Origin of the sequence: Terriglobus roseus (assembly GCF_900102185.1) — a bacterium.
GTDB classification, from domain to species: Bacteria; Acidobacteriota; Terriglobia; order Terriglobales; family Acidobacteriaceae; genus Terriglobus; species Terriglobus roseus_A.
Genome location: NZ_LT629690.1, coordinates 516,507 through 574,177 on the forward strand (window position 1 = coordinate 516,507; position 57,671 = coordinate 574,177).

The window sequence follows — 57,671 nt, forward strand, 5'->3', positions numbered from 1 at the left end:
AAAGTTCGGAGGCGGAGATCTGAAGGTGAGAGTGCAGGCCCCGCTTGCAACACGCAAGGATGAGTTGGGGGATTTGGCTCGTACGTTCAATGGGATGGCTGGACGCATTGAGTCTCTGGTTGTCGGATACAAAGATTTTTTGGCGCACGCATCGCATGAACTCGGTTCTCCTCTTACGCGCCTGAATATCGCGCTGGCATTGGCACAAAGGAAGGCTGGTCAAGATCTTGAACAGGAACTTGATCGCATTCGCCAGGAGTCGTATCGCCTCAATAGCCTGGTACACGAGATGTTGTTACTCGCGAGAATTGAGAGCGGGAATGAAGTAAATAAAGAAGCGACACTCTTCGATGTGCGAACAATTATTGAAGAAGCGCATCGTGACGCAATGTTCGAGGCCGAGCAACACCAAAAAACTGTTGAGAGTACAGTGGTCGAAAGCTTTGTGGTTCGTGGTTATCCTGTTCTTCTGCAACGAGCCGTAGACAACGTCCTTCGAAATGCAGTTCGATTTGCGCGGCAACGTATCGCAATCGAAGTCTCACTCTCACGAGTTGAAACGCTGCGCAAAGGGCTCATCGTTATTCGAGATGATGGACCTGGTATTAAAGCCAAACAAGAGGAAGCTATCTTCGAACCATTCGTAACATTGTCAGGATCCGAACTGACTGGCATAAGCGGAGGGTCGGGACTGGGACTCGCCATCGCACGACAGGCCGTCCTTGCGAATGGCGGTTTCATCTCCGCTCAGTCGGCACGCGACGGTGGCCTGGTGATTACGATTGAGTTGCCCGCGGAATCATAGATCCCTCATCTGTTTAAGTTCCTGATGCAGGACTGAAATGTACGCCATCGATATTTTGCCTTCTGAGTTGTGGCGATCCACGTATTTCTTATCGGTGTTGTTTGTGTCTGAGCGCCTGTTCGTTTCAGGAGAGTTATGAGGTTTGTGTCGGGAGTTTTCCTGGTGGCTTGTCTGGCCATGTGCGGACAGAATGTGATGGCTGGAGCCGATCGCGTTAATGGGAAATCGCTCTTACCGCAGAGAGTGCTTGCGGAGGCTCAGGCGCGCGTGGATGCCAAGTGGTATCCAACGCTGGTGATTGCGTATGTGGATGGCGATCGCAGTGAGGTGGAGACGTTTGGGAGGCTTTCCAATGGAGCGAAACCAAATGGAGACACGGTTTATGAAATTGGCTCGATCACTAAGACATTCACGGCTGCGTTGTTGGCCGATGAGATTCGGTCAGGACGTGTGAAGACTGATACTCCGGTTACGGCTTTGCTCCCGGATTACAACGTTCCTGCTCGTAATGGTGTCTCGATCACGTTGGCGGATCTTGCGACGCAGTCTTCTGGATTGCCTTATATGCCGGAGAATATGAGGTCTGCGGATGCGGCAAATCCTTATGCTGACTATGATGCGGCGAAGTTGAAGGCCTTTCTTGCTGGCTATGTGTTGAAACGCAATCCCGGCGAAGCTTATGAGTATTCGAACCTTGGGTTTGGGTTGTTGGGTTTCGCGTTAACGCAACCTCAGCACTATGGTGAGGCTTTGCGAGCGAAGATTTTTCAGCCGCTTGGAATGACGATGACCGCGGTTGGACTGACCGATAGGATGAAGGCGCATCTGGCGACGGGGCATAACAATCACAACAGGGAAGCAGAGAATTGGCGGTTTGATGATGCTCTTGCGGGATGCGGGAGCATTGATAGTACGGGCAACGATATGCTGCGCTATCTGAAGGCAAACATGGCGATTGGTGGGACTTCGATGTCGTCTTCTTTTCAGTTAGCGCAGCAGCCTCTTCGCGATGTGAATAAGACAGAGCGCATTGGTATGGCTTGGATGACGCGTGCGTCGCTGCCTGAGGATGTTATCTGGCACAACGGAACGACCTTTGGTTATGCGAGCTTTATCGGGTTTACGGCTGATAGGAAACGCGGCGTCGTCATTCTGACGAATATCGGTGGGAGTGTTGACGATCTTGGTTTTGCAGCCTTATCGGATGCGCCGCTGCGTACTTACAAAACGGTGGCGGTGGATCGATCGATTCTTAGTAGCGATGAGGGAGTGTTTAAGACTGCAGATGGTGGGTTGATCAAAATCTATCGTCAGGATGGGCAGCTCTATGCCCAGGCTAAGGGAGAAGATGGGATTCCGCTGTTCGCGCTGTCATCAGAAGAATTCTTCACGCGGATTGATGGATTTCATTTGATCTTTCCTCGCAATGGCGATGGGCACAATGACAGCATTGTTCTTCGGCAGCAGGGTGGGGTTGACCGTGTTGCTCCCAGGCTTGAGGGTGCGGAGGCTGCTGCTGCGCTTTCCAAGTTTTAGGAGAAGGCGCTTCCGCTGAGGGGTTAGTTAACTTTCTTATGCTTTATTCGCGAGCGCGAGTGAAACTGCGAGTTGGTCGCCTTGCGGAGTGACTGATACTGCACGGAAGTCTTGCACTAATAGATCGTGTTGCAGTTGCTCTGCTGGCATGGTGGTTAGTAGTCCTACTACCTGCATGCCTGCGCTGAGTGCTGCGTCGATGCCGGGGCGTGTGTCCTCGAAGACGAGGCAGTCTTTGGGTTGAACGCCCAGTATTTCTGCGGCTTTTAAGAAGCCTTCTGGATTTGGTTTGCCCTTGCTGATCTCATCCACTGGAACGAGGACTTCTGGCATCGGTAGTCCGGCAGCGTTTACGCGGATGGTGGCTAACGTTCTCCAAGCTGATGTGACGATCGCCCATGGATGGCCTTGTATTGCTTTTACAAATTCGAGGGCTCCGGGAATGGCGACGATGCCTTCCAGAGTGGTTTCTTCATGCACTGCGAGTTCTGCGACGTCTGCGGCGTGATCGTGTCCGGGGCGGAAGTGCTCCATCGTTGCCGATCCGGGACGTCCGTGCGAGAACTTGAGGATGGACTCGAGGTGAAGTCCATGACGTGAAGCCCATTTGGCCCAGCCTTGTTCGACAACTGCAGTTGAGTCGACAAGTGTGCCATCCATGTCAAACAAGATGGCTTTGCACCAAATGGTTACGGACTGATCCATGCTTCTGTTGCTCCTCACAAAGGCTTCAAGCGGAAGGCTCTCTACCAGCGTGAGCGATGCGAGGCGGTTCTGTCCAATCGTTAGCGATCAATGAGAGAGCGACTCTTCGAGTTCGCTCTCTTCGGGTGCGTCTGTGGGGCTTGAAAATTCCATGCGGTAGCCGTCAGGATCGATGACTGGGACTACCCATAAGCGGTTTCCTACGAAGGGACGATTGCGGGTTTGTAGGCCGCGTGATTTGAATTCGCGATAGAGCGCTAGCGCGTCTTCGCATTGAAAGCAGATGTTGATTCCTGATCCCAGCGGCTCTTTCGGTTTGCGTTCCGGGATGTACTCCTGCAACATGATCGCGGCCTCGCCAAGCTCAAGCCAACACCAGCGAATCTTGCCGTTGGGCTTGTCTCCATCTTGATGGCTATCTGGAATCCACCAGCGCTTCATGATGAAACCGAGGCCGTCTACATAGAAGCGCAGCGACGTTTCCATGTTGATCACGCTGAAGAACGGGACTGCTTGTCTTACGTTCGCGCTTGCCATGGATTCGTCTGGCATCTTTCTACCTCATTGGCACGCCTGGAGAGTTGTAGCTGGTACGGCGTTTACCAGCATCAATCCAAATGAGCGGAGACAATCACTGAGATGCCAAGCTTACAACTTCGTCTATGCATAGACGATAGGCGACGGCATCGCCGCGATGGAACATGTTCTTCCACCGTTATTCGGATATACCGATATGTTGAAGCCAAACCCTCGGAACGTAACAGTTGTTCCCGAAGTTGGTGATTCGCAAGTTGCGAGAATTGGGACCACCTGAATGCTGCTCTCCGGAAGGGCTGCGATGCGTCCCGAGACATTTCCCTGGATACTTGCACCGTTCGTGGCCGATAGTTCGATTCCCCACGACTGTGGATCGTTATCAGTATTCCTGAGTTGAACCGTGGCCCAAATTACGTAAGACCCCGCAGGAAGCTTGATCTGGGCAAAATCGGCTCCATCATTTCCAAAGTTCACAATGGCTGTTGCGTATGAAACGAATGTCTCCGAGGAAGTGCTTGGACCCGCTGGGCCTCGAGGTCCCACTTCCCCTTGCGGACCAGCAGGTCCCGTGTCTCCTTTGGAAGCGATTAGTGCCCAATTTGGGCTAGGAGGCGGATCGTTCTGATTCCAGTGAATGGCCGCATAGCTGGAACCGTTGTATGGCACTGCATCACAAGGTCGGTAGATGCTGCCCGCATTCCATCCCTCGCGGAAGCGAATGCAGCAGTCGCAACGATGGCATTCGCACGTGCAATTTTCTTTGCAGTGTTCCATAACCAATCACCTCGTATTTTCTTGAGATACGAAACGAAATCTACACCACTAAAGCCAATATCGGATTTGTTTAAATCAAAAAACACTTTCCATGGTGAACCCAAGCCCGTCCACATAGAAGCGCAGCGACGCTTCCATGTTGGTCACGCTGAAGAACGGAACTGCTTGTCTTACGTTCACGCTTGTCATGGATTCGTCCTGCATCTTCCACCTCCCTGACATTATGAATAACCGAGGCATCGCTTCATGCGGGCAGCAGTCATGGGATGAGCGTAGTAAGCAGGCATTCCCGTCTCTAAGCGGGAGGTATGGCCGGTTTCAGTCCATGACGGTGCATGATTTCAACCATCTTTGCGCGGTCAGGCGGCCCTCCGGCTGCGGCCTTGAGTACAGCTGCTATCTCGCGGAAGTACTCCGGCCCAATGGCCGCAGGTGTGATGATGCAAAGCACCTTTGCGTCGTCCGTGGTGTTGTTGCGGAAGCTATGCACGGCTCCGCGAGGAACACAGGCCGCTTGCCCCGGACCTATCTCAAATATTTTCCCTTCGACCGTCACGGTCAGCACACCGGACAGGCCGTAGGCCGTCTCCTCGTAGCCGTTGTGGCTATGGGGTGGCGCAGGGAGTCCCTCGGTGGGCGGGACGGTCATCTCAAAAGTGGCAACGCTGCCCGATGAGTTTTCTCCCGTGAGAAGAAAGCGAATACCAAGCGGGCCGACGAAGATGGTTTCCTCTGCAGGGTTAACTTCGAGGCCGACAGCGTGAAGTTGAGTCATGCATCCTCTATTCTGTAAACTGTGTTTACAGAGGGAAGTAAACATCGTTTACAGGTGAGTGTCAATGGCCGTTTCACTGAAAAAATCCCCCCTCAAACCCGGTGAAGTCCTGATTGGCGCGTTGCTGCGCGTTCCCACTGAGGCAATCTTTAGGCGCATCGTGCGGGAACTGAACGAGGCGGGCTTTGAAGGGCTTGCCCTTCCTCACATCGCGGTGATGCGGTATCCCGGGCCGGATGGCGAGCGCCCGGGCGTTCTGGCTGAACGCGCTGGCATCAGTAAGCAGGCTATGAACCGGTTGCTGGGCAGCCTGGAAGAGCTTGGGTATCTGAAGCGGATGGACGCATCAAACAGTGGCTCCGCGCGAATTGTGCGCTTTACCCGGCGCGGCCATGCGGCATGGGCCAGGATCGTTGAGAGCATGCGCGAGATCGAGTGCGAATGGAGCGCGGAGCTTGGGGAAAAGGACTTTGCTCAATTGAAGAAACTGCTGGTCCGTGTCAGGGAAAGCCCGCTGGTCCGATAAGGAAACCCCACGTCTCAGAATCGAGACGTGGGGTTTCCGTTGCATCGTGGTTGTTGGCTACTGCTGTTTCTGATGGTGTTAGAAGCTGTAGCGGAGGCCGCCTTCTATGCGTCGGCCGTTGTCGCCCTGGGTGGCTTTGCCGAAGGTGGGTGAGCCTACTACGCTGCCTACGTTGGTTACGTTGAGGTGGTTGAGTACGTTGGAGCTGCGGATGTTTGCTGTTAGCGATTGCGGGTGTTCTGCCTTCGCGTTGTGCGTCAGCTTGAAGGTGCGTTGCAGGTTGGTGTCCAGATAGAGGGTCCAGGGCTGGTTGCCTGCGTCGCGACCGATGGTGGCGCCTGTGCCTGAGGTAGAGAGCAGGCCGTACTGCGTCTGATAGGCGCAGTTGGATGCGATGGTGGCGGTGCAGTTGGGCGTGCCGGTGGGGGCGATGAAGGGACGGTCGTTGAAGTTGCCGTCGCCGTTGTTATCAAAGCCGGTGGTGAGGTTGAACGGCGTGTCGCCCTGTGCGTTGAGGTTGGCGCTGAGCTGCATGGCGTAGGGCAGTTTCGCGGTGGCGTTGCCGAAGACTTCCCAGAGAGCGTTGCCGGAGCGGCGTGCGAATTCGCCGACGTTTGAGCCGGTGCGCTGCGGTGTGTAGAAGGGACTGTCGTTGGTGTTGTCAATGACGTTCACACGCACAGCGCCGGAAGAGAACTGAATGTACTTCAGGCTTTGATTGGACAGGCCCATGAAGATAACGTTGCCGTAACCGCGACCGTTCGATTGCCACTGAAGGATGTTGACGTTCTGCTGCAGAGGACGTGGGCCGAGCGGCTGGCCGTTGAGCGGCGAGTTGATGTTCTGCGAACGCGTGTAATGCCACAGTTGCGCGATGTAGTAGTCCGCAGAGATGCTCCAGTTTTTGCCCATGGTGTGGCTGAAGCCCAGGTTCTGAATGCTGAAGAACAGGTTGGGCAGGTGCGGTTCCACGTTGCGGATGGACTGGAGTGGTGTGGCTCCTGTGAATGGGTTGCAGGTGTTGGGATTGAAAACGCCGCTGCATGTGGGCGAATAGATGAGGCTGGTGGTGCGCTGTACACCATCGTTGTCCAGCAACTGTGCCCAGCTATGTGCGGAGAAGCGTCCGGAGAACATGCCTGCGTGAGCATGCAGTGTCCACTTAGAGTCTTTGTCTGGTGCCCATGAGAGGCCGAAGCGCGGATTGAAGTTGTTATGCACCATGGGCTTGCTCTGCGTGTAATAACGCAGGCCCCATGCGAAGTGGAGGCGTGGCGCAACCTTCCAATCGTCCTGGAAGAAGAGGGCGATGCGGTACTGCGACAGGTTGATGGTGGGATTGCCAGCGATGTTGGAGAACTGTGTGGGCGAGCCACCGGCCCAGCCGTTGAGTCCGCGCACGTATTGTTGGACGCCGGTGATCGTTTCCGTTTGGCCGGTGGGATTGTGGTTCGCGTCGAGGACCGGCGCAGTGCCACCACCGAAGAGCCATGTGCCGTTGAAGTTGGTGGTGTAAAGGAAGCGTTCGCGCAGCAGCTCAGACTGGATGCCGAATTTGAGGAGATGCTTGTCGAGATTGATGATGGCGTCGTCATCGAATTCGACGTCGACTTCGTGGTCGCGGAATGCGCCGTTGGTGCTGCCACCGCCGGTGAATGCGCCAGCGACCTGAATCTGCGGAGCGAGAGAGTTGGGGATCTGGTCGCGACCGTCGAACTCGAAGCCGAGGCGCGCTTCATGCATGATCTTGGGCGAGACGACGGTCACGTTGGTGATGTGGAGTTCGTGATCGTACTGCTTGTTGGCGTAGGCGTTTTCAGGAAGCGTGGTGCCGCCTGCGCCCATGTTCTGCTGGTCGTTATGCCATGCGTTGAAGCTGACGATGAAAGTGTTCTTGTCGTTGAGTTGCCAGTCGACTTTCGCCATGCCGATCCAACGGCTTTGCGTGGTGGGCACGTTGGCGAGGACGGGCGTCTGGTTGCCAGAGGCGTCGACGTTGATGGCGTTGATGGCGGCGAAGTTGTTGACGGTGCGGTGTTCAAGATTGAGAACGAAGTCCGAACCTTTTTTGCGGATGGGGCCGGTGAGTTCAAAACCGTAGCGCTGTTTGCCGAGAGCGGCCCGGCTAACGGAGAAGGGATCGCGCGCGTTCATCCACGCGCTGGAATTGGTGGCGAAGAGAGCGCCGTGATACGAGGGCTGGCCGGGCTTGGTGTAGATCTGGACCTGTCCGCCGCCGAAGGGTGGGTTGCGATATTCGGCGGAAAAGAGGTCGGGGTTGACCTTGATGTACGCGATGGAGGATTTCGGTGGGATCGTCGAATTGTTGTCGCCACTGACGAAGCCATCAACAGAGATGGTGGTGTTGCCGGGTGCGCCGCCTGCGGCTGCAGCCATCTGCTGGAGTTGGCGCAGGAGATCGTCGGGATCGTCTGCCAGCGATTGGAGGCGCTTGCCGGAGATGGTCGTGGAGGGGCCGGTGGCTGTGGCGGAATTGACTGCGGCGGGATTTTCGTCGTCGGTGTCTGCTACGTCGACCGTGGTTTGAACTTCTTCGGGCTGCAGGGTGATGGAGAGTTCGCTGGCGCGGGGGAGCGAGACGGGCATCATCAAGGGTGCGAAGCCGCTGAACTTGACCTGCAGGGTGTGGCGACCTTCAGGCGCACAGGCGATATGAAAGCGGCCTGCGGCGTCGCCGGTGACGGGGGCGGTGTCGTCGATCTGCACCGATGCGCCGGGGATGATTGCGGCAGTGGAGTCATGCACCACACCGTTGAGCGGAGTGCATTTGGACTGCGCGCCAGCCGCAGAGAGTGCAAGCGCAGGTGTTACCGCCGTAAGCAGGGCGAACAGATTCAGTTTCACAGTAGTTCTCTCAAAAAATCGTTGGTCTTACAGGGACAGCGACCGGCTCACGGCGTCCGGCTTCAAAAAGAGATGAAGCGTTATACGGAAGCTGAGCGGTATTGGTTCCTGTAGATGAGTACGAAATTTGAGTGGCGGGAAAAGTCGAAATCTTTGCTGCAGATTAAGAATGTTGCGGGACGGCGGATGTCGCGGACGTATCGCGAGGAGCGAAGCGCGCTCCACACCATTGCAGGAGTGAGGATGCGACCAGCGCAATGACGGAGACACCGAGGCCGATGTGCAGGTTTGTGTGGTCGCTGACGAAGCCGATGATACGTGGCGATGGGACGTCGCCAAAGAGGTGGATGAGGAAGAGTTGGCCTGCGAGCGCGGTGGAACGGACGCGTGCGCTGACTGAGTTGACGATGGCTGCGTTGACCGGGCCGCTGCCGAGGAAGAGTGCCAGCTCTGCGATGGCTAATGATGGCAGCATGAATTGCTTCGGTCCGAAGAAGCAGAACAATGCAAACGGGATGCATAACGCTGGACCGATGGCACAGACCCAATAGAGAGCGCGGTGATCGGTCTTGAGCCATCGTTGCGCCCACCATCCACCGATAGCTGTGCCGAGGATTCCTGTGACTGCGGTGATGGCACCTACCGAGAAGCCTGCGGACGTGGCGGACATGCCTGCTTCGCGTTGCAGGAAGCTGGGGATCCATGCGCTGATGCCGCCGATGGTGAAGGTGGTCATCGCGTAGCCCATGGTTGCGGTGAGGTAGGCGGGGTTCTTGAGCAGATCGAAGACTGCGGCGGACTTTTTCTTTTCGCCGCGGGTATCGGATTCGCCGCGTTCAGGTTCACGCAGGAAGAAGAGGATGACAAACGCGATGAGTACGCCGGGGACGGCGGAGATATAAAACGCTGAGCGCCAGCCGTGATTTTGGCCGACCCATCCACCGAAGCTGTAGCCGAGCGCCGCGCCGACGGGGATGGCGACGTTGAAGATGGTGAGGGCGCGGTTACGTTGCGAGGGTGGGTAGTAGTCGCTGAGGAGCGCGGGGCCGTAGATGCCGAAGCTGGCTTCGCCGATGCCAAGTGCGGCGTGACGGAAGAGCAGTCCGTCGAAGTTATGCACCATGGCAGTGAAGAGATTGACGCTGCTCCAGAGCAGAGCGCCAATGACGATGAGGGGCTTGCGGGGGAAGTGGTCGCCGAGCCAGCCGGTGAGCGGCGCCGCAATGATGTAGGTGAGGAAGAAGTATGTGGTGAGCGCGCCTATGCGCTCGTCGGAGACGTGGAACTCTGACTTGATCATCTCCTGCACGCCGGGCAGGATGTAGCGATCAATGTAGTTGACCAGGTTGAGCGAGGTGAGCAGCACCAACGCGACGGTGGCGGCTTTAGCGTTGGCTTTGGTCTCTTCGGTCATCGCGAGGAGGATAGCAGGTCTTAGTCGAGCTGAGCTTTCACGGCTTTCATGGTGTCAATTGCGAGCTTGCTGTCGCCTACTCCGATGGCGATCCAGTCATGACAGAGCGACTCGTAAGCTGCCGCAGGCTCTGCACAATGGACAAAGAAAAAGGCTGCCTCGGCAAGGCCGTCCCGATCATGCCAGGTGGTCATGATGACGCTGCGGTCGTCATCCTCATAAAACCTGCCGTCAATAATGATGCGATCAATAAGGTCATGCAGACCCTCTGCGTTGCCGTTGGCCCACACACAGCAGTAGCAGAGGCCTTGTTTGAGCAGGCTCGTTGCGACCTGAATCCAGGTTTGCCGTTCGTTTGGCCAATCGGGAGCGACAAAGAAAGCGACGAAACGGCCACCTTGCTCTATGCATTCGAGGGGAGAAAGTAGATCCCATACTGTTGAAGCGTGCAGCACGCGATAACGCCTGCCGTACTGCTTCCGCTCCAACAAGGTACGAATCATTACGCAGTCTTCAGGCGCTTGCCGAGGACTTCCGCAATCCCGATCGACGCGATGCCGATGATGAGGTGTGTGATCTGGATGTAGGGCAGGTCCGGGCGGCCGATGTGGGTGAGCTGCATGATGCCGATGACGGGCAGCAGGATGGCCATGACGATGGTGCCAAGGGCGAGGCCGATTGCGCGTCCGAGACCCATGAGGCCGAGCACGATCATCAGCAGTGCGATGGCAAAGCCGATATACATGTGTACGCTGATGGGCCATGCCACCGTGTGGAAGTAAAACAATGCGCCCGTGATGAGGTTCACAAGCCACAGCAGGCGGATGGTCATGAGTGTGCCTTTAAGCATGTGAGTATCGTACCGCGCCGAGGCATGGCTTCGCGGCTAAATGTCGTTGTTAGTCGAGGATATCGGTCTGGGTGTCTAAGACAATTGCTCCCAGACCTACCGCCAGACGGTTAACAGCTTCCTCTACTTCGTGGAGCTGTCCCTGGAGGTAATCGCGGCTGCTGTGGATGGCGGCGATGCCGATGGTGGCGCGGTTCCACATGGGTGTTTCGTCGAGCTCGGCGACGGAGATGTTGAAGCCGTGACGGAGCTTGTCCTTTATGGAACGCACGACCTGGCGTCGGTCCTTGAGGGATTGCGCGTGCTCGATGGCGATTTCGACGGTGAGCGTGGCGATGGGCATGGCTTTCTGGAAGATTTTAGGCTTCCTGTATGAGCGACGCACCCCGGCGTTCATGGTGCGTTCATGGCGATGGGCTAGTGTTGGGGCAGGCGCTCCGTGTGAGACGATGTTGGCAGGCGGCGCGGATATGGTTTCTGCTGCTGGATTTCCGTTTTTCTCAGGGGTGGTTTTGCTTCGTCGGGTCGCAGGGATGTGCGCTCTGCTGTTGTGGATTGGCTGTGGCGCGGTTGCCGCGGCACAGCAGATGACGCTGACCGGAGCTGGCTCGACCTTTGCCTATCCTCTTTATTCCAAGTGGGCTGCCGAGTATCTGAAGACGCATCCGCGGATCCAGGTGAACTACCAGAGCATCGGGTCGGGCGGCGGTATTCGACAGGTGAGCATTGGCACCGTGGATTTTGGCGGCACCGATGGGCCTATGACGGATTCGCAGCTGGCCGAGGCGCGGACTAAGCTGAACGGCGCGAACATCCTGCACTTTCCTACGGCGCTGGGGGCGGCGGTTCCGGTCTATAACTTGCCCGGCGTTTCGGCGGAGCTGAACTTTACGTCGGCGGCGCTGGCCGGGATTTTTCTGGGCACGATTCAGAAGTGGAACGATCCGGAGATTGCGCGGGCGAATCCGGGTGTGAAGTTGCCGAATGAATTCATCCTGGTGATTCATCGCGCGGATGGCAGCGGCACCTCGTTCCTTTGGGTGGATTACCTGGCGAAGGTGAATCCGGCGTTTGCGGCGAAGGTGCGGGTATCGACGTCGCCGCATTGGCCGGTGGGGTTGGGCGGCAAGGGCAATGAGGGTGTTGCTGGGTTGGTGCGGCAGATGCCGAACTCGATTGGTTATGTGGAGCTGGTGTACGCGCTGAACAGCCACATGCTGTACGGGAAGATTCAGAATCGTGAGGGCCAGTTCGTTAAGGCGGATCTGCGTTCTGTGTCGGCTGCGGCTACGGCGATGTCGAAGTTAATGCCAGCCGATTTCCGCGCGGACATTACGAATCCGCCAGGGGTGGGCAGCTATCCTGTGTGCAGCTTTACATGGATGCTGGTGCCGACGAGGATGGCGGATCGCGCGAAGGGCGCGGCGCTGAAAGAGTTTTTGACGTGGGGCCTGACGGACGGGCAGAAGTATGGTGCCGCACTTTCGTATGCGCCATTGTCGAACGATATTGTGGATCGCGAGTTGCAGGCGCTGAAGCTGCTGCAGTACTGAAGAGATGGGAATGACAACCACAGAGACATCGTCGGAGATGGTTGCGCAGAAGCCTGCAGGGGCGACGAAGTTGTCGTTCATGGAGCGGTTGCGCAAGGGCGATGAGGCTGCGTATCTGATTACGATTTGTGCCGCGCTGACGGTGGTGTTGATTACCGGGTTGCTGGCGCAGCATCTGTGGGTAAATTCGGCGCTGTCGCGGCACCAGTCAGGCTGGCGTTTTCTTTGGAGCAGCGAGTGGGATCCGGGCAGCGAGATATTCGGCGCGTTGCCGTTTATCTACGGGACTCTTGTTACGAGTGTTCTTTCGCTGGCGATTGCGATTCCCATTGGATTAGGCGCTGCGATTTTTCTGGCGGAGATGGCGCCGCGCAAGTTGAGCGACATCCTCACATTTCTTGTGGAACTGTTGGCGGCTGTGCCGAGTGTGATCTTCGGCTTGCTGGGCATCTTTGTGCTGGTGCCGATCCTGAGCAACTATGTGGTGCCGCCGCTGCGTGCATTGTTTGGTTGGTTACCTATCTTTCAGGGCGCGTTCTATGGCGTGAGTTATTTCTCCGCCTCGGTGGTGCTGGCCATCATGATTGTGCCGTTCATCGTGTCGATCTCGCGCGAGGTGTTGTTGAGCGTGCCTGCATCGCAGCGTGAAGCGATGATGGCGCTAGGCGCGACGAAGTGGGATGTGACTTGGCGCGCGGTGGTGCCGTATGCCAGCCGAGGCATTATGGGCAGCGTGTTTCTGGCGCTGGCGCGTGCGCTGGGCGAGACGATGGCCGTGACCATGGTGATTGGCAATGTGCCGGATGTACATCTTTCGCTGCTGGCGCCGGGATACACGATTGCATCCGTCATTGCGAATGAGTTCACCGAGGCGACGGGCGATCTTTATATTCATGCGTTGATTGAGCTTGGTCTGGTTCTTTTTGTGACGACCATGCTGATTAATGCAGCCGCACGGCTACTGATGCTGCGTTTTAAGGTGCAGGAGGTGAATGCGTGATGAGACTCATGCTTTCTGCTGTTGCACCGTTGTTGCTGGTTACGCTGCTGGGTTGTGACAATACGTTTGATGCGGCTGCGGCGAATCCATCTGCCGAGACTGTTCGGCAGTATGTGGAAAGTGGTTGGATGCCGCATGGAGTGCCGCAAAATTTGCGCGCTGTGAAGGTGAGCGGCGATACGGATACCGAGCGTTACGTGGGGACGTTCACGAGCGACGCGACGGATGCTTTCCTAGCGAAGTGCAAGCTGGACAAGGATGGGTTCGTTGTTGAAACCGGCTTGCCCAAGTGGTTTCCGGAAGAGGTGCGCTCGACCAGCTCCTCCGACACGCTTCGCGGTGAAGGTTATGAAACCTATAGCTGTGAAGACGACTTTGCTGTGATTCGCAAGGGAACGGATAACACTGTTTGGTTTTGGTCGGACAGGGAGGATGACGACTGATGGCGTCGCCTGTATATCCTCCGAAACGCCGCCGCGTGGTGAATGCGGTGATGCTCACGTTGACCGGGCTTTGCACGCTGCTGGTGGTGAGTGTGCTGTTCTTCATCCTGGGTTATCTTGCGTGGCATGGTGCGCGTTCGCTGAACTGGGACTTCTTCACCAAGTTGCCTGCGCCTGTGGGACAAGAAGGCGGCGGCATGGCGAATGCCCTGGTGGGTTCGCTAAAGATGCTGCTGATTGCTAGTGCGATTGGTATTCCGATTGGCATGCTGGCGGGGATTTATCTTGCGGAGTTTGGACGCGGCTGGCTGTCAGGGCTGGTGCGTTACATGACGGATTTGCTGAATGGTGTGCCGTCGATTGTGATGGGCATCTTTGTGTACACGCTGGTGGTGCTGCCGATGCGGCATTTCTCCACGCTAGCGGGCGGCATTGCGCTGGGCATCATGATGATTCCGATTGCGCTGCGGTCGACGGAAGAGTTTCTGCGCGGTGTGCCGAACAGTATGCGTGAGAGCGGACTGGCGCTGGGTGCGAGCAAGGCGCAGACGGTGTTCACGGTGATCGTGCCTGCGGCGATTACGGGTATTGTTACCGGCATCATGCTGAACCTGGCGCGTGTGGCGGGTGAGACGGCTCCACTGTTGTTTACGGCGTTTGGAAACCAGTTCTGGAGCAAGGGCGTGAACGAGCCCACGGCTTCTTTGCCAGTGATGATTTTTAACTACGCGATTTCGCCGTATGAGGATTGGCACCGGCAGGCTTGGGCTGCGGGATTTGTGTTGCTGATGGCGGTGCTGGCGATCAACATTGTGGCGCGTGTGATTTTACAGCGCGGACGACGGGTGGGCCGATGAGTTCGCTGGCGAGTGTGTTTGCGCCGCAGGGTGCAGTGGCGGAGGACTTTGCGCATCCGCAATTCACCGCACGCGAGGTGAATTTTTATTACGGCGGCTTTCATGCGTTGCACGATATTTCGATTGTGCTGCCCGCGCGAAAAGTCACTGCGCTAATTGGGCCTTCAGGCTGCGGTAAGTCGACGTTTCTGCGCATTCTGAATCGCATGTATGAGACGGTGCCGCATACGCGCATCGCTGGCGATGTGTTGTTAGGTGAGCAGAACCTGTTTGACTTTGATTCGATTGTGCTGCGGCGCAAGGTGGGCATGGTGTTTCAAAAGCCTATGCCGTTCTTCAAGTCGATCTATGACAACGTTGCGTATGGGTTGCGCGTGAACCACATTGTTGGGCGTGGCGAAATTGACGAGCGTGTCGAGAAGAGCCTGCGACGTGCGGCGCTCTGGAATGAAGTTAAGGATCGGTTGCACTCGTCTGCGCTTGGTTTGAGCGGCGGCCAGCAACAGCGACTTTGCATTGCGCGTGCGTTGGCAATTGATCCGGAAGTGCTGCTGATGGATGAGCCTTGTTCGGCGCTTGATCCGATTGCAACCGCGAAGATTGAAGAGTTGATGGTGGAGTTGAAAGAGCAGTGCACCATCATCACCGTGACGCACAACATGTTGCAGGCGGCGCGTGTGGCGGACTATACGGGCTTCTTCATGGCAGGAAGGTTGATGGAGTTTGATGCTTCGCGCGTGATCTTCCAGCGGCCTGCCCGACGCGAGACGGAAGAATATGTGACCGGCCGGTTTGGCTGAGATTACGCCGCGTCGTGTGATGGCGCGCTCGTACTGCTTCTGTTGTGTGGAAGAATGCTGCGGTGAAATCCCTTGGATGGTTTGCTGTTGCCAGTGTGGTCGCAGGTTCTCTGCTGCCGTTGTCTCTTCGTGTCCATGCGCAGAAGAATGCGGGTGAGTCGTTGCCGGTTTGGGCATGGCCGTTGTTGCCGCCGGGTACGCCTGCTGAGCCTGCGGCAAAGCCTACTGGCGAAGTGAAGCATGTTCCGGGAAGCTCGGCTTCTTATACGGATAAAGAGATTCCGGGTTTGTTCCTGGTGCCGGATTGGTTCCCGAATGAGCATCCGAAGATGCCGCAGGTAGTTGCAGTGGGGCGTGCGCCGGGTGTGAATGCTTGCGGGCATTGTCATCTGCCTACGGGTATGGGGCGGCCGGAGAACATGAGCGTTGCCGGGTTGTCGAAGGGGTACATGATCCAGCAGATGGCGGATTTTCGCGATGGTTTGCGGAAGTCGTCGGAGCCTCGCTTTGGATCGACTCGGGCCATGATTCACACGGCTCAACAGGCTACGCAGGAAGAGGTAGAGGCGGGTGTGGACTACTTTGCTTCGCTCAAGCCGGTGAAGTGGATTCGTGTGGTGGAGACGAATCGTGTGCCGTTGACTAAGGTGGGCGCGCTGATGATGGTTGTCGCGGACACGAAGCAGACAGAGCCGATTGGTGATCGTGTGTTGGAAGTGCCGGAGGACCTGGAGCAGACGGAGTTGCGCAATCCGCATTCAGGGTTTGTGGCTTATGTGCCTGTGGGTTCGTTGAAGAAGGGCAAGGCGCTGACGCGGACTTGTGTTGCGTGTCATGGGAAAGACTTGCGCGGTGTCGGCGATGTGCCGTCGATTGCGGGCAGGTCCCCGAGCCAGATGACACGGCAATTGATTGATTTTCAAACAGGTGCGCGCAATGGAACGCATGCCGCGATGATGAAGCCGGTCGTGCAGAACATGACGCTGTCGCAGATGGTGGCGATTACGGGATATCTGGCTTCGCTGCGGCCCTGAAATCTCCTTGATTGGCCGCGAATATCCGGTGTTAGGATGAAATCTTCCAAACATCGCATTTCGGTTGGGCTGAGGCCCACAAGGAGTTACGCATGGCCAGATTTCTGGTTCATATGCTCGCTGCCAGTTGCCTGGCTGTAGTCCCGGCAATGGCGCAGGCACCCGCTGTTTCTGACGTGAACACGCAGTTGCGCGCGCAGGAGACCAAGGATTCGCAGCTGATGTGGTGGCTGCACGAAGTCACCGATGTGTATGGTCCTCGTCTGACGGGTTCGCCGGGACTGAAGGCTGCGCAGGACTTTGCTGTGAAGCAGATGAAGGCGTGGGGATTCCAGAATGTTCACCTGGAGCCGTGGAACTTTAACCATCCGGGATGGCAGAACTACGAGACGGTGGCGAATGTTACCGCGCCGTTCCAGCAGCCGCTGAATGTGCGTGCGGTGTCGTGGACGCCGGGAACCAAGGGTATGGTTGAAGGCAAGGTGCTGGTGGTGGAACCGCCTCTGCCTCCTCCGGTTGCTCTTGGTCGCGGTGGTGGTGCGTTTGGTCGTGGCGGTGGGCCTTCGCCGGAACAGTTGAAGGCGATGGAGCAGGCGGGAACGTCTCCCGCGCCGATGCCTGCGGCTAAGCCGGAAGAGCATAAGCCTGTGACGCAGGCTGATCTGGATGCTTACCTTGCTTCGATCAAGGACAAGGTGAAGGGTTCGGTTATCTTCTATGGACCGCATGTGGAAGTACCGGAGAACTTTGCGCCAGCAACGCTGCGTCGCCCGGATGAGCAGTGGGAGCAGCAGGCTGGTCGTCGTGGTGGTTTCCCCACACCGCCGACTCCTCCGAAGACGGAAGGATTGACGCTTGCCGAGGTAACGGGGCAGGTGAACAAGTTCCTGATTGCGAATGGTGCGCTGGCCAAGGTGACGGACTCGGGCCGTGCTTACGGTATTGTGTTGCAGCAGTCGACCGCTGGTTACAACGAGAATCCTGATAGCCCGAACCTGCCGACGCTGGTGATGGGCAATGAGGACTATGGTCGCATCTATCGCACGACGAAGATCGACCATCTTCCTGTGACGATTCGGTTGAACGTGAAGAGCGAGTTCTATCCCGCAGGCAAGACGGTTTACAACGTGGTTGGCGAATTGCCGGGTACGGACAAGTCTGACGAAGTGGTGATGGCGGGCGGTCACTTTGATTCGTGGAATCCGGCGACTGGTGCTACGGACAACGCTGCGGGTAGCACGGTTGCCGTGGAAGCGTTGCGATTGATTAAGGTGCTTAACCTTCCGCATCGTCGTACCATTCGTGTGGCACTGTGGAGCGGTGAGGAGCAGGGCTTGTACGGTTCGTTGGCGTATGTGGCGCAGCACTTTGGCAGTGCGGAAAACCCGAAGCCGGAGTGGTACAAGCTGGACGCTTATCTGAACCTGGATGATGGTACGAGCAAGCCGCGCGCTGCAAGCGTGTTTGGTCCGCCGGAGGCTGCGGCGATGGTGCAGGGCGCGATGGATAACTTCAAGGACTGGGGTTTCTTCCACGTGAGCCCGACGGTTGGCCGACAGACTGGTGGAACTGACAGCACCTCGTTTAACAATGCGGGACTGCCGGGCGTTGGTTATAGCCAGGATCCGTTTGACTACAACACGTATACGCATCACACCAGCTTCGATACGTACGAGCGCATCTATGAGCCGGATATGCGCGAGGCTGCGGTGGAAGAGGCGTTGACGCTGTATGCGTTGGCGAATGCAGAACAGATGGTGCCGCGCTGCTCAGTGGCGACGATGCCTGCGCCGCCGGTGCCCAATGCGCGTGTGATTGCTGCTCGCAAGAGCACGCTGCCACGCACGCCGGTGGAGGAGTTCATGCTGCCGGAAGGTGCGACGGCTCCTGAGCGTCCTAACCCATGCACTGCGGTGCAGCCGAAGGAAGCTGCGCCGGTTTCCTGGAAGTAGTTCCTACGCTTAACAGCGCGAGAGGCCAGCCGATGATTTGGCTGGCCTCTTCGTTTTGCTTGTTGTGCCTCTTTGACATGCAATGGTGGTACCTTGCTTGGTAACTAAAGTCAGGATCGGCTGCACGGCCGATGGCGCCTCGACGATTGGGCTCATCTGTCCGCACTCCCCGAAAATGACAGGAGGTCCTCCTTGTACTACAGTGCTGGAAACTACGAGGCATTTGCGCGTCCGCGTAAGCCTGCGGGTGTGGACGATAAGTCTGCCTATCTTGTAGGTGGTGGCCTGGCTTCGCTGGCCGCTGCAGCCTTTCTCATCCGCGATGGACAGATGAAGGGAGAGCGCATCACGATACTGGAAGCGTCAAAGATTGGCGGCGGTGCTCTGGATGGTGCTGGCGATGCGCAGACAGGATGGTTGATCCGTGGCGGTCGTGAGATGGAAAACCACTTTGAGTGTCTGTGGGATTTGTATCGCTCTATTCCGTCGCTTGAGATCGAAGGCGCGTCCGTTCTGGATGAGTTCTATTGGCTGAACAAGGACGATCCTAATTTTTCATTGCAGCGCGCCACCATTGAACAAGGTAAGGATGCCGAGACGGGCATGAACTTTACGCTGTCTGGCAAGGCTCGTAAGGAAATCATTGAGCTGGTTCTGGCATTGCCGGAACAGTTGTATGAGAAGCGGATCAATGAGGTGTTTGGCAAGGACTTCTTCGCCTCGAACTTCTGGCTGTACTGGCGCACGATGTTTGCCTTTGAAGAGTGGCATGGTGCGCTGGAGATGAAGTTGTATGTACAACGATTTATCCATCACATTAACGGGCTGCCTGATTTCAGCGCTCTGAAGTTTACGAAGTACAACCAGTACGAATCGCTGGTGCTGCCGCTGATTACGTGGTTGCAGAAGCAGGGCGTGAAGGTGCAGTTCGACACGCAGGTGATGAATGTTGTTTTCGACATTGCGCCTGCGGAGAAGGTGGCGCGGCGTATTGATTGGATTCATGAAGGCCGCGTTGGTGGAGTGGATATTACGGAGAACGAGCTTGTCTTCGTGACCAACGGATCACTGGTAGAGAACTCAGAGTGGGGCGATCACCATACGCCTGCGAAGTTTGATCCGATTGTGCATGACGGAGGGAGCTGGCATCTGTGGCGCAACATCGCTGCGCAGGATCCTTCATTTGGCAGGCCGGATAAATTCTGCACGCGGGCTGAGGAGTCGCAGTGGGCGTCAGCGTCCATCACGACGCTGGATCAACGTATTCCTGCATACATCGAGAAGATTGCGAAGCGGCCCACACGTTCGGGCAAGGTGGTGACGGGTGGCATTGTCAGCGTGCGCGATTCTTCGTGGCTGATCAGTTGGACTGTGAATCGGCAGCCGCACTTCAAAAAACAGCCTGAGGATCAGACGGTGGTTTGGTTCTACGCGCTGTTTACGGATCGTCCCGGTGATTATGTCAAAAAAGCGATGCGTGACTGCACTGGGGAAGAGATTACAAAGGAGTGGTTATATCACCTGGGAGTGCCGCCACAGGAGATTGAGGAACTGGCGGCGAACGGAGCCATTACGCGCCCGTGCATGATGCCGTTTATTACGGCATTCTTCCTGACACGCAATGGAACGGATCGTCCGCTGGTGGTGCCGGAAGGCGTGAAGAACTTTGCTTTCATCGGCCAGTTTGCGGAATCGACGCGCGACTGCATCTTTACGACGGAGTACTCCGTGCGCACCGGCATGGAGGCTGTGTATCAGTTGTTGAAGATTGAGCGTGGCGTGCCGGAGGTGTTCGGGTCTATCTATGACGTGCGCGAATTGATTAAGTCCACCGCGTTTCTGCGTGATCACGAGAAGATATCCGTTCCGTTCTTTGTGCGGAAGTATGTGGATAAGACCATCATTGGGCGGATGTTGGAAGAGTATGGAGTTATCTGATCTTCCTTTTTTCGGGTGCGGTACTAAGAAAGGCCAGCCGATTTTGGCTGGCCTCTTCATTTTGTGTTGATGAAATTATTCGCCGATAACATGCAGAACGATCTGTCTGCGGTGCGGATGCGTGCGGTGCTCGAAGAGGTAGATGCCCTGCCAGGTGCCTAAGACGAGACTGCCGTTGGCGATCGGAATGGAGAGTTGCACCTGGGTTAACGCGGTTTTCAGATGCGCGGGCATATCGTCCGGACCTTCGTCAGTGTGTTCGTATGGGCCGTTTTCAGGGGCGATACGGCTGAAGTAGGACTTGAGGTCGCGGCGCACGCTGGGGTCTGCGTTCTCCTGGATCAGCAGCGAAGCTGAGGTGTGCCGGCAGAAGACGGTGAGCAGGCCGGTGTGGATCTGCTGCGCTCGGAGCCATGTTTCCACTTCCGATGTGAACTCATAGAGCCCCTGGCCGCGCGTTGTGATTTCGAGTTTATGTACGGATTGCTTCAAGCGACTGCCTCTGTTTCAAGGATAGCGTTGCTCCTGTTGTTATGCGGCGTGGCTAAGGGGGCAGGGTTGCGGTGACAGCGTTTGGAAAACTGCTGGAGTGCTCTTTGTCAGAACGCTGACGTAAACTTCTGTGCATGAGTTCAGGCGTCCCAGAATCTGATACTGGTATGGATTTGCGCGATCTGCTGGAAGACCAGGCATTTCGAGACCGTCCACGGCAACTGCGCGATCCAGATCGAGGGAGCATCGCATTTCGGCACTTTGCTGAAATCCTGGGCGGTGATCGGGAATCCGTCCTTCAGGAATTAGTGGACGCCGTGGTGAACCTTTGCGGTGCGGATAGTGCCGGGATCTCGCTGGAGAGGCCGGACGAAGGAACATTCGAATGGGTTGCCGTTGCGGGTAGTTTCGAGCGTTATCTGCACGGACGCACGCCAAGGAACTATAGCCCTTGTGGCACCTGCCTGGACACAGGCCGACCACAGCTTTACCGGGTGACCCAGCCTTACTATGACTTTCTGGGGGTGAGCGCCGATCCGATTACTGATGGTGTTTTGATTCCCTGGTCGAACGAGTTTCTGAAAGGCACACTATGGGCTGTTTCGCACTCTGCAGAGGATGCATTTGATTTTGAGGACTATCAGTTCCTGAAGAGCATCTCGGATTTTGCGTCGATCATCCTTGGCCAGCAAGTGCGGCGTCGTCAGTTGACGGATGCGGAGAAGGCGAGGGCGGACGCAGATACCCGCCTGAAGCGGATCATGGAAACGGATGCCGTGGGAATGATCTTCTTCGACGGCGAAGGCACCATCATTGAAGCCAACGATGTGTTTCTGCGCATGGTGGACTACACGCGGGACGATGTTGCATCGAGAGCGATGACGTGGCGCAAGCTTACGCCGCCGGAGTGGGTGGCGAGCAGTGAAGAGCAGATGCGGGGCTTTGTTAAGACTGGCCGCATTGGACCCTATGAGAAGGAGTACTTCCGCAAGGACGGTTCGCGCCGGTGGATGCTGTTTGCAGGACGTGATCTGGGTGATGGAACGATCGTGGAGTATGCGATTGACATTACAGATCGAAAGCGCGCAGAAGCAGCTCTGGTAAGAAACGACAAGCTGAGCACGTTGGGGCGATTAGCTGCGTCCATTGCGCACGAGATTAACAATCCGCTGGAGGCTACAACCAATCTCCTCTATCTGGCGAGGACGACGGATGGTCTTCCTGTAGAGGCGAAGGATTACCTGATTCTTGCGGAAGCGGAACTGAAACGTGTGGCCCACATCACGCGGCAATCCCTGGGTTTTTATCGTGAATCGAGCCAACCGTCAGAGGTTTCGTTGCCAGAACTGCTGGAAGCCACGATTGATTTGCTTCAGGCAAAGATTACAAGCAAGCAGGCACACATTGATCGGCGTTGGAAGGAAGACGTAACGGTGCGTGCCGTCGCGGGCGAGTTGCGCCAGGTCTTCTCAAACCTGATGGCGAATAGCCTGGATGCGATTGACGTTGGAGGGACCATCACGGTTCGTGCTGTTCGGCACGGCAGCGATCGTGGACCGATGGCGCGCGTCAGCTTTTCTGATTCGGGATGCGGCATTGAGCACGAGAAACGTAAGAATATCTTCGATCCGTTTTTCACGACGAAGCAGGAGTTGGGAAACGGGCTCGGGCTGTGGGTGACAAGCCAGATTATGGAGAAGCACCGTGGCACTCTCCGCATGAGAAGCCGTACGGAAGCGCCTTATCGGGGCACAACATTTTCTCTCTGCTTCCCACTGAGCCATAACGCGGAATAAGACAAGGGAAGCACTGCACAGGAGTGTGATCGTTGGATCGTCGTGAGTTTCTGTTGAAGTCTTCGCAGGCGATGGTGGCTTCGTCGCTTGTTGGTACACGAGGTGAAGCGCAGGGGAAGCAGCCCACAAAGAAGAGCAACATCCTGTGGCTGGTGGCGGACCAGATGCGTGCGCAGGCGTTGGGGGTTAATGGCGATCCGAATGCTCATACTCCGAACATCGATCGCTTGAGTCGCAGCGGTATTAATTTTCAGCAGGCGCGTTCCGGGTTTCCCTTGTGCTGCCCGTTTCGTGGCACGATGCTGACGAGTCGTTATCCGCACCATATGGTCCCGGGGCATGAGTATCCGTTGCCTGCCGGGCAGAAGACAGTCGCGAACCTGTTCAATCACGCTGGTTATCACACGGGGTATTTCGGTAAGTGGCATCTGGGTGGCTTTCACGAATCGGAAGGCCGCGCCACCATGTATGTTGTTCCGCCGGAGCGGCGTGGTGGTTTTAAGACGTGGATAGGGTATGAGAACAACAACAGCCCTTGGGATACGTGGGTGCATGGTGGCGAAGGCAAGGACGCGTTTCAGTATCGGTTGCCGGGGTATGAGTCTGACTCGTTGACGGACCTTCTCATCAAGTACATTCGTGAGCGCGTTGCGGAACAGAAAGCAGGGAAAGGACAGCCGTTTTTTGGTGTGCTGTCTGTGGAGCCTTCGCATAACCCGTACATTGCGCCGCCGCAGTTTATGTCGCGGTACAACGCGGAGCAGATCAAGCTGCGACCGAATGTTCCTGCGGATGAGACGATGCCCGGCAAGGGGCCGCGTGTGTTGGGTGGGCGCGAGACGATTGGTGAGAAGTCACGTCAGGACCTGGCTGGATATTATGCGCAGATTGAGAACTGGGACTGGAACATTGGTCGCATCATTGAGACGCTGACTTCGCTGAACCTGCTGGACGATACTCACATCATGATCTTTGCGGATCATGGCGATACGCATGGATCGCATGGGCAGTTTCTGAAGACGAATCCTTATGAAGAGTCGGTTCGCATCCCGATGATCGTCAGTGGCAGCGAAGGTTTTTATGATGGCCATGAGACGGGCAAACCAAATGTGTTGTTCAGTGCGATTGATATTGCGCCGACGACGCTTGGCCTGTGCAATGTTGGCATTCCGGATTGGATGGAGGGCAATGATCTTTCGGGGCATCGTTTGCAGTCGCGCCCAAGGCCAAAGAATCCGGATTCAATGTATTTGCAGAACGTGATTCCGACGGGACATCCTGATAGCGTCAACACGCCTTATCGCGGAATTGTGACGACGGATGGATGGAAGTATGTGTGTTTGCCGCGGCAGTCGTGGATGATGTTCAACCTGATCGATGATCCGTATGAGCAGGTGAATGTGGCGTTCAACGACGGTTATAAGGCGGATCGGAAGCGGTTGCTGGCGCGGTTGAAGCAGTGGGTTACCGATACGGGCGATACGTTCGAGCTGCCGGAGAGTTAGTTCGTTTTCCTAATCAAATACAGAAGGCCAGCCTTTGCGGCTGGCCTTCTGCATTGTGTTGGTCTTCTGATTAGGAGAGGGACTTGAGGTACTTGTAGTCGGCTTCTGCGGCCTGCATTGCGGGCATGCGGCTGTAGGGGCCTTCCTGTTCGACGAAGATGTGCTCGATGCCCTTGCCCTTAACGCTGGCGAAGATTTCCTTGTAGTTGACGACGCCTGTGCCGATCTCCGCGCCCTTGGGTGCGTTGGGGCCGGTTGCGGCGCCGGGTTCGATGGCAAGGAAGTCCTTGATGTGCAGCATGCGAATGCGGCCCGGATAGCGGTTGATGTACTCAGATGGCTTGTGGCCCGCGACGGTGATCCATCCGCAGTCAATCTCGAAGAAGACCGTGTTCTTATCGGTGTTCGAGATCAGATAGTCGTAGCCGGGCTTGCCGTTGTCGTCTGCGAATTCCATGGTGTGGTTGTGTGCGGCGAAGCGCAGACCACTGGCCTTGGCAGCGGCGCCTACCTTGTTCATGGCTTCGGCGAGTGCCTTGAATTCATCCGGCGTCATGGGAGCGAGCATGCCACGCATGGTCTTGGCCATGGCGGCGCGGCGCTCGTCCTGCGACATGCTGCTCATGTCGGGCATGGATGCGGATGCGAGGATCTGCTTTGGCACCGAAGACGTGGCGTACGTGCAGCCGAGCGTGTGCGCGTCGTCGAATGCCTTGTTCAGGTTGTTCATGTCGAACTGCAGATGCGCGCTGGGACACTTGATGCCGTTGTCATCGAAGATTTTGCGGAGGGCTGCGGCGGTCTTTGCGGAGCCGAAGCCTGCGGTTTCGACTTCCTTGTAGCCGATGGCGGCAAGCTGCTTGATAGTGGCTTCCGCGTCCTTGCCGAGGTCGGCGTTCACCACGTAAAGCTGGATGCCGATGGGCAGGCCGAGCGGTGTGGCCGAAGCAAAGCGGGGCATGGCGGCGGCCATGGCGGTGACGGCGGCGAGGCTGCCCGCGCGTCCGAGGAAGACTCTGCGTGTGATGTTGCTCATGGCTTTTGAACTCCAGCGGTTATTGATAATGCGTTGACCCCGCCAACTGTAGACGCTTGGCGGGGTGTGGGGCAAGAGCGAGGCGCTACTTTGCGTGAAAAGTGAGGTTCGCTTCCGCCTTGCCGCTGGGCGCGATGGTGACCGAAGTCTCTATGGGATCCATGTTTTCGTGCCATGCGGTGACGGTATAGGTGCCCGGCGGCAGGTTCGGGAGTTTGAAGGTGCCGTCGTCGCCGGTGACTGCGAAGTATGGGTGATCGACCACGCCGATGAAGGCGTGCATCCAGTCGTGGATGTTGCACTTCACGGGGATCATGACTTCCGCCTTTGTGAATTTACGGTGCATGGGCGGGTCGCCGGGGCCCTGCGAGTGATTCCACTCGCGGTTGTCGTGCGGCATGGGATGGATGTTGTGCGTGACGGGATCGGAGTTGATGATGTCCAGCGTCTGGCCGGTTTGCAGACCGAGCACACGGGGTTTGAACCAGCAACCGGATTGGTCGATCTTGATGGAATCAGTGGGCGTGGCGAAGGCTTTGCCTTCGAGGCCCTTGGAGATGTAGACGAAGGCGTTGGCGAGGTCACCGCTCTTGTCGACGAGCAGCGATTCGTCCAATACCTTGCCGCCCTTGTGGGCCTTGGCGCAGGCTGGGTCGCTGCTCATGTCGATGACTTTGGGCTTGGCTTTGGGGCCTTCGTACTTGATGGTGCCGGTGACGGTGCCTGCCGTGGCGGTGTCCACTTTGAAATATGTGGGTTCGGCTGGTTTTGTTGCGGCAGAAGTATCGGCGGTACTTTGCGATTGTTTACAGCCGGTGACGGCGAGCAGGAGGAGCGCGGCGGTGCAGAGCTTGCGGTTCATTGCGTTTAGTCCCTCGTTGGTTCAGACGCTTTTCGTTTTACTTGCTGTTGGATGGTGGGCCAAGGTTTGGTGTCACGTCGCCGGTTAGGGCGTTGAGAAATTCGAGGAGGTCGGTGCGGTCCTGGCCGGTCATGTGAATCTTCTTCATCTCAGGGTCGAGGTATTGATTGCTGTTGCCCTGGCCGGCGTAGAAATCGATGACTTCTTTCAGCGTCTTCAAGCGGCCGTTGTGCATGTAGGGTGCGGTCTTTGCGACGTTGCGTAGCGTGGGCGTTTTGAATGCGCCTTTGTCGGTGGCGACTTTGGTCTCGTGAAAGCGGCCAATGTCGCTGAAGTCGCCGTCGTCGTTTACACCTTCGCCGATGTTGTGGAACTTGCCGTCGGTGAAGAGTGCTCCCTGGGGTGCGATGGTGTGGCACGAGGCGCAGTTGCCGCCGTTGGGATTGAGGAAGACGCCGTAGCCGCGGAGTTGTGCGGGTGTGAGCGCGTTCTTGTTGCCGCCGAACTGGTATTGGTCGAAGGGCGAGTTGCCGGTAAGGGCGGTGCGTTCAAACGAAGCCAATGCTGCTTCGACGCGTGCGATGTTTACGTCTTCCGTGCCGAAGGCTTTCTTGAAGAGAGCGCGGTATTCGGGGTCGTCGCCGAGTTTGCTGACATCGGCGGCGTGGGGCTGGCTCATCTCGACAGGGTTTGCGATGGGGAAGGCGGCTTGCTCTTCCAGCGTGATGGCGCGGCCATCCCAGAATTGAAACGGCAGGTAGGCTGCGTTGAGGATGGTGGGCGCGTTGCGTGTGCCGAGTGCGCCGCGTACGCCGGTGCTGACGTTCTTGCCGTCGGTAAAGTAGTCGCGCGGATCATGGCAACTGGCGCAGGAGAGTGTGTTATCGACGCTGACGCGCTTGTCGTAGAAGAGGCGGCGGCCAAGGGCGATGGTGTCGGCGGTGGGCGGATTGTCTTTTGGAATGGGAACAGGCGGCAGGCCGAGCAGCGGCTGGATGTGGACCTCTGCGCCGATGGGGCGCGCGCTGACCTCTTTCTTCTTGCAACCTGTGGAGAGAAGCAGCAGGGCAAGGCAGAGGAGGACGCGATGGTGCTGTTGGCGCTTCATCATTCTGTTAGACGCTTTGCGCCTCAACGCCCTTTGCCAGCCATTTTGAGAAGTAAAACGTCATGGGCGTGCTGCCGGTGTTGGTGATGCCGTGGAGCGTGTTGGCGGCGCAGTACATGATGGCCCCGGGACCGACTTGTGTCGTAACACCATCGACTTCGATGATGCCGGTGCCGGTAGCGACGATCATGGTTTCTTCTTCGGGATGACGGTGTGGCGGATGCGGTGTGGCTCCCGGGTCGAGTACGCACATGCCGGTGCAGAGCGTGCTGAGGTGGCCGGTGGGGCCGTTGTAATGCACGTATGCCGCGGTGCCGGGCGCTGCGCCCACGGCGGGAAGGTTTTCGTAGGCGATGACACCGTCGGCGAGAAGGGGCGCGTCGGTTATGGTGTCAATGTGCGTGATGGCGGCTTCGCTCATGATTTGCTCCGGGTGGCCAGTATAGCTGTGCGATTTCGCAACCGTGGAGAGATGAAATACGTCAGAGTGTGACAGATGCCGGTTGAGTTATCCCATGTGCTGTTGATTGCGATTGTTGCGGCGAGCATTTTGCTGATGCTGGTGCGGCCTAAGAACCTGCCGGAGGTTTGGTGGGTGGGGCCCGGTGCGCTGCTGCTGGTGGTGCTGCGGCTGGTGCCGCTGAGGACAGCGGGCAAAGCTGTTGCGGAAGGCAGCGATGTGTATCTGTTTCTGATCGGCATGATGCTGCTGAGCGAGCTGGCGAAAGAGAATGGCGTGTTTGAGTGGCTTTCGACGCATGCTGTGCTGGGCGCGCATGGGAAGCGGTCGCGTTTGTTTGCGTTGATGTATGCGGTGGGAACGGTTGTCACCATCTGCATGAGTAACGATGCGACTGCCGTGGTGCTGACGCCCGCGGTGTTGGCCGCGGTGAAGAAGGCGAAGGTGCCGCCACTGCCTTATCTGTTTGCATGCGCCATGATTGCGAATGCGGCTTCGTTTGTGTTGCCGATTTCGAATCCTGCGAACCTGGTGGTGTTTGGCGCGCACATGCCGCCATTGGGACAGTGGCTGGCTTCGTTTGGTTTGCCTTCGGTGTTGTCGATTGCGGCGACTTACTTTGTGCTGCGTTGGTACTTTCGCGAGGAGTTGCGCGATGGCATTGAGTGCGAGCCGGAAGCGACGTCGTTGGAGTGGAATGCGAAGGTGGTGCTGGCTGGGTTGCTGCTGGTGATTGTGGTGTTGCTGGTGGCTTCGGGATTGGGATGGCAGCTTGGTTTGCCGACGTGTGCTGCGGCATGTGTTGTGGTGATCGCGGTGTCGGTGATTGCGAAGAAGAGTCCGCTGCCGATGCTGAAGGAGATTAGTTGGACGACGCTGCTGCTGGTGGCTGCGTTGTTTGTGATGGTGCGCGCGGTGGAAGCGATTGGGGCGCTGGGCTATGCGGTTGCAGCGATGCGATGGGCTATGCACCTGCCCGTGGTTGCAGGCGCATTTGTGGTGAGTTTTGTTGTGGGTGTTGGAAATAACATCGTTAACAATTTGCCGCTGGGTTTGATTGCGGGAGCCACTGTGCAGACGGCGCAGGTGCAGGGTGTGCTATCGCACGCGGTGTTGATTGGTGTGGACCTGGGGCCGAATCTTTCTGTGACGGGATCGCTGGCTACGATCCTGTGGTTGCTGGCGATTCGCAAGGAAGACATGCATGTCAGCGCATGGGATTTTTTGAAGGCTGGTGCGATTGCCATGCCGGTGGCGATGGTGGCTGCGATATGCGGAGTGCTGTTGATGCACTGGATATAAAAGAAAGAGCGCGGCGAGTGCCGCGTTCTTTCTTTGTGAATCACTATAGCCTGCAGATGAGGAGCTCGCGCTCGTAGATCATCTCTGGTGGCAGATGATCGTGGAGTAGAAGGAAGACTTCCTCGTGGCCCATGACTTCGCGTTTCCATGTGGCGCGGTCGACCGTCTCCAAATCGTTGAATTTGTCTTCGGGGAAGTCGAGGCCGTTCCAGTTGATGTCGTGATACTTGGGAATCCAGCCGATGGGTGTTTCCTGTCCGCGCACACGACCTCGCACGCGATCGACGATCCACTTGAGCACGCGCATGTTTTCGCCGTAGCCGGGCCACAGGAATTTGCCGTTCTCATCTTTGCGGAACCAGTTCACATGGAAGATGCGTGGTGTGCTGGTGAGTTCGCGCTGCATCTTGAGCCAATGACGGAAGTAGTCGCCCATGTGATAGCCGCAGAAGGGCAACATAGCCATGGGGTCGCGGCGGACAATTCCTACTGCGCCACCGGCTGCTGCAGTTTGTTCGCTGCCCATGGTTGCGCCGACGTAGACACCGCTGGACCAGTTGAATGCCTGGTAGACGAGAGGCATGGTGGTGGCGCGACGGCCGCCGAAGATGATGGCGTTGAGCGGTACGCCTTGCGGGTTTTCCCAATCGGGATCGATGGTGGGGCACTGTGAAGCAGGCGCGGTGAAGCGGCCGTTGGGATGTGCTGCGGGTGTCTTTGATGCCGGAGTCCACGGTTCGCCACGCCAGTCGAGCGCTTCAGCGGGCGGCTTGTCCGTCATGCCTTCCCACCAGATGTCGCCGTTGGGTACACCGTTCTTTGTCACGAGCGCAACATTGGTGAAGATGCTGTTCTTGCGCAACGTCGCCATGGCGTTGTGATTGGTCTTGTCACTGGTGCCGGGGGCGACGCCGAAGAAACCTGTCTCAGGATTCATGGCGCGTAGCTGGCCAGTGGCGTCGGGCTTGATCCATGCGATGTCGTCGCCTACTGTCCATACTTTCCAGCCTTCGAATCCTGCAGGGGGGATGAGCATGGCGAAGTTGGTTTTGCCGCAGGCAGAAGGAAAGGCTGCGGCGACGTAGGTCTTTTCCGTTTTGCCGTTTTCATCCGCGGGCGATTCCACGCCGACGATGAGCATGTGCTCTGCCATCCATCCTTCATCGCGACCGATGGCCGAGGCGATACGGAGAGCGAAGCACTTCTTGCCCAGTAGAGCGTTGCCGCCGTAGCCAGAGCCGTAGCTCCAGATCTCGCGTGTTTCGGGATAGTGGACGATGTACTTCGTGTCGTTCTGCGGCCAGGGGACATCTTGTTGGCCGGGTGCGAGTGGTGCGCCTACAGAGTGGACGCAGGGGACGACGCGCTTGTAGTCCTTGTCGATTTCCGCGTAGACGGGCAGGCCGATGCGGGCCATGATGCGCATGTTCACGACGGCATATGCGGAGTCCGTAAGTTGCACGCCGATCTGGCTCATCGGCGAGCCGACGGGGCCCATGCTGAAGGGCATGACGTACATGGTGCGGCCCTTCATGCTGCCTTTGAAGAGTGCCTTCAACTTGCGGCGCATGACGAAGGGATCTTCCCAGTTGTTGGTGGGGCCAGCGGCGTCTTTTGAGAGCGAGCAAATGAAGGTGCGATCTTCCACGCGGGCCACGTCGTTCGGCGAGGAACGTGCGTAAAAGCATCCGGGCCACTTCACGGGATCGAGGCGCGTGAAGGTTCCGGCTTCGACGAGTTCGTTGCAGAGTTGTTCGTTCTCCGCATCGGAGCCGTCGAGCCAATGAATGCGGTCGGGCTGGCAGAGGTCCGCCGTTTTTTCCACCCACTTAATGAGGTGTCGATTTGTTGTTGGGGGAGTGTTGCTGGGAATTGATGCCATCCAAGGGCCTCCGGAGCGTCTGCGATAGACGTTTGACGCGCCGGTCATCATTGTCCTCCTTACGGGACGACAGGCAAAGTATGCGTGTGCGTTAATCGCACGCACGTGCGAAATCTGCTTCGGTTAGCGGGCGCGCAGAAGCTGAGGTTTTCGGTATCGAAACGGTTTCTTACGCAGCGTTATTGTTCGATGCGGTTGCGGCCTGCGTGCTTTGCGCGATAGAGGGCGTTGTCCGCGGCACGCAGCAGATCAGAGGGCGCGCCGATGTGCTGACCTTCATGTGTGGCTACGCCGATGCTGATGGTGATGTAACCGAGTTCGGTCTGCGTGTGAGGGAGTTTCAACGCTTCGACATTGGTGCGGATTCGTTCCGCTGTTTGCCATGCGCTTTCTGCATTGGTTTCGGGCAGAAGGACGGTGAACTCTTCACCGCCGAGACGCGCAGCAATATCGGTAGCTTGCCGCAACGATCTTTGAAGCGAGGCAGAGATGAGGCGCAGGCACTCGTCTCCGTGGGCGTGCCCGTAATGATCGTTCAGCAACTTGAAGTGGTCGATGTCGATCATGAGCAGACTGAACGAAGTGTGTGCCTCATTGTTTTTGCGCCATTCGTGATCGAGTGAAAGGTCGAGGCTGCGTCGGTTGGCAAGACCTGTAAGTGCGTCCGTAAGTGAGAGCGTTTCGAGCTGATCTCGGGCTTCCTGCAGGTTTCGTTGCGAATGCATATAGCGAAGCTGCAGGACAGTGACGCGGGTGCCATAGATAAGGGCTGCAAGAACGATAGCGCCAGAGCCGATGTAGAAATGCGTGCGGATGACTGCCAGGCCAAGTGCTATCAGGATCAGTGTGAAGAACACGGGGCTGGCATGGCGAATGAACTGTCCTAAAGGTTGTTGGTCATCCGAAGCGCGCGCTTTTGCTGCTGGCTGTTGGACCGTGAGGACAAGAATAAGAACGAGAAATGGCACGTCGCTGAGAAGAGCAACGTAATCCATAACGCCCTGTAGGATCAGGTCGAGCTGGTTATAGAGGATGGCGAAAAAACCATACGTCCAAAGGAAGATGTTGAGCGTGCGGAAGAAGTCACGCATGTCTTCTTTCGAGATGGAGATAAGGCGAAGTGCTGCCGCTAATGCCAGCACTACATTTTCTGTTGCGTAGGCGAATGCAAGAACAGAGTCCGAGATGGGATGTACTGGCTTACCCCAAAAAGGGAATGTAGTGAAGATGAGAAGGTAAGTGAGCGTCGCCGCTACTGAGATCTGAACCGTGTCGAGCCAGACGAAGAGTGGTACGCGTTCCTTCCGTTCCGGTAGCGAGATGGCCAAGACAATGGGAACTCCATATAGAAAGTATGGGAGATCCGCATACGATGCCTGTGAAATATCGGAATGCAGAACGACTTCTTCCCACGCTGCGCGCGCGGAGCCGCATTCCCACAGAAAGATGGCAGCGCTGAAGAGTTGCCAGTAGAGTCGAGTGTCTGGCGTCGCGCTGCGTGTGCGTGCAATGCAGAAGATGAGTGCAATTGCGACAACGACGATAGAGAAGACATGAGAGATGACCGTGCGTTGCGCGGGGAACAGGGCCAGGGAAACCGCGTGGATCACAAGAAAGCCAAGAGCGAAGGCCAGTCCCTGTGATCGCGAAAGATATTCCTGCGTTTCGTTCTTCGTGCTCACTCGATGTCTTCCGCCTCTCGATGAGACGAACAGGTTAGCACTGCCTTCCCAAGGAAACGAATGACACAAAAGAGGATGTAGTCGCGTACGAGCGTGATATCAGATCCCACATCGAAGGCAAGCTTCCTGCGATGACGATATTTGCGGATTCATTCTGACGGAGGGAAGATTGGACGTGTGCGGAAAATAAAGGGAAGGGATTCTGTTCTTACAGCCAAATGGCCAAACGTACCAAGCAAAGTGCAGGCCTCCTTATGTTTCGCAAGAGAGCAGAGGTTTTCGAGGTCTTTCTTGTTCATCCCGGCGGTCCGTTCTGGGCTAAGAAGGATGTTGGCGCATGGACTGTGCCCAAGGGTGAATTTACGAACGATGAGGGACCTCTCGCAGCCGCGCAACGAGAATTCATCGAAGAGACCGGCTTCATCCCGCAAGAGCCTTTTCTTGAACTTGGTTCGGTTACTCAGAAGTCCGGAAAGGTTGTGTTTGCGTGGGCCTTTGAAGGGGACTGCGATCCGGCGGACCTGAGAAGTAATACCTGCGAGATTGAGTGGCCTCCGCGTTCAAAGCGCCTTGTGACCATCCCTGAAGTGGATCGTGGTCAATGGTTCACACCGTCTGTCGCCAAAACATATCTTCGAACGGAACAGCACGCTTTTCTGTCGCGCTTAGAGGATTTGCTCCGCCAGTAGAGAGAAAGAGTCTTCGGTGCTTTCGTCTTCCGCGTTCTCGCGCTCAAAATTGCTGAGACCCACGCCGACCAACCGATAAAGTTGCTCCTGCGGCAATCCGACTTTAGCGCAGAGTGCAAGCGCGGTGTCTGTCAACACTTCGCAGCTTTCAATTCGTTCACGGGATGTGAGACTTCGCGTGAGTGATTGAAACTCTTTCGTTTTCAGTTTGAGAACAATCGTTTTTGCTCCGCGGGCGTTGGCATTCGACGCTTTCCATATCTTTTCGGCAAGGCGTTGGATGTGCACATTGCACGCTTCGAGAGGGATGTCATCGGGGAAGGTATCTTCCGCAGAGATTTGTTTGCGCACGCGATTTGACACGACAGGGTTGTGATCAATGCCTCGTGCAAGCTCATAAAGACGTTGCGCATAGCTGCCGAAGGCTTGTTCCAGTGTCGCGATATCCATGGCGTGAATGTCGCCCACGAGCTTAATGCCGACCTCAGCCATACGTGCCTCGGTGACTTTTCCAACGCCGGGGATGCGGCCTACAGGAAGCGTGAGGAGGAATGATTGTGCCTCGTGTGGCTGAATAACGAACTGTCCGTTCGGCTTTCGCCAATCGGACGCGATCTTCGCAAGAAACTTATTGGGTGCGATGCCTGCTGAAGCAGTCAGGTGAAGTTCATCCCATATCTCCTGACGAATCTTCTTCGCCACCAGCGTTGCTGTTGGCAATCCCTGTTTGTTCTGCGTCACGTCAAGATAGGCTTCGTCGAGCGAGAGTGGCTCAATGTGGTCTGTGTGTCGTGTGAAGATTTCTCGCACACCTTGGGATGCCGCTTTATATCGCGTGAAGTCAGGTGGGATAAAGATTGCATGGGGGCATAGCCGTTCCGCACTTACTGCCGGCATTGCGGATCGAACGCCGAACTTCCTCGCTTCATACGACGCGGCGCAAACGACGGAACGTTTTCCCTTCCATGCGACCACGACCGGACGGCCACGCAGATTCGGATCGTCTCGCTGTTCGACGGATGCATAGAACGCATCCATGTCCACATGAACGATCTTGCGGTGTCCGAGCAAGGTGATCTGTTCGTCAATCATGACAATGCCTGCGTGTGCCGTCGCCAATGGTAAAGAAGCGGTATCTCAATGCTTTGCGAGCTATGTGCGTCCCGATGGAAGCCCTGGAGATATTCTTCCATATTCGCCGTGTGTTCGCCTAGTGGTATTTGCTACTTCGCCCGCGTTGATGCGCTCACTCAAACCCATTCACACTCGTGCAGAACCACATGGTCAATGCATGTAGTGCCACCATCGGTTGCTGTGTGGTGACCACTATAGGTTCTGGCTTTCTTTCTTCATAGGCTTGCGAAGCGACGTTTTGTCAGCAAATACACGCTCCGCAAAAGTGAGGTTGTACCTATGAAATCGTTAAGAAAGTTATGTACGCTAGCCGCGCTTGTGTCGTCAGTCGGAGTATTTGCTCAGACCGCACCGGTGGCTGGCGTGACGTCAACCGCCAATGTTCGGAACCGTGCGACGGTCTCTTTTCCGTCCGCAACGCCAGGCTCCAATCTGCAATCGGCTATCGTCCAGTTTCCGCAGGGAACACGGACTGAAACGGTAAAGGCAAAACTCAACGGCAAGGATGTTAGCGCAAAGTTTTCTGCAACTCCTTGTTCCGGTAAGGTGTGCCTGACCGCACAGCTTGGTTCGGACGATGGTGTCATCGACGGAAATAACACACTCTTTGCGACAGCGAAGAATCAGGATGGAACGGCTTCCAGCACGCGCACACATTTTGTTAGCGGCGCAGCGTCAGCCACATCGCAAGGGTTGCACGCGTTGGCTGTCAGTGCTGATGTCACAGCATCGAGCCTGCCTACCTATAGCAGCTTCCTTCCGCCTTCGATTAGGTTCTATACACTCGTATCGGGTGGTCCTGGGGCCAGCCAGAACTGGTTCCAGCTTGGTACCAAGTCCAGCTCCGTTCTGGCTTCGGGAAGCTGCGCTAGTTCGAGCATGTACAGCGTCATCCTGGTGGATCGCCGGACGCTTACGCAGTCAGGCTCGTCGCAGTGCTACAACGATGGCGTTTCACTGTCATCGGCGCTGCAGAATCTGGCAAGCCAAACGCCAGTTGCAAACGACCTGGTGATTGTGGGAACGAACTATGGGCAGAACACGGATGCAGGAAGTGCCATGGCACAACTCAACACCAGCGCGATTGGTGGACGTGCTTACAATTGCAACGCCAATGGTTCTGGTAGCACCTGCACAGGTGGTCCGCTCGGGACTTCGAATGATGTGCCCCAGGGATATCTGGCCATCGGCGTTTTGAATGGCAAGCCTGGATCGGCTTTCGAGTACTACAAGACGAATGGCAGTCCAATACCGAATACGTTTGCCACTGGCATGTTGATGCAGGACGCGAATGGAAACTACAACTTCCAGTCGTCGAACAACGTGGAATACACGGTCCAGCCGGGAACAGCGCAGCAGAGCGCGCAGATCAAGATTATTAACGCGCCGAGCCTGCCAGGACAGACTGCTGTCTATACTCCGCCCACAGGCACCAATGGCTTTTGGGTCCTGGTTATGGATCGTGGGAGCTTGTCGACTTCCACCGCGTGTTCGGGCAGCGGCAGTGGACAAAACGTTACCTTCGCGAACTGCGGTATTTTCTATCCACTCGGTGCGAATGGCGGAAACGCCACCATGATTAACGCCATGGCGCAGACACTTCAGTCTGTGCGGAGTGATCAAGTCGTGTTTCTGACAACTGTAGGAACCGCTGGCTGGGGCGATGCGACGACCATGGCGAGCGATAACAACACACCAAACAACACGATTGAACTGGCGAATGCGCTGGGATCACTGGGCATTCCGGATAAGTCCATCCTCTATACCGGCGCGACCAATTCGACTTATACGTTTGTCGCCAGCCCTGCCTTTGGCAATCCGATCTCTGGACATGATGTGCTGTCCTCTTCCTACTTCACACAACAGGGACACAGTGGCTATGTACACGGCACGCTTGCGCGCGATAGCTATGGTTTGTATGAACCGGCACATACGGAACAGCAGCAGGCCGCTACTGATACAGCGGATCTGCAGTTGGGTTTGATCAACTCGCAACAGCCGCAGGAATGGCCTGAATTTATTACTGCGCTTGCGACAGGAAACACCCTGACAGGTCAGACGCAGGCATACCAGTACCTCAGCTATTACCTGCTGAACCAGTGGTACGTGGCAGGCCAGTTGAACAGCAGCGGTGCAGCTCAGCCGGGTGTAACCGGAACTTATGCGTACGACATTCACTACTTCTTCACGGGATCGTTGAATACCCTTTTGGACTATCACACTTATGATCCGGCGAATGCTACATATCCGGGTGCATCGTGGACCTCGCCGGACGGAACCACGCTGAGTTTCACACAGCAGGAATTCAATTCGGTGAAGTATCAGCTTCATAACGAGATTGTTGACCTGACGAACGTACTTACTTACTTCGTGACTGGTTCCACCAACCTGAAGGACCTTGTGGCCGCAGGCAATGCCAATGCTGCGCTGAGCCTGATTCAGGCGTCCAGCGACATTCAGGCAAACCTGGAAGCGAGCCAAATTCAGGCGCAGACCACAACACCGGCGACGCTGAGCCCGTGGCACATCATGCATATGGTCGCCTCAGATGTAAGCCCCTATGTATCGTTCGCGACCGATGGTGTCGTGAACCCGGACGACATTGCATTGGCAAACAAAGCGATTGGCTTCGTGAGTGACCTGTTCTCCGCGGCCGGTAGCACTGGCGGCGGACTCAGCAGCGGCGATACATCCGCGCAAAAGGAGATCCCACGGCTTGACTACCGTTTAGATACCACGATTGGTCAGATTGCAGGTTCGGATTTGCAGGGCCAGTTTCTGGCGGGCTTTGATTCCACGCTGGATTCCATTACCGGTGACTGGGGTAAGTTGAATGCGTTGGGTGGTCAGAGCATCACGCAGTCTCCGCTCTTTGCACCCACGCAGGCAACACAGAACCAAGTGATTCAGATGATCACAAAGGCTTCGCAGAAGAGTCTGTATGTCTCGCTGATTCCGCAGATCTATCAGGCACACAAGTGGGGCATGTATGGCCAGACAGCGACTGCTGATATGGGATACACCGCAAACGGTGACACCAATTCGTGCAAGGCGTTCTATGACAACACAACAACAGCCTGGGTGGCTGTGTGGTATCCCACCTACGGAGGCACGTCCTACTGGGAGTCCTGGAAGACAGTGAACAACAACCCAGACTTCCCGTTCAAATATGTCTATAACGCGCCCTTCTACGATTGGTATGTTCTTTCGCTTCCGTTCACGAGTCAGGGTGGTAGTGGTGCGCGAGCAACCGCAATGGACGCGAATATGTCGAACATACTATTCGGTAACAGTTCGAACTCTGTGAACTTTGTGCGCGATGAGTTTGTGGCTGGTGGTGGACCGATGCAGGTTCGCATCACCGACGGCGGGACCTCTGAATTTGATCTCGCGTTCGAGTGGGACAGCGCCAACCCGATCAATAAAAACTTCTCACCCGATACGAATGCCATTGGCATTCATACCGCAAACGTTTGCTCTGTCTCGCAATTCAATGGCGTGAGTGCAACAGCACCGACGTCGCAGGATACGGTGACGACACTCACTGTTCCGGGAAGCTCCGTGCTGGGCATCGACGTAACCTACAGCGCGAAGATCACTAAGACCATTGGGACTGGAGTTCCGGCAGGCTTTGTGGAATTCCGTGACAATGACCAGACTGTGGCGAACGTCGCTTTGGATGGAACCGGTAATGCGACCTATACAGCGAAAGGTTTGTCGCTGGGCAACCATGGCATCTCGGCCTACTATCTTCCGAGCGACGGTAGTCAGCCTTCCAATTCAGCAGCAAGCTCGCTGATGGTTTATGCCAATACACCGGACATGATCCTTGGACTATCGCAATCCTCACTAAATGTGACTTACGGCACAACTTCTTCAGCGGTCACCCTGAAGCTGCAGTCACTGTCGGGTATGGCAGGAACTGTGAACTATGCATGCTCAGGTTTGCCTGTAGGTATGACGTGCAGCTTCTCGCCTGCGAGCAACACAGTCACGGACGGCGGGACGGCAAGCACCACGTTCACTGTCTCGGGAAACGTTCTCACGAGCACTTCCGGATTTAGCTCGGTGAGGGGATGGGCGATTGTGTTGATGTCAGTACCGCTCTTGCTTGTGGCGACGCTGCGCAAAACAGCAACCCGAGGACGACTGCTGTGCTCGCTGCTTCTGATGATGGTTGCCGCGGCTAGCCTGACGGGATGCGGCGGCAATTCGACCCCTGCTTCGCCCACGCTGAAAGATACGGGAACAAAGACCGTGTTGATCACTGCAACGGCGGGTAGCGTGACGAGAGCTGTACCGTTAACCGTTACGGTTCAGTAGCCTCAGTAGCTCTGTCGGCCAGTAAAGGAGTGGAGACATTCTTTTACTGGCTACAACAGGGAATCGGGTGTCAACTTGTGTATCAGTCCTGGAGTGCAAGCAAGAACGCAGAGCAATAAGAGACACCAGGAGAGTGCATCCCACCATCCGTCTCCGATGAGTGCGGAAAGGAGCCCGCAGAGGGATGTGATGGCTAATACGATGGGCCAACGATAGATTTGTAGAGACGAACGTGGTCGTTGATGAGCGTGTCTTCGCGGAGTTTTGTCTGCAACGAACTCAGTCGCCCTGCCTTTACCAACCCAAAGCATGATGCCACTTATCAACACTGTGATTGCAACTAAGTCCAATGCGGCCCAAAGGAACTTCAACGGTAATCCACCGTAATCGCCAAAGTGAAGCGGACGCGATACCTCAACGGTGTGGATGTACCACGGGAACTGCGTTGAGGACGTCACGATACCTGTCGTCGCGTCCACGAGAACCGGTGTGAAGATGCGTGACGTGATCGGCGTGCGGCCTTTGGTGTAGATCAGGTAGTGCCACGGTGTTGTTGTTGGTCCGGGAAAGACGATGCCTGTGACTTTCATTCCGGGCAATGCACGACGCGCGGCAGCGGCCGCTACGTCCGGTGTGACGATGTTCGTTGCAGGTGGATGTCCTTTGTATGAAGCAAGCACGGAGATTGCAGACTGCTTTTGCCAAAGCGCGAATAGTGGTGCGGAGATAGCATTCAGAATGCCTGTGCCACCAACAACCAGCATCCAGCAGAGCGCTGAAGCGCCCAATAGATTATGCAGGTCTAACCAATGCGTACGATGTGGTGTCGGGCGAACTGTGCCGAAAGGCAGGCGGCGCATGAATGGCCCATACACGACTATCCCGCTGATCAGTGCGAGCACAAACAGCAGAGCCATTGCGCCCATGAACAGTTCGCCGGGAACACCTGCGAACAGACCGCGATGCAGCGCGAGCACTTTTTCCATCACGCTATTGCCTTGCGTGCCAGAAGAAAGCGGTGCAGCAGTGCTTGCGTGATACACGTCGATGACGCGACCTTTGATCGCTTTGCCTACAACGGCAACGCGTATCTCAGGCGCATCTTCTTCGATGGTCATGAAAGCGGGATGCGCTCCGGGGTGACGAATCAAGGCTAGATCTACAAAGTGCTGCAGAGGAATGGCGGGAATTTCAATTGCCTCTTCTGTTTGCGGCTTACCAATCTGTTCCAACTCATCACCGAAGATGAGTGGAAGACCCGTGATGCATGAAATTAGCAGGAAGACGGTGCAGACAAGGCTGGTCCATCGATGCAGTTTGTACCATCTACGAAGTGAATGCGACTGCATGGATGAACCAACCCTCCTGTTTAGAAGTGGAACTTTAGTGCGGCCTGCAGCGAACGCGGCCCACCTGTTTGATACAGCGAGTTCAATCCGCCAAGCTGATTGTTCAGAGTGCCGGAAGTGGTGCCGAACAGCGTCGCTCCCGTTGCCAGGTTGTTGTACACGCTGCCATAAATTGCATGGTTCAGCAGGTTAAACGCCTCCATACGGAACAGGATGCCAGCGCGATGGTAGATGGGGAAGTCGCGCTGGACTGCGAGGTTCTGCTCTACAGCGTCGTAACCCCGGACGGAGTTGCGGCCTGAGTTGCCTTCCACATATGCCGTTACACCGCCCGCTGCTGTTGTGGCGGCTTTGAAGGCGTTGTAGTTGATGCGGCGACCGCTGGGAACTGTGCTGTCCTGCACATAGATCGGCTGTCCTGCCACCATGTTCGGGTGATAGTTCAACTGCGCACCGCTGCCACCACCAATCGTGGTGTAACCAATCAGATCAATTGGAAGCCCAGAGCGTGCCGTTGTACGCGAAACGAAGGACCAGTGCGACAGCACGGCATTGGCTACAGCGTTGCGATAGCCACTTGGAACTTCATACGTAAGCGCCATCTCAAAGTTGTTGCGAACGTCAAAGTCCGAAGGTCCACGCAACTGTGTATATACGGCAAGGTTGTTCGAGGCATCATCCAGCGAATGCGCCCACGTGTACGACGCGAGCATCTGCAATCCACGTGAGAGTCGGCGCTCAAACTGAACTTGCAATGAGTGGTAGTCCGCGGATGCTCCATTCGTCGTCAGGTACAGATAGGAAGACGCGCTGAAATTCCTGTTGCCAAGGTAGTACGGTAGATACTGCTTCGACAGATACAGCTGCCGTCCTACAGAGCCAACATAAGTAACCTTCAGCGTTTGGCTCTGTCCCAAGCCCTGTTCCACTGCTGCGTTCCACTGCACGCTGTATGGCGAACTCAGCTTCGGATTCGTCGCATACACGTTTGCCGCATAGGGTGCGGCAATATTTGGCGCAGGAATTGTGTCAACCTGCGTTTGTGTCAGCGGGAATGCAGCGCCCACTGTAGAGATTGTCGCTGACGAACCTAAACCGCCGTATCCCTGCGAAGCATTCGCCGCGCCGAGGCTATAGAACAAACCGCCACCAAGACGAAGTATCGTCTCGTGTCCGGGTGTTTGATGTGCTTGATATGCAATACCAAAGCGCGGCGCCACATTGCCATAACGCGTTTGCCATAGCTTCGTTCCCTTATTTGCAACTGCAAGCGTCGCGGGGTCTGCACTTGTCACAGCGAAAGGATCATTGCCTGCGTCATCATGTGGAGCAGGGTTCACATCCCAGCGAACCCCATAGGAAAGGCTCAAGCGGGGCGTGGTCTTCCACTCATCCTGAACAAAGGCTGAGTAGTTCTCGTATGTCGGTCGCATCGCGCCGGAATACTTCTGGCCAATGATCGCTGTCATCGTGTTGGCGCGCAGTTCAGCTTCTGACAATACGTATGCAAACTCGTATAACGGAGGTCGCGATTGCGAAGTCAACAGCCTGCGATAGTCAAAGCCAAAGTGCAGCGTGTGCCGACCGACCGAAGCCGTCAGTGTATCCACTACGTTGATCTGTCGCTGCCGCGTAGCGCCCGGAGCGACATAGGTCAGAGCATGCAGGTCGTAAAAAATATTGAAGATGAATGAGTCCTGGGTTGGGTTCGCATAGCCAGGTAGGCCGCCGAGACTCAAGGGAGTTGCTCCACCAAAATTGGTTAGCGTTGCTGCGCTGTCTGCATCATTGCCCGTCAGGTTGAAACGTAATTCATTCACGAAGCGCGGCGTGATTACATTTGTTGCACCCAGCGTGATGAGTCTTGTCTTTCCTTTCGAAGCATTCAGCACGGCGAAATTGCCGGAGTTGCGCGTGCTAATGCTCGAAGTCGTATACGCTGCCCGTCCAAAAATGCGGAAGCGATCGCTGAAGCTGTGATCCAGACGCAACGAGCTGGAATCGAGGTTGCTTGGGCTTGAGTACGCAGCTGTGTACGTCGCCAATCCATTGCCTCGGTCTGTTCCAGCATCTGGCACAGGATATGCATTCAATACGGAGCGCAGCGTGGCATTCACTGTTGTGTCTCCGCGCAACGATGCGCTCGGTACACCATTCAGAGTTGCTGCTACAGGCGTACGCAACCGCAAGCCTTCATACGAGAAGAAGAAGAATGACTTGGAGCGTCCGTCATAAAGATGCGGCAACCAGATGGGACCACCTACTGTGCCGCCGAAGTCGTTCTGCCTTTCCGCAAGACGTCCGACTTTGTTGCGGTTGTTGAAGGTGTTGTTAGCATCCAGCACTTCATTGCGGAGGTAGTCATAGGCCGTTCCATGGATAAGGTCCGTTCCGGCGCGCGACACAATGTCGAACTGGCCTCCCGGCGTACGCCCGTACTGTGCTGAGTACGAAGAGGTGGTTGCGCGAAATTCTTGAAGTGCATCAATTGACAGCAGGCTCTGTGTGGTGCCCAGCACTGTCTCGTTCGGCGTCTGTCCACCAAAGCCGGCTCCGTAGCCTATGGTGCCCGGCGACGCCCCCGTGTTCGCAGCCACGCCGTCTACCGTGAAGTAATTGCCTTCGGTGCGCTGACCGTTCACCGTCAGTTCGCCGCTTACGCCTGGCCCCGAGGAAGGTACGAGTGCAACGCCCGGCACAGCAGTTAGCAACGATTGAAAGCTGCGTCCGTTCAGTGGGATATTGTTTACGAAATTGCTGTCGATTACCGTGCTTACGGTGGCGTCGGTGGTGTTCATCACCACATTGCCGCCGTTTACCGTAACGATCTGGCTGTCTCCCCCAGCCTGCAGAGTCACATCAAGCGAGACTTTGCCCGCCACGTCCAGCTTTACGCTGTCGATCTGCTGAGGAGCAAAACCGGAGGCACTCACCTTTACCGTGTATCGGCCCGGTTCGAGCGAGGGAACCACATACAAACCGGCTCCGTTTGTCTCACCCTGCCAGCGCAGGTGGGTGTCCACATTTTCAACGCTCACAGTTGCATTTGGAATGACTGCATGAGCGGCATCACGAACCAAACCGGAAAGCTGCGCACTTTGTGCAAAGGCAGCACTGGAAGACAGAACAACACAGGAAAGGGCAAGTGCCCTTTCAACAGAAAATCGCATCGCGTAGCCTCTTCTTGGGCAGCCCAAAGACGCGCGATTCATTTCTAATGAAGAAACGGTATCTCGCCTTTTCGGGTGCCGTATATGGGCCTTCGCGGTGCTTCGCCAAAAGACTGCCGCGGAGGCCTCATGTTTCTTTAGTAGAGAATATACGACAATTGTGGTCCGAGTTGAGTCCTGACCAATAATGGCATTCAGATTTCAAGCCGGTTAAAATTTGGTAATCGGTTAATATTTTTTGCCGTCTAACCGGACATCTGTCGCAGTAAGCGCCTTGCGTGCGATGCGATCGATGATTCAGGGTATTCCGATTCCAAATCCCGGCCCGTCCTAGCCTGCATGGTTATGAAGTGCAGGTGATGAACGGGGCGAATTTTTTTGCGTGTTGATATCGCATGCGATATCAGGTGCTTTGCAATCGATTGTTCAGATTGCTTAGACAAGTATTGAGGCTTTAAGAAATGCAGTACGCCGCTGGCGATTATTTGTTTTTTGCACTTTTTCTTCTTCTCGTCTGGTTTGCAGTTTCCTTCACGTCAGAGCGTGGGCTTGTTTATCGCTGGAGGAAGGTCTTTCATGACCTAAAACGCGACTACAGAGGTTCCAAGAGCAAGTTGGTATGGCTGTCTCTTTCCGTCGCACTGCGAGGAACTCACTAAACGGGGAAACATCACCGTCAGTGTTGGTTATTTGGGATTAGATATAGGGTCGGCTTGATGATTGAGAGAGGCCAACGCCTGGTGCAATGCAGCTTGCGGCCATTGGTTTAAGCGTTCCCGGATTGTCGGGGGTATTGGGACCGAGCTATTGTGTTCTGCCCATGCCCTAACCACCCCGCCTCTGTTCAGTATGAGCACTTCGATGACGTCGTCGTTGAGATCGAGAAGTAACACGCCCTCTTCTTCTCCTCCTAAATGTGCTCGGTTACCTCCCGAACTCATGACCCCGTTGCTCGTTTTTAGCGGGTCTGCTGGGTCCATGTTCATCTGGAGTGTTTGGAACTGTTCGCTTCCCAAGAGTGCAATTAGCCTGTTGCGCAATGGCTGTGTCTTCCAGATGTCCCATGGCCCTAACCCGGCCTTTGTACTGAGATAATCCAATGTCTTCGCCTTTGAAGGCTTATGCCGGAGCTGTGCGTTACTCTCGATTGAGAGCAATGGGAGCAGAAGTAGCGGCAGCACTATTGTCCTGCGTGCGATCAAAAGGCGACTCCTTTCTTCTCCGCATCTTTCATCTTGTTGTCGTCCACTTTCTTCTGCGCAGCCAGATACTGACCATGAGTCGTTTCGACTGCGCTCCGATAGAGGGCGCCGTTCGTGGCGACCACGAGCAGATCATCCAGCAGATACGTGGTTTGACCCGGTATGAGAGAGCCCTGGAAATACACGCCTACCGTCGCATAGGAACTGCAACGCAGAGCGCCGATGGAAAGTTTCCGCTCGTCATAGCCTTTCGTTACGGTGTCGGATGAGCTTTGCCATTGTTCTGCAAGAAACGGGCTCGTGCAGGTCTCAACGATGCGTTGCAGATCGGGTCCTGTTACCGGGTGCCCCTGTGTATCCATGACCCAAAAGAAACTGGCCCCAGAAGGGAAGGCGTGAGGAACGTAGTTTTCTTTGCCATACTTCGTACGCATGCCTTCGATCGCACTTGTATACGTTGGTTGTTGTCCTTTTGGATAGTGCACCCTGTGTCCTACGGCCATTACAAAGCTGTCGTTCGGCTGCGTGGTAAAGGCGACCTCGTATTGTTCGAAGATCTGACCGGAGACTACTGGTGTCTTTGCATGAATTCCTGAGGTAAGTGTCTGGCCGGGTATTAGCTGATGAACATAGGTTTCGGGAGTTATCTGCAGCGCGCCGTTGTGGGCTCTGACGATGGACGGGACGTCTTTGGCACTCATGCCCAGCTTGATTTCGGTGACCTCAATGAAACCGGCAGAAGCAGCAAGGGAAGCGGTAAGTTGTGGTGTGCCTGTCTCTGCTGTCTCATGAAAGCCTTGGTTCGCAGCGTCGGTAGTGTGTTGCTGCGCGGTGGCTGGCTGACCACTGCTCTTGGTTGCTTGCGATGTTTGCTTCGCAGCTTGCTTGAGCTTCTCCCATGCGCTTTGAGCCGGTGTAATTGAAGGGATAAGCAGAAGGGTAGTAAACACTAGAACGTTCTGGGATAGTTGCCGCATCAATTTCCTCTCTATGTTTGTGAAGGTTTGGAATACGAAACTGGTATTTAAGCTCATTCAGGAAGTGAGTCAAGCGAACGGAGATATTCGGTGAACGCTTCGTCACTGACCTGTAGGTTGTGTTTGTAGGCTTTGCGGACGCTGTAACCAACAAACAGCATTGGGATACCCACAATCGCACCAACGAGTGAAGCTGTGAGGATGGTTCCCGCTATGAGCGGAACAATGCCGAGAAGCTTCAGCCGCTTTGTTTCTTGCAACAATTCTTCTTTCTTGGCGAATAAAACGTCGCGGTCGCTCGAGCCGGTGGCTCGCAGAGTGCCAATGACTTGTTGGTGGCTGAGTTTGGTAAGGATCATCTTCTTTTCTCCTGGGTAAATGACATAAAGACCGAACACGATTGCAGATATGGCGCGATGCAGCCTGACTAAGGGGAGGAGCTTTCGACTCGAACGAGGTTTTCCCCCATTCCGTATAAAGAGCCGTCTGGCATTCGTCGCAGGGCCACGTTTGTGAAGGGCATCTGCAGGACGATCGTGTCGTTGTCCTCAGTTCTGTACGCAAAAGCTTGAGTTGATCCGCCCTCTGTGATGTAGGCCATGTTCGACCGGAATTCGATGACACGGTTGGAGAGCGTTCCACGGTAGCTCTCGTTGAGCTTGGCGTGGCAGGCCAACAGCAGTGAAGATGCAAGAGCGGTGATAAAGCCACGCAAGAAGCGCTGCACCGAAGGACGGGCAGCAGAAGATAACCAAATGCGTTGCCTGCTCGAAAGGGAAGCGGATAAGATCACGGCATCCTCCTGTTTCAGACGTACTGCTGCCTCACCGATCCAATGCGCAAAGGGGCTTTCAAAACCGTCATGAGCCTTGATAATTTTTCAAATGATTTCTCGGCCGAATTCGAGGGCACTCTGATCCCGAGCCTTTCCTCGGCTACAGCTCGTGAGCTGGACGAGGTGTTCAGCCTTGCGTACGAGGAACTGCGCAGGTTAGCGCGGACGCTACACAGAAACGAAGCGCACGTGAGCCTTACGCCGACGGCTATCGTGAATGAAGCTTGGATCAAGCTGTCGCGAACACCTTCGGTTGCCTCTGTCTCGCCTCTACATTTCAAGCGCATTGCAGCTCGCGCGATGCGACAGGTGTTGGTGGATGCTGCGCGGCGAAGGAACGCACATCTCAGAGGAAGTGAAATTCAGAAGGTCACTTTCGATGAAGCGTTGTATTCGAAACAACTGGGCGCGCTCGACACCGATCGCGAAGTTTTGGCTCTTGATGCTGCGTTGGAAGAGCTGTCTCGCTTAGAGCCTCGACAGGCTGCTTTGGTTGAAGCCAGATTTTTTGGAGGCTTGGAGATTGCTGAGATCACCTCCCTGCTCGGCATTTCAGAGGCAACAGCGTTACGTGATTGGCGGGCAGCGAAGGCGTGGCTGGCGGTGGAAGTGCGCCGGGCTTTAGCGGGAGATGCAGTTCTATCTGAAAGGCAACGGTAGAACTTTTGATGGAACAATCAGCCTGGATTCGCGCGCAAGAAATTTTTCATTTAGTTGCTGACCTTCCTCTGGACCGACAGTCTGTGACGCTCAAGCAGCATTGTGGAGACGACGATGTCCTATTGACGCAAGTTCAAGCGATGCTGGTGGAGGATCGCAACCAAGAGGAATCGCTGGAGCATGATCTTGTCGCCTTTGCTCAGTCATTTGTTGAGGGTGAACGTGAGCGGTCCCCTTTTCAGCAAATGGAACAGATTGGTCCGTATCGCTTGGTTCGATTGTTGGGTGAAGGCGGTATGGGATTTGTCTATCTCGCTGAGCGCGTGGATATCGGTGGTCTGGTCGCAATTAAATTTTTGCGTGATGCGTGGGTCTCGCCTGAAAGGCGTCGACGGTTTGCGCGCGAGCAGAAAACTCTTGCTCAATTGAAACACCCTGCCATCGCACAGATTTACGACGCGAATGCTCTGCAGGACGGTACGCCGTGGTTTGTGATGGAGTATGTTGACGGCATTCCTTTGACGAAGTATTGGGAGGATCGCAAGGGCACTGTTCAGGAGTGTTTGGAGCTATTTCGTACGGTGTGTGAGGTGGTGCTCTATGCACATCGGCGAGCGATCATCCATCGCGACATCAAGCCCTCGAACGTACTGGTAACTAGTGGTGGTACTGTCAAACTCCTGGATTTTGGAATAGCTAAGCAGCTTGCTGAAGATCCGCTCTCAGCTGAAGTCACCCTGACTGTGCTGCATCCTATGACGCCACAATATGCAGCACCGGAACAGCAAACCGGCGCGGAGGTTGGCGTGTTTACAGATGTCTACGCGCTCGGTCTTTTGCTCTACGAGATGCTGGCTGGAGAACTGCCCTTTGATAAAGATGACTTCGCCCGAGAGAGCCCGCGACGACTTCCTATTGAGCAAACGACTAAGAGGTTATCCGGACTGCTCAATCGTGGCGAGTGGGCAGATCTTAATGTTCTCTGTCTTACAGCAATCCGGTTTGAGCCGGAGTTTCGCTACGCTTCTGCGGAGGCAATGATCCGTGATGTGGATGCCTTCCTGCAGAAACGCCCGTTGGCTGCGCGCGCGGTAAACTCAATATATCGGATACGCAAATTTGCCGCACGCAGACGAGTGGAGATTGTTTATGCGGCGATAGCAATATTGGTTTTCATTGCTCTCAGCAGCTATTTTGCAATTCATCTGCGTCAGGCGCGGGATGCTGCAATCGCAGAAGCAGCACGCACAGAGCGTATCCAACAGTTCACGTCGAATCTGTTTCGTGGTAACGAGTCCAGTGTTGGTCCAGCAGAAGACTTGCGCGTGAAGCCTCTTCTTGACCGTGGTCGTGAAGAGGCGAGCAGCCTAAACAGTGATCCCGATATGCAGGCAGATATGAAGGAAACCCTGGGAGAGATCTACAGAAAGCTTGGTGATCAGGGACATGCCGAGGAGTTACTTACAGCATCCTTGGCCTGGCGCGAATCACGGGCGAAAGATCTACCAAGGAAGTATGTCCAGAATCTTATAGAGCTTGCTGGGTTGCGGACGGACGAAGCAAAGCTTGACGATGCAGAGCGCCTCGCAAGGAAGGCAGTCGATGTGAGCCGCAGCATTCCGGTGCGTCCAGAGGATAAGGCAAGGCCAATCGCTGCAAATGCGCTGATGGTTTTGGGAACTGTTCTTGAAGCAAAGGGGAGTTACCCAGAAGCTGCGAAAGCGCTGACCGATGCTTTGCGATTGCGACAACAGAGCACAGCTGCTGATGCCGATACCGCGCTTAATATGCGGGAATTGGCGAATGTTCATTTCTATCAAGGGCACTACACAGAAGCGGACGCGTTGAATCAACAGGTGCTTGAGATGCACCGCGCATTTTATGGAATGAAGCATCCGGAAGTCGCAGAAGACCTGAATAACCTGGGCGCAGTGCAACTTGAACTAGGCAATCTGAAGCAAGCCGAAGCGAATTACCAACAGTGTGTTGCGATCGCGGAGGCATGGTACGGATTGGAGAATCCGAAGGTCGCGGAAGATCTCACCTCGCTGGCAAGAGTCTTGATACGAGAGAAGCGCTATCAAGATGCAAAGCTACCATTGAATCGTGCGCTCATGATTCAAGAGCGCACTCATGGACATGATCATCCTGCGGTTGCGTCGGCGTTGAATGAGCTCGCTACGATGGAGCTTCAGGAAGAAACCTACGTTGCGGCGGAACGCCATTTTAGTGAGGCGCTTGGCATATGGCGGGTCATCTACGGAGAAAGCCATCAGTTCATTGGCGTGGGATTGTCCAACTTAGGCAGCGTTTACATGTCTGAGAAGGACTATCCAAAAGCTGAAGCCATGTACCGGCAAGCGCTGCAGGTTTTCATTAAGACAGTTCACGAAGGTCATCTCAACACTGGCATTGCCCATCTGAAGCTTGGCCGTGCAATGCTTCGCCAGAAACGTTATGCAGACGCTGAAGCAGAAAGCTTGCAAGGTTATGCGACCTTGAACGCTCTCGTTTTGCCATCCAACGGATTTCTGAAAGCTGCGAAGACTGATTTGGTTGAGATCTACATGGGGTTGAATCGTAGGGAAGATGCGAATCGCTTTCGTAGCAATTAGACGACGGACTTGTAACGGAGAATACTGCGGGGTCTTTCGATAGGGCCTAGACAATAAAACGGCCATCCCTAAGGATGGCCGTCGAGGTAGTTGAGAACTATTTGCTTAGAACCGTATCTTGCCTGCGAGTTCGACGGTACGGTTACCCGATGCGCCGCCGCTTGACGCGTTGATCTGTCCAAAGTCAGAGTTCGCTACGCTGCTGCTGGGGTTTCCATACTGCGGCGTATTTGTGAGGCTGAAGGCTTCTGCACGGAATTCCAGAATGACCCGCTCCGTCATAGCGAATGAACGGAACAGCGATGCATCCAGGTTGAAGAAGCCAGGTCCGACAAATGCGTTCTGTCCAGTGTTGCCGAAGGCCGCAGTTAAAGGCTGGCTGAACACTGAGGTATCAAACCATGTGGTGCTTGTGCCGATGCCATGTGTCTTGCGGAACTTGCCGTTAATGTTTGCAACTTGCGTATTGCTTGGCGCATTCAGAGTGGTGCCACTGGCAGTTACAGAGAACGGTGTGCCTGTCTCAATCGACATGACACCCGTGACCTGCCAGCCGCCTGCAACGTGGCTAACAAAGCCTGAGTTCGCCCACTTCTTTCCTTTACCGAAGGGAAGCTGATAGATGAAGCTCTGAACGATGGTGTGGGTTCTGTCGTTTGCGAGACGCGAGTAGTTGCGGTGGAAGTCGATGTAGAAGTTCGTGCTGCCAACGCCAGTGCTGTTGGACGTTACGTAACCAAGACCTTTCTGGTAGGTGTAAGACGTCGTTGCAGAAAGGCCATTGTTAAATCTGTGGTCCAGCTTTACCTGCAGCGAGTTGTAGTTGGAAGTTGCCTGCGCGAAGGTGGTGGTGGATTGCGTTCTGCCGAAGGGAGCGTACTCCGGCTGGCCCGCTGCACCTGCTCCAGCTACGAAGCCTGCGTTCAGGTTGTAGTACTGCGGCTGACGGATACCTACGTTGCCAACGTACGCAATATCCAATACAAATCCTGCGGGCAATGCACGCTGAAGTGCAGCGTTGAAGGATTGTGTATACGGTGCATTCCACTTGGTGTTGATTGCGTAATACGCTGCCAGCGGCGCGTTGGTAATGATGCCATTGCTCGGCACATTCGCCAGCAATGGAGCCGGGAAGCCACCCGCCATGGAGGCCGGTGTGCCATCAGCGCGGAGTGCGGGCGTATAGCTGTTCAACGGGTTGTAAGCATTGTTCTGTTTCAGCGGGAAATTCGTCGCGTATGTGTTCAGGTTGTCTGGCCACGACTGATAGCTGATGCCGTAACCCGCACGGATAACGGTTTTCGCGTCGGTACGATATGCAATGCCGACACGCGGTGCGAAGTACCGATAACGTGTCGCCAAGCCAATGTTCATAGGATTGGAGCCGATGCCTGCCACGATGAGGGAGTTGGTGTTGGGTTCGTAGTTGGAGTAATCGCCGGCCTTTCGCGGAGTCGGTGGATCATAGAACTCCCAACGGACGCCATAGTTCAGTGTCAACTTAGGCGATGCTTGCCATGTGTCCTGCACATAGGCAAAGACTTGATTCTCTCTCCATGACGCGTCCTTAACACCGACGTCACGCCCGGTTCCGCTGCCCGGGATATCCAACAGGAAGCTTGCCATGTAATTGGCAATGCCTGTCTTCGGTCCACCATTCAAAGCGGTCTGGCCATCGGTAAACGCGAACACACCACGCTGTCCGTAAACCTGTCCTTGGAACAAATCATCGCGAACACGGCGATATTCAATGCCGAACTTCACGCCGTGGTTTCCAACGACTCTGCTCCAGTTATTTACGAGATCGATGTTGGTTTCGCCACGATCCCACGGATATGAAGCGCCGGTACCGACCAGATTGCTGGGCAGACCGCCGCCAAGGTTGATGCTGGTGAGACCGCTGGTGTTGGCATCCACATTGACGCCCGGAATGCCGATAGCTGAAGAGGCGGTGGTGCCGTAATCCACCTGCCGAGCCTTGTTGCGATAGTGATTCAAACCGAGTCGAACTTCAGCAAGCAACCGGGGCGAGAAGACACGTGTGTAGTTCAACGCTGTGTTGTAAGCCGTCTGCGTGCCGCTTGCGTTGTTTGCGCCCTGTGCCGGTCCTCCCGCGATTCCGAAGATCGGTTCCTGGTTCTGATCTACATTCTGCCAGCTGTAGCGATAGGAGAGGTGATCTTCGTTGTGGATGTTGGCGTCTGCCTTCACGTCGAACGAATTGGATGTGCGGACGAAGTGTGTGTTTTTGCTGTAGTTGTTCGTCAGGCTGGTGCCGTTGATATTCGGCAGCGGAACCATGGCGAGGATGCGCGTGGCGATGGGACTAATGCGCGCCGGATCGATGACGTTCGGGCGCCCTTGGTAGTTGAATTGCGTACGCCCTGTGCCGGTGGCCTGATTGCCGGTGGTGGGATCGTAGACGTTGGTTCCACCGGCTGACAGATCACCCGCGCGGAAGGCAGCAGTCGGCACCGATACGGTGTTGAACTGACCTTGATGATCGGCGATGTGAAGATAGTCACCGAACAAGAAAATCTTGTTCTTGATGATGGGACCACCGATGTTTCCGCCGGTGTAGTTGTAGACCGAAGGCGCCATGGCCGTCGTCTGAAAGCGGGTCTTCGCAGCCAATGCGCTGATGCGATTGAACTCGTAGGCCTGACCGTGAATCGCGTTCGTACCCGACTTCAGGATCATGTCCATGACGGCACCGCCCACACGGCCGAACTCAGCCTGATAGTTCGCCGTGGAGACGTTCACGCTTTCGATTGCTTCGCTTGGCGGGATGAGCACCTGCAGCAGACCGGAGCGTTCATTGTCATCCACACCTTCAATTTCCAGGTTGTTCGCAAGGCGGGACTGTCCATTGACTTCCGTGGAAAGAGAGGCCTGCGCGTTGAAAAAGTTGGAGTGAACCAGGTGAGGCTTTGTGGCGCCGGGTGCCAAGGCAACCAGTCCCTGCACGTTACGGTTGGTGCCTAGCGGCAGATCCTCTGCCTGTTGTGAGGTGATGTCCACCGCGACGTCAGCGCGGTCCGTCTTCAAGACTTCACTGGCTGCGCTTACTGTGATCGATTCGTCCGTTGAGCCCACCGACATGGAAAGATCCACACGTCTCGTGGTATTCACGACGACCGCTACGTTTTCAACCTTTGCCGCCTTGAAACCGGACTGCACGGCAGACACCTGATAGGTGCCGGGCTGGAGCGCTTCGAAGTCATATACACCACTCTCGTTCGTCTTGGTGGTCTTCGTAGCACCGCTCTTAACTTCAGTAATGGTAACGGTTGCGCCCGGAACGGCTGCGTTGCTTTGATCGGTAATGGTTCCAAGCAACGATCCGTTCACTGCCTGCGCGATCATCATGCCTGGGAGCATCACGGGAGCGGTCGCACCTGCCAGCAGCATCAGGCGCACTGCATTCTGCGCCAGACCTTTCCGCATGCACGAAGGGAATTGGATGGGTCTCACGATATGTCCTCCGAAATGGCTAACTTTTGTTCGTTGCATGTGGTCTCAGCTTCAACACGAGGTAGGACCACTTTTTAAAAGCGGCCAATTCTAGGCATTGGTCAGACCATTGAGCAAGCAAGCAATTTCGGAGGAAGATGCGTCGGTTTGAACGGCTCTCCTTTAGAGCCTTAGGTTTACGTCCGCTTTAGTGCATGTACTGAGTGGCTATCGCTGCATGAACAGGCTTGCAATGGCGCATTACAGGAGGTCAGAGTTCATTTGTCACACTTCCTCCGGGTAGCTCTAAGAGCTGCCCTGCTTTTGTTTGCGGTGCGAGATGGGGATCTGCTCCGAAGAATCCGAACCTCCGGACTTACGTGTGATCGCAAGGTCCCCAACGATTCCGACACCGAAAAGATATTGAATATCCCACAATATGTGGGACGGATAACTGACGCTATCGGCATTTACGGCACCAGCCTTCACTTCCAGTCCTCGCTGGATGTGTTTTAGAGCTTTGACTAGCCGTATCTGGCCTAATGGTTTGCTATGCGCTTCCGTGCGTGATGATGGATCGGGTGTCTCTCGACTTACCCATCAGTGAAACAGCGAATAAGAGTGGCATATTGATTTCTGCAGCTAAGTCGCGAATTCTTACGAGCACGCGGACTATTGCATGAGAACTTAGGTTCGCGAAAGTCTAAGCTGTTACAACCCATCTAAGAGGTAAAGCAGGGAGTATTCGCCTTCGCGGACGGATTAGCTTGCATTGTCATTCATTCGCTACTCCGGTAGAGCGACGCGAACGGGTTCAAGTATTGATTTGTTCTCGCTATTCCTCGCACGGCTCTCCACCTTAACTCGAAGAAAGGCCAATGACGTTAGCGAATGGTATCCCAATGCCAACTCCGTTTACATTTGCTTTCTGAGGTGTAAACGACTGGTTTCAAATGGGATAAACCCAAAGGTATTTCCCGTCGATGCTCCGAGTGAGGATGTATAAGGGAATCTTCAATTGCTTCACGGTGAACTCCTGATGGGTATTACAAGTGTCGGGAACGGGACGCGAATTATCCGACGGGAAAATGTCGACAACCAAGAAAGTGCCGGACCTTGTCTCGCATATTGAAATCAGATGCTCAGGGGAGTTGCGGAAGGAAGCGATTCGAGCATTGATGTAAGCGTTTTAATGTCAGTATTTTGATGTTTCTGACGGGTTAACTACCACCGAATTGCCGCTGATACGTCGAGCTGTTCGAAATGGAGCCGGAATTCAATAAGCCGCTGCCATGTGGCTGACGATTGAGTCAGTACAGAGCAGCGGCTTACTTGCAGAGTCGCGTTGGAGGACGCGTTCTACTTCACGGTTCCGTTCATCGCCGCCGGGAAGAAGGCTCCGCCTTTACCTGCGGCGCCTCCTCCGTAGACGATGCTCAGAACCTGGGTTGTGGTGCGAGCATAGGTCATCCCGTTGCTATCGCAGTCCACAATGGTGGATGCACTTCCGTTGACGCCAACACCGATGTCGTCATTGTTTGTGCCGTCCAGCTTTGCGCGTGTTGCGGCGATGGATTGAGAGATGGTTTGAGCCGTACTACCAGCCTGAAAGATGCGTGTGCGGATGCTGGCTGCGTGGTACGCCTCTACGTTATGAATGCCGACAGCTTTATCGAGATAGGTTTTATTGGTGATGAGACCGGCGGCACCTTGGTAAGCGGTGACACCCACATCCTCAAAGATGAAGGCACCGATCAGGAAGTTTGTTTCGTTTGCGAATGGATCAAAGGTGGAACCAAGTCCAGCAGCAGAGGCCAAGGCATTAAAGCTGTTCATTAAATCAATGTTGGGCATCGCGACGGCATTTGCGCCCAAAGCAGACTGAAGAAACTTCACGTGGTTCTGTTCGTCGGAAGCTACTTCCGCTGCAAACTGCTGCAGAAGTGTTGTGGTGAATGCGACTTTCGGATTTGCTTTCACTGTGACTGTTCCACCCGCCGCGCCACCGCCGCTCTTGATGGAAAGTCCCGCTTGATCAATCGTTGTGCCAGTCACAGCCAATGTGTAGAACTGCGCCTCAAGAAACTCGAGGTTCAGCGCGAAGTTGAGAATGTCGTTGTCGGTTACGCCTGAGGACTGCGCGAATGCCTTGCTGCCCAGCGCCATGCCGGCAAGTGCCGCGCCACCAAGCATGAGGGCCGAACGACGCGAGCGCGCTTCCGGAGACGGCTGCTGGTTAAGCTTGTTTTCCAATATGTTTTCCATGTCTCCTCCTTAGGACTTTGAAGCGATGATGGTGCCGTTCATGCCATTGGGATAGAAGCCACCCTTGCTGACGACGCCCGCTGCGGCACTGAGGTAGACGATGTGCAGGACCTGATCGGTCGTGCGGTCGTAGGAGATGGAGTTGGAATCTGCTGCAACGATATGGCTTCCATCCAGCGTGGTTTCCGCACCGCCACCAGCGGTGGCACGCAGCATAGAAATTTTGTTCGCGGTGGTCAGATACGGATCACCAAGTTGCGCAATCAAAGTGCGAATCGTGCCTGCGTGATAAGCCTCAGTGGCAAGAATGCCTGCGGCTGCGGCTAGATTTGTTGTGCTGGTCAGAAGGCTTGCAGCGCCGTGATACGCAGTCACGCCCACGTCTTCAAACACAAACGCCCCAAGAAGAAAGCTGTTTTCATCTTGAAACGGATTGAAGGTGGATCCAATGCCTGCGGCAGATGCAGCCGCATTGAAACTTGCCGTGAGATCGATTGCAGGTCTATTCACGGCCGCAGAGCCAAGGGCCTTACGAAGAAAACGAACATGCGCCAGTTCATGGTTTGCAATTTCATTTGCATATTGCTGAATGGCCGGCGTCTTGAAAGCAACCATTGATCCGCCGGTCACAGCACCCGCGCTGGATCCAGCATCGGTGCTCGAAAGCCCCGAGCCGGTTGCGGCACGTAGATAGAACTCTGCTTCCAGATACTCCAGGTTCAACGCAAAGTTCAAGATGTCTGTATCTGTAACTGCTGGAGTGGTTGGGGGAGTAGTTGGAGGAGTCGTTGTTGACGAGTTATTGTTGCCGCCGCAGCCAGCCGCAGCCAACGCGGTCACTGCCATACCTGCGCCCGCTAGAAACTTGCGCCGCGAAAGATCTTCCGTGATGAGCCGACTGAGCTTGTTCACGCTCCGCCTCCTTGGGGGAATGTTCACTGCAAATCTGTTCTGTTCATGACTGCGCGTACAAAGCAAGTACGCCTTCATGAAGGAAAGTGGATTTAGCTCGGCTGCATTTTTTAGAAATAACTTTTTCCTTCCAATTGCAGAGTGAAATTTCGGCTATACGAAATCCAATCGCATCGCTCTCGGCGTAATTGCAATTGAAGAGACAACTCTTCCGAGAGGAAACAACAACGATGAAGAATCGATTGCTGGTGATGTGTTCGATGATGCTTCTGCTGGTTGCCCCTTCACTGAGAGCGCAACAGGATCCCATGGTGGGTGGCGCTGCAATGTATCCCACAAAGAACATCGTGGAGAACGCGGCGAACTCAAAGGATCACACAACGCTTGTTGCAGCGGTCAAAGCTGCAGGCCTGGTGGAAACACTGGAAGGTCCCGGACCGTTCACCGTGTTCGCCCCTACCAACGAGGCATTCGCAAAGCTTCCTGCCGGAACAGTAGACATGCTGCTGAAGCCTGAGAACAAAGCCATGCTCACCAAGGTGCTCACCTATCACGTCGTTTCGGGCAAGCTGGACAGCGCAGCCATCAAGACGATGCTGAAGGAAGGCCACGGTAAAGCAGAGCTGAACACCGTGAGCGGAGGCAAGCTGTGGGTTATCGAGCATGGCGGAAAGATCATGTTGAAGGATGAAAAAGGCGGCATGTCGACCGTCACCATCGCAGATGTTTATCAATCGAACGGTGTCATCCACGTGGTTGATACCGTCCTTATGCCGAACTAGCTCCTCTCCCAGGGAAGGCGCGATGCGGCAAACAAAAGCTGCATCGCGTCGAACTCTCATCAACAAATCTGCGATTTCTCTTGGCTGCGCTTTTTCAGTGCAACGAAAGCTGACACTCGTGCAACGGAAGAAAGGATGGCTTGCTATAGTGACTGAGCGCCATACAAAGGTACCGACAGGGCTCTTAAGGACCTAGATTGCAAGGCATCCACCTTATGACGGTTCATGACGGAGAGGACGCCACGCTGATGCGGAGCATTGCGGCTCGCGATGAATCTGCGCTTGCGGTGCTGTATGACCGTCACTCGGTCCCCCTGTATTCGTTGATTCGACGCATCGTCCACGATGAAGCAGCCGCAGAAGAGATTTTGCAGGACGTGTTTCTGCATGTGTGGAAGGTTGCGCCACGCTTTGATCAGGCTCGCGGACAGTTGCGCGGATGGCTCCTGGTGATGGCCCGCAACCGTGCGTTGTCTCATCTGCGGAAACGCCAGGACGTACAAGTAGACGATTTGGATGTTTACGCGATTCCTACAGCGGGCATGCAGGAGACGATCGCTGAACAGAATGAATTAACAGCGAAGATTCATGCCGCGCTTGAAGAAATGTCTCCAGAGCTATCTCAGCTATTTGACCTGGCGTATTTCGAAGGCATGACACATACCGAGATTGCACAACGAACCGGGCAGCCTTTAGGTACAGTCAAAACAAGATTGCGTTCTGGTCTAACTAGCCTACGCCGAGTGTTTCAACGATGAACGAGCACCTACAATTCGACGAAGATCTCGAGCTGTACGCTCTCGGCGTTCTTGACGC

46 protein-coding genes (2 of these 46 cut by a window edge) are annotated in these 57,671 nt (G+C 55.5%); 21 read left to right on the forward strand and 25 right to left on the reverse strand.

Annotation, left to right across the window (positions count from 1 at the left end):
- Positions 1–805 carry the 3' portion of a sensor histidine kinase gene (locus tag BLT38_RS02415; protein ID WP_083343742.1) on the forward strand. 530 nt of this gene lie to the left of the window's left edge, so only the last 805 of its 1,335 coding nucleotides appear in the window; its start codon lies beyond the left edge, outside the window; it ends in the stop codon at positions 803–805.
- Between the two features lie 135 nt (positions 806–940).
- On the forward strand, positions 941–2,341 hold the full coding sequence (locus BLT38_RS02420; RefSeq protein ID WP_083343743.1) for a serine hydrolase domain-containing protein: 1,401 nt from the start codon (positions 941–943) through the stop codon (positions 2,339–2,341).
- Positions 2,342–2,377: 36 nt separating this feature from the next.
- Here BLT38_RS02420 and BLT38_RS02425 read toward each other — a convergent pair whose 3' ends face one another.
- The 4 genes from BLT38_RS02425 to BLT38_RS02440 form a co-directional block, all read right to left on the reverse strand.
- On the reverse strand, positions 2,378–3,046 hold the full coding sequence (locus BLT38_RS02425; protein ID WP_083343744.1) for an HAD-IA family hydrolase: 669 nt from the start codon (positions 3,044–3,046) through the stop codon (positions 2,378–2,380).
- A gap of 87 nt (positions 3,047–3,133) precedes the next feature.
- Positions 3,134–3,598: a VOC family protein gene (locus BLT38_RS02430; protein ID WP_083343745.1), complete on the reverse strand. Its 465-nt coding sequence runs from the start codon at positions 3,596–3,598 to the stop codon at positions 3,134–3,136.
- A gap of 834 nt (positions 3,599–4,432) precedes the next feature.
- Positions 4,433–4,561 carry a hypothetical protein gene (locus BLT38_RS21010; RefSeq protein ID WP_269456831.1) on the reverse strand — a complete coding sequence of 43 codons (129 nt, stop codon included), beginning with the start codon at positions 4,559–4,561 and terminating at the stop codon, positions 4,433–4,435.
- Between the two features lie 91 nt (positions 4,562–4,652).
- Positions 4,653–5,132 (reverse strand): cupin domain-containing protein, encoded by a 480-nt coding sequence (locus BLT38_RS02440; protein WP_083343747.1) that lies wholly within the window; start codon positions 5,130–5,132, stop codon positions 4,653–4,655.
- Between the two features lie 64 nt (positions 5,133–5,196).
- Here BLT38_RS02440 and BLT38_RS02445 point away from each other — a divergent pair, with 64 nt between their 5' ends.
- Positions 5,197–5,658: a MarR family winged helix-turn-helix transcriptional regulator gene (locus tag BLT38_RS02445; RefSeq protein WP_083343748.1), complete on the forward strand. Its 462-nt coding sequence runs from the start codon at positions 5,197–5,199 to the stop codon at positions 5,656–5,658.
- 78 nt (positions 5,659–5,736) lie between these two features.
- On the opposite strand, the gene BLT38_RS02450 is transcribed toward BLT38_RS02445, so the two are convergent.
- The 5 genes from BLT38_RS02450 to BLT38_RS02470 all read right to left on the reverse strand — a co-directional run bounded on the left by BLT38_RS02450 (position 5,737) and on the right by BLT38_RS02470 (position 11,130).
- On the reverse strand, positions 5,737–8,523 hold the full coding sequence (locus tag BLT38_RS02450) for a TonB-dependent receptor (RefSeq protein ID WP_083343749.1): 2,787 nt from the start codon (positions 8,521–8,523) through the stop codon (positions 5,737–5,739).
- 163 nt (positions 8,524–8,686) lie between these two features.
- Complete coding sequence (locus tag BLT38_RS02455) at positions 8,687–9,937, reverse strand: spinster family MFS transporter (protein WP_083343750.1); 1,251 nt, start codon at positions 9,935–9,937, stop codon at positions 8,687–8,689.
- Positions 9,938–9,957: 20 nt separating this feature from the next.
- The gene (locus BLT38_RS02460; protein ID WP_083343751.1) at positions 9,958–10,440 is read right to left on the reverse strand and encodes a DUF7684 family protein; all 483 of its coding nucleotides are present in this window, start codon (positions 10,438–10,440) and stop codon (positions 9,958–9,960) included.
- On the reverse strand, positions 10,440–10,787 hold the full coding sequence (locus BLT38_RS02465) for a hypothetical protein (protein WP_172838115.1): 348 nt from the start codon (positions 10,785–10,787) through the stop codon (positions 10,440–10,442). The genes BLT38_RS02460 and BLT38_RS02465 overlap by 1 nt, the downstream gene beginning before the upstream one ends.
- Positions 10,788–10,836: 49 nt before the next feature.
- Positions 10,837–11,130, reverse strand: a complete 294-nt coding sequence (locus BLT38_RS02470; protein ID WP_083346879.1) for a DUF503 domain-containing protein — start codon at positions 11,128–11,130, stop codon at positions 10,837–10,839.
- Here BLT38_RS02470 and pstS point away from each other — a divergent pair.
- From pstS to BLT38_RS02510, 8 genes are all read left to right on the forward strand, one after another.
- A complete protein-coding gene (gene pstS, locus BLT38_RS02475) occupies positions 11,096–12,340 on the forward strand; it encodes a phosphate ABC transporter substrate-binding protein PstS (RefSeq protein WP_231966698.1) in 1,245 nt (414 codons plus the stop codon). The genes BLT38_RS02470 and pstS overlap by 35 nt on opposite strands.
- A 10-nt stretch (positions 12,341–12,350) precedes the next feature.
- Entirely contained in the window at positions 12,351–13,340 is a 990-nt protein-coding gene (gene pstC, locus BLT38_RS02480; protein ID WP_197674916.1) for a phosphate ABC transporter permease subunit PstC, read from the forward strand.
- Positions 13,340–13,783 carry a hypothetical protein gene (locus BLT38_RS02485; RefSeq protein WP_083343754.1) on the forward strand — a complete coding sequence of 148 codons (444 nt, stop codon included), beginning with the start codon at positions 13,340–13,342 and terminating at the stop codon, positions 13,781–13,783. Before pstC ends, BLT38_RS02485 begins: the two co-directional genes overlap by 1 nt.
- Positions 13,783–14,640, forward strand: a complete 858-nt coding sequence (gene pstA / locus BLT38_RS02490; RefSeq protein ID WP_083343755.1) for a phosphate ABC transporter permease PstA — start codon at positions 13,783–13,785, stop codon at positions 14,638–14,640. The genes BLT38_RS02485 and pstA overlap by 1 nt, the downstream gene beginning before the upstream one ends.
- Complete coding sequence (pstB, locus tag BLT38_RS02495) at positions 14,637–15,440, forward strand: phosphate ABC transporter ATP-binding protein PstB (RefSeq protein WP_083343756.1); 804 nt, start codon at positions 14,637–14,639, stop codon at positions 15,438–15,440. The genes pstA and pstB overlap by 4 nt, the downstream gene beginning before the upstream one ends.
- Positions 15,441–15,502: 62 nt before the next feature.
- On the forward strand, positions 15,503–16,474 hold the full coding sequence (locus tag BLT38_RS02500) for a c-type cytochrome (protein WP_083343757.1): 972 nt from the start codon (positions 15,503–15,505) through the stop codon (positions 16,472–16,474).
- A gap of 92 nt (positions 16,475–16,566) precedes the next feature.
- Positions 16,567–18,426, forward strand: a complete 1,860-nt coding sequence (locus tag BLT38_RS02505) for a M20/M25/M40 family metallo-hydrolase (protein ID WP_083343758.1) — start codon at positions 16,567–16,569, stop codon at positions 18,424–18,426.
- 192 nt (positions 18,427–18,618) lie between these two features.
- Complete coding sequence (locus tag BLT38_RS02510; RefSeq protein WP_083343759.1) at positions 18,619–20,364, forward strand: oleate hydratase; 1,746 nt, start codon at positions 18,619–18,621, stop codon at positions 20,362–20,364.
- A 75-nt stretch (positions 20,365–20,439) separates the two neighbouring features.
- On the opposite strand, the gene BLT38_RS02515 is transcribed toward BLT38_RS02510, so the two are convergent.
- Positions 20,440–20,856, reverse strand: a complete 417-nt coding sequence (locus BLT38_RS02515; protein ID WP_083343760.1) for a secondary thiamine-phosphate synthase enzyme YjbQ — start codon at positions 20,854–20,856, stop codon at positions 20,440–20,442.
- Between the two features lie 167 nt (positions 20,857–21,023).
- On the opposite strand from BLT38_RS02515, the gene BLT38_RS02520 reads away from it, so the two are divergent.
- Together BLT38_RS02520 and BLT38_RS02525 are read left to right on the forward strand one after the other, a co-directional pair.
- Positions 21,024–22,652 carry an ATP-binding protein gene (locus BLT38_RS02520; protein ID WP_172838116.1) on the forward strand — a complete coding sequence of 543 codons (1,629 nt, stop codon included), beginning with the start codon at positions 21,024–21,026 and terminating at the stop codon, positions 22,650–22,652.
- Between the two features lie 32 nt (positions 22,653–22,684).
- Entirely contained in the window at positions 22,685–24,157 is a 1,473-nt protein-coding gene (locus BLT38_RS02525; RefSeq protein ID WP_083343762.1) for a sulfatase, read from the forward strand.
- Positions 24,158–24,227: 70 nt separating this feature from the next.
- Here BLT38_RS02525 and BLT38_RS02530 read toward each other — a convergent pair whose 3' ends face one another.
- From BLT38_RS02530 to BLT38_RS02545, 4 genes are all read right to left on the reverse strand, one after another.
- Positions 24,228–25,193 (reverse strand): sugar phosphate isomerase/epimerase family protein, encoded by a 966-nt coding sequence (locus BLT38_RS02530; RefSeq protein WP_083343763.1) that lies wholly within the window; start codon positions 25,191–25,193, stop codon positions 24,228–24,230.
- A gap of 85 nt (positions 25,194–25,278) precedes the next feature.
- Positions 25,279–26,055 carry a carboxypeptidase regulatory-like domain-containing protein gene (locus tag BLT38_RS02535; protein ID WP_083343764.1) on the reverse strand — a complete coding sequence of 259 codons (777 nt, stop codon included), beginning with the start codon at positions 26,053–26,055 and terminating at the stop codon, positions 25,279–25,281.
- A 37-nt stretch (positions 26,056–26,092) separates the two neighbouring features.
- Positions 26,093–27,166 carry a cytochrome-c peroxidase gene (locus BLT38_RS02540; protein ID WP_231966699.1) on the reverse strand — a complete coding sequence of 358 codons (1,074 nt, stop codon included), beginning with the start codon at positions 27,164–27,166 and terminating at the stop codon, positions 26,093–26,095.
- A gap of 4 nt (positions 27,167–27,170) precedes the next feature.
- Positions 27,171–27,584, reverse strand: a complete 414-nt coding sequence (locus BLT38_RS02545) for a cupin domain-containing protein (protein ID WP_083343765.1) — start codon at positions 27,582–27,584, stop codon at positions 27,171–27,173.
- A 75-nt stretch (positions 27,585–27,659) separates the two neighbouring features.
- Between BLT38_RS02545 and BLT38_RS02550 the strand changes: the two genes are divergently transcribed.
- Entirely contained in the window at positions 27,660–28,925 is a 1,266-nt protein-coding gene (locus BLT38_RS02550) for an SLC13 family permease (protein ID WP_083343766.1), read from the forward strand.
- Between the two features lie 43 nt (positions 28,926–28,968).
- Here BLT38_RS02550 and BLT38_RS02555 read toward each other — a convergent pair whose 3' ends face one another.
- Both BLT38_RS02555 and BLT38_RS02560 read right to left on the reverse strand, forming a co-directional pair.
- Positions 28,969–30,807, reverse strand: coding sequence for a phosphoenolpyruvate carboxykinase (GTP) (locus BLT38_RS02555; protein ID WP_083346882.1), 1,839 nt, complete (start codon positions 30,805–30,807; stop codon positions 28,969–28,971).
- A gap of 179 nt (positions 30,808–30,986) precedes the next feature.
- Positions 30,987–32,489 (reverse strand): GGDEF domain-containing protein, encoded by a 1,503-nt coding sequence (locus BLT38_RS02560; protein ID WP_083343767.1) that lies wholly within the window; start codon positions 32,487–32,489, stop codon positions 30,987–30,989.
- 254 nt (positions 32,490–32,743) lie between these two features.
- Here BLT38_RS02560 and BLT38_RS02565 point away from each other — a divergent pair, with 254 nt between their 5' ends.
- A complete protein-coding gene (locus BLT38_RS02565; protein ID WP_231966700.1) occupies positions 32,744–33,178 on the forward strand; it encodes an NUDIX domain-containing protein in 435 nt (144 codons plus the stop codon).
- Here the strand turns inward: BLT38_RS02565 and dinB are convergent.
- On the reverse strand, positions 33,155–34,270 hold the full coding sequence (gene dinB / locus BLT38_RS02570; RefSeq protein WP_083346883.1) for a DNA polymerase IV: 1,116 nt from the start codon (positions 34,268–34,270) through the stop codon (positions 33,155–33,157). The two genes, BLT38_RS02565 and dinB, sit on opposite strands and share 24 nt — an antisense overlap.
- A 321-nt stretch (positions 34,271–34,591) precedes the next feature.
- Here dinB and BLT38_RS02575 point away from each other — a divergent pair, with 321 nt between their 5' ends.
- Complete coding sequence (locus BLT38_RS02575) at positions 34,592–38,635, forward strand: Ig-like domain-containing protein (RefSeq protein WP_083343769.1); 4,044 nt, start codon at positions 34,592–34,594, stop codon at positions 38,633–38,635.
- Positions 38,636–38,685: 50 nt separating this feature from the next.
- Here the strand turns inward: BLT38_RS02575 and BLT38_RS02580 are convergent, their stop codons facing one another.
- The 5 genes from BLT38_RS02580 to BLT38_RS02610 all read right to left on the reverse strand — a co-directional run bounded on the left by BLT38_RS02580 (position 38,686) and on the right by BLT38_RS02610 (position 46,126).
- Positions 38,686–39,984, reverse strand: coding sequence for a PepSY-associated TM helix domain-containing protein (locus tag BLT38_RS02580; RefSeq protein WP_083343770.1), 1,299 nt, complete (start codon positions 39,982–39,984; stop codon positions 38,686–38,688).
- 20 nt (positions 39,985–40,004) lie between these two features.
- Positions 40,005–43,154, reverse strand: a complete 3,150-nt coding sequence (locus BLT38_RS02585) for a TonB-dependent receptor (RefSeq protein WP_083343771.1) — start codon at positions 43,152–43,154, stop codon at positions 40,005–40,007.
- Between the two features lie 1,198 nt (positions 43,155–44,352).
- Entirely contained in the window at positions 44,353–45,333 is a 981-nt protein-coding gene (locus BLT38_RS02600) for a hypothetical protein (RefSeq protein WP_083343774.1), read from the reverse strand.
- 53 nt (positions 45,334–45,386) lie between these two features.
- Entirely contained in the window at positions 45,387–45,692 is a 306-nt protein-coding gene (locus BLT38_RS02605; protein ID WP_083343775.1) for a DUF5362 family protein, read from the reverse strand.
- Between the two features lie 68 nt (positions 45,693–45,760).
- Positions 45,761–46,126: a hypothetical protein gene (locus BLT38_RS02610; RefSeq protein ID WP_083343776.1), complete on the reverse strand. Its 366-nt coding sequence runs from the start codon at positions 46,124–46,126 to the stop codon at positions 45,761–45,763.
- Between the two features lie 69 nt (positions 46,127–46,195).
- Here BLT38_RS02610 and BLT38_RS02615 point away from each other — a divergent pair, with 69 nt between their 5' ends.
- A complete protein-coding gene (locus BLT38_RS02615; RefSeq protein WP_172838117.1) occupies positions 46,196–46,828 on the forward strand; it encodes an ECF-type sigma factor in 633 nt (210 codons plus the stop codon).
- A gap of 8 nt (positions 46,829–46,836) precedes the next feature.
- Positions 46,837–49,443 (forward strand): serine/threonine-protein kinase, encoded by a 2,607-nt coding sequence (locus BLT38_RS02620; protein WP_083343778.1) that lies wholly within the window; start codon positions 46,837–46,839, stop codon positions 49,441–49,443.
- 105 nt (positions 49,444–49,548) lie between these two features.
- Here the strand turns inward: BLT38_RS02620 and BLT38_RS02625 are convergent, their stop codons facing one another.
- The 3 genes from BLT38_RS02625 to BLT38_RS02635 form a co-directional block, all read right to left on the reverse strand.
- On the reverse strand, positions 49,549–52,917 hold the full coding sequence (locus BLT38_RS02625; RefSeq protein ID WP_197674917.1) for a TonB-dependent receptor: 3,369 nt from the start codon (positions 52,915–52,917) through the stop codon (positions 49,549–49,551).
- A 1,338-nt stretch (positions 52,918–54,255) separates the two neighbouring features.
- Entirely contained in the window at positions 54,256–55,161 is a 906-nt protein-coding gene (locus tag BLT38_RS02630; RefSeq protein ID WP_083343780.1) for a ferritin-like domain-containing protein, read from the reverse strand.
- A gap of 9 nt (positions 55,162–55,170) precedes the next feature.
- Positions 55,171–56,073, reverse strand: coding sequence for a ferritin-like domain-containing protein (locus tag BLT38_RS02635; protein WP_197674918.1), 903 nt, complete (start codon positions 56,071–56,073; stop codon positions 55,171–55,173).
- Positions 56,074–56,303: 230 nt separating this feature from the next.
- On the opposite strand from BLT38_RS02635, the gene BLT38_RS02640 reads away from it, so the two are divergent.
- The 3 genes from BLT38_RS02640 to BLT38_RS02650 all read left to right on the forward strand — a co-directional run.
- The gene (locus BLT38_RS02640; RefSeq protein ID WP_083343782.1) at positions 56,304–56,855 is read left to right on the forward strand and encodes a fasciclin domain-containing protein; all 552 of its coding nucleotides are present in this window, start codon (positions 56,304–56,306) and stop codon (positions 56,853–56,855) included.
- 215 nt (positions 56,856–57,070) lie between these two features.
- On the forward strand, positions 57,071–57,613 hold the full coding sequence (locus BLT38_RS02645) for an RNA polymerase sigma factor (RefSeq protein ID WP_083343783.1): 543 nt from the start codon (positions 57,071–57,073) through the stop codon (positions 57,611–57,613).
- Positions 57,610–57,671: the start of an anti-sigma factor gene (locus BLT38_RS02650; RefSeq protein WP_083346884.1), read on the forward strand. 724 nt of this gene lie beyond the right edge of the window; only the first 62 of its 786 coding nucleotides appear in the window; it begins with the start codon at positions 57,610–57,612; its stop codon lies off the right edge, out of view. Before BLT38_RS02645 ends, BLT38_RS02650 begins: the two co-directional genes overlap by 4 nt.

Excerpts from the sequence above, each read along its gene's own strand:
- BLT38_RS02420 (WP_083343743.1), top strand. The coding sequence starts at position 941 with ATGAGGTTTGTGTCGGGAGTTTTCCTGGTGGCTTGTCTGGCCATGTGC.
- BLT38_RS02425 (WP_083343744.1), bottom strand. The coding sequence starts at position 3,046 with ATGGATCAGTCCGTAACCATTTGGTGCAAAGCCATCTTGTTTGACATG.
- BLT38_RS02430 (WP_083343745.1), bottom strand. The coding sequence starts at position 3,598 with ATGCCAGACGAATCCATGGCAAGCGCGAACGTAAGACAAGCAGTCCCG.
- BLT38_RS21010 (WP_269456831.1), bottom strand. The coding sequence starts at position 4,561 with ATGCAGGACGAATCCATGACAAGCGTGAACGTAAGACAAGCAGTTCCG.
- BLT38_RS02440 (WP_083343747.1), bottom strand. The coding sequence starts at position 5,132 with ATGACTCAACTTCACGCTGTCGGCCTCGAAGTTAACCCTGCAGAGGAA.
- BLT38_RS02445 (WP_083343748.1), top strand. The coding sequence starts at position 5,197 with ATGGCCGTTTCACTGAAAAAATCCCCCCTCAAACCCGGTGAAGTCCTG.
- BLT38_RS02455 (WP_083343750.1), bottom strand. The coding sequence starts at position 9,937 with ATGACCGAAGAGACCAAAGCCAACGCTAAAGCCGCCACCGTCGCGTTG.
- BLT38_RS02460 (WP_083343751.1), bottom strand. The coding sequence starts at position 10,440 with ATGATTCGTACCTTGTTGGAGCGGAAGCAGTACGGCAGGCGTTATCGC.
- BLT38_RS02465 (WP_172838115.1), bottom strand. The coding sequence starts at position 10,787 with ATGCTTAAAGGCACACTCATGACCATCCGCCTGCTGTGGCTTGTGAAC.
- pstS (WP_231966698.1), top strand. The coding sequence starts at position 11,096 with ATGGCGATTTCGACGGTGAGCGTGGCGATGGGCATGGCTTTCTGGAAG.
- BLT38_RS02470 (WP_083346879.1), bottom strand. The coding sequence starts at position 11,130 with ATGCCCATCGCCACGCTCACCGTCGAAATCGCCATCGAGCACGCGCAA.
- pstC (WP_197674916.1), top strand. The coding sequence starts at position 12,351 with ATGACAACCACAGAGACATCGTCGGAGATGGTTGCGCAGAAGCCTGCA.
- BLT38_RS02485 (WP_083343754.1), top strand. The coding sequence starts at position 13,340 with ATGAGACTCATGCTTTCTGCTGTTGCACCGTTGTTGCTGGTTACGCTG.
- pstA (WP_083343755.1), top strand. The coding sequence starts at position 13,783 with ATGGCGTCGCCTGTATATCCTCCGAAACGCCGCCGCGTGGTGAATGCG.
- pstB (WP_083343756.1), top strand. The coding sequence starts at position 14,637 with ATGAGTTCGCTGGCGAGTGTGTTTGCGCCGCAGGGTGCAGTGGCGGAG.
- BLT38_RS02505 (WP_083343758.1), top strand. The coding sequence starts at position 16,567 with ATGGCCAGATTTCTGGTTCATATGCTCGCTGCCAGTTGCCTGGCTGTA.
- BLT38_RS02520 (WP_172838116.1), top strand. The coding sequence starts at position 21,024 with ATGGATTTGCGCGATCTGCTGGAAGACCAGGCATTTCGAGACCGTCCA.
- BLT38_RS02530 (WP_083343763.1), bottom strand. The coding sequence starts at position 25,193 with ATGAGCAACATCACACGCAGAGTCTTCCTCGGACGCGCGGGCAGCCTC.
- BLT38_RS02535 (WP_083343764.1), bottom strand. The coding sequence starts at position 26,055 with ATGAACCGCAAGCTCTGCACCGCCGCGCTCCTCCTGCTCGCCGTCACC.
- BLT38_RS02540 (WP_231966699.1), bottom strand. The coding sequence starts at position 27,166 with ATGATGAAGCGCCAACAGCACCATCGCGTCCTCCTCTGCCTTGCCCTG.
- BLT38_RS02545 (WP_083343765.1), bottom strand. The coding sequence starts at position 27,584 with ATGAGCGAAGCCGCCATCACGCACATTGACACCATAACCGACGCGCCC.
- BLT38_RS02550 (WP_083343766.1), top strand. The coding sequence starts at position 27,660 with ATGCCGGTTGAGTTATCCCATGTGCTGTTGATTGCGATTGTTGCGGCG.
- BLT38_RS02555 (WP_083346882.1), bottom strand. The coding sequence starts at position 30,807 with ATGGCATCAATTCCCAGCAACACTCCCCCAACAACAAATCGACACCTC.
- BLT38_RS02565 (WP_231966700.1), top strand. The coding sequence starts at position 32,744 with ATGTTTCGCAAGAGAGCAGAGGTTTTCGAGGTCTTTCTTGTTCATCCC.
- dinB (WP_083346883.1), bottom strand. The coding sequence starts at position 34,270 with ATGATTGACGAACAGATCACCTTGCTCGGACACCGCAAGATCGTTCAT.
- BLT38_RS02575 (WP_083343769.1), top strand. The coding sequence starts at position 34,592 with ATGAAATCGTTAAGAAAGTTATGTACGCTAGCCGCGCTTGTGTCGTCA.
- BLT38_RS02580 (WP_083343770.1), bottom strand. The coding sequence starts at position 39,984 with ATGCAGTCGCATTCACTTCGTAGATGGTACAAACTGCATCGATGGACC.
- BLT38_RS02585 (WP_083343771.1), bottom strand. The coding sequence starts at position 43,154 with ATGCGATTTTCTGTTGAAAGGGCACTTGCCCTTTCCTGTGTTGTTCTG.
- BLT38_RS02600 (WP_083343774.1), bottom strand. The coding sequence starts at position 45,333 with ATGCGGCAACTATCCCAGAACGTTCTAGTGTTTACTACCCTTCTGCTT.
- BLT38_RS02605 (WP_083343775.1), bottom strand. The coding sequence starts at position 45,692 with ATGATCCTTACCAAACTCAGCCACCAACAAGTCATTGGCACTCTGCGA.
- BLT38_RS02615 (WP_172838117.1), top strand. The coding sequence starts at position 46,196 with ATGAGCCTTGATAATTTTTCAAATGATTTCTCGGCCGAATTCGAGGGC.
- BLT38_RS02620 (WP_083343778.1), top strand. The coding sequence starts at position 46,837 with ATGGAACAATCAGCCTGGATTCGCGCGCAAGAAATTTTTCATTTAGTT.
- BLT38_RS02630 (WP_083343780.1), bottom strand. The coding sequence starts at position 55,161 with ATGGAAAACATATTGGAAAACAAGCTTAACCAGCAGCCGTCTCCGGAA.
- BLT38_RS02640 (WP_083343782.1), top strand. The coding sequence starts at position 56,304 with ATGAAGAATCGATTGCTGGTGATGTGTTCGATGATGCTTCTGCTGGTT.
- BLT38_RS02645 (WP_083343783.1), top strand. The coding sequence starts at position 57,071 with ATGACGGTTCATGACGGAGAGGACGCCACGCTGATGCGGAGCATTGCG.